Annotated in this window: 50 protein-coding genes, 1 pseudogene and 1 riboswitch (1 of these 52 only partly in view); of the genes and pseudogenes, 29 read left to right on the plus strand and 22 right to left on the minus strand. The window is 69.7% G+C overall.

The window, feature by feature from the left end; genetic code table 11:
• Positions 1–122 precede the first annotated feature (122 nt).
• The 9 genes from G555_RS18070 to G555_RS0105180 form a co-directional block, all read right to left on the minus strand.
• Complete coding sequence (locus G555_RS18070) at positions 123–2,603, minus strand: FtsK/SpoIIIE domain-containing protein (RefSeq protein ID WP_051208466.1); 2,481 nt, start codon at positions 2,601–2,603, stop codon at positions 123–125.
• A complete protein-coding gene (locus G555_RS21105; RefSeq protein ID WP_028708050.1) occupies positions 2,501–4,762 on the minus strand; it encodes a hypothetical protein in 2,262 nt (753 codons plus the stop codon). Before G555_RS21105 ends, G555_RS18070 begins: the two co-directional genes overlap by 103 nt.
• 8 nt (positions 4,763–4,770) lie before the next feature.
• Positions 4,771–5,073 (minus strand): hypothetical protein, encoded by a 303-nt coding sequence (locus G555_RS0105150; protein ID WP_028708051.1) that lies wholly within the window; start codon positions 5,071–5,073, stop codon positions 4,771–4,773.
• Positions 5,074–5,156: 83 nt separating this feature from the next.
• The gene (locus tag G555_RS18075) at positions 5,157–5,420 is read right to left on the minus strand and encodes a WXG100 family type VII secretion target (RefSeq protein ID WP_036921433.1); all 264 of its coding nucleotides are present in this window, start codon (positions 5,418–5,420) and stop codon (positions 5,157–5,159) included.
• A 719-nt stretch (positions 5,421–6,139) separates the two neighbouring features.
• The gene (locus G555_RS0105160; RefSeq protein WP_028708052.1) at positions 6,140–6,346 is read right to left on the minus strand and encodes a cold-shock protein; all 207 of its coding nucleotides are present in this window, start codon (positions 6,344–6,346) and stop codon (positions 6,140–6,142) included.
• A 644-nt stretch (positions 6,347–6,990) separates the two neighbouring features.
• The gene (locus G555_RS0105165; protein WP_036921436.1) at positions 6,991–7,857 is read right to left on the minus strand and encodes a sugar phosphate isomerase/epimerase family protein; all 867 of its coding nucleotides are present in this window, start codon (positions 7,855–7,857) and stop codon (positions 6,991–6,993) included.
• A 37-nt stretch (positions 7,858–7,894) separates the two neighbouring features.
• Positions 7,895–8,881, minus strand: coding sequence for an inositol 2-dehydrogenase (gene iolG / locus G555_RS0105170; RefSeq protein ID WP_028708054.1), 987 nt, complete (start codon positions 8,879–8,881; stop codon positions 7,895–7,897).
• A 76-nt stretch (positions 8,882–8,957) separates the two neighbouring features.
• Complete coding sequence (locus G555_RS0105175) at positions 8,958–10,040, minus strand: transaldolase family protein (protein ID WP_028708055.1); 1,083 nt, start codon at positions 10,038–10,040, stop codon at positions 8,958–8,960.
• A gap of 130 nt (positions 10,041–10,170) precedes the next feature.
• On the minus strand, positions 10,171–10,953 hold the full coding sequence (locus G555_RS0105180; RefSeq protein WP_028708056.1) for a GntR family transcriptional regulator: 783 nt from the start codon (positions 10,951–10,953) through the stop codon (positions 10,171–10,173).
• Positions 10,954–11,134: 181 nt separating this feature from the next.
• On the opposite strand from G555_RS0105180, the gene iolC reads away from it, so the two are divergent.
• The 9 genes from iolC to G555_RS0105230 all read left to right on the plus strand — a co-directional run bounded on the left by iolC (position 11,135) and on the right by G555_RS0105230 (position 21,988).
• Positions 11,135–12,124: a 5-dehydro-2-deoxygluconokinase gene (gene iolC / locus G555_RS0105185; RefSeq protein WP_028708057.1), complete on the plus strand. Its 990-nt coding sequence runs from the start codon at positions 11,135–11,137 to the stop codon at positions 12,122–12,124.
• A complete protein-coding gene (locus tag G555_RS0105190) occupies positions 12,121–12,990 on the plus strand; it encodes a Cgl0159 family (beta/alpha)8-fold protein (RefSeq protein ID WP_028708058.1) in 870 nt (289 codons plus the stop codon). The genes iolC and G555_RS0105190 overlap by 4 nt, the downstream gene beginning before the upstream one ends.
• Entirely contained in the window at positions 12,987–13,886 is a 900-nt protein-coding gene (gene iolB, locus G555_RS0105195) for a 5-deoxy-glucuronate isomerase (RefSeq protein ID WP_028708059.1), read from the plus strand. Before G555_RS0105190 ends, iolB begins: the two co-directional genes overlap by 4 nt.
• The gene (gene iolD / locus G555_RS0105200) at positions 13,883–15,778 is read left to right on the plus strand and encodes a 3D-(3,5/4)-trihydroxycyclohexane-1,2-dione acylhydrolase (decyclizing) (protein ID WP_028708060.1); all 1,896 of its coding nucleotides are present in this window, start codon (positions 13,883–13,885) and stop codon (positions 15,776–15,778) included. The genes iolB and iolD overlap by 4 nt, the downstream gene beginning before the upstream one ends.
• Positions 15,779–16,110: 332 nt before the next feature.
• Positions 16,111–17,604, plus strand: coding sequence for a CoA-acylating methylmalonate-semialdehyde dehydrogenase (locus tag G555_RS0105210; protein ID WP_028708061.1), 1,494 nt, complete (start codon positions 16,111–16,113; stop codon positions 17,602–17,604).
• Positions 17,605–17,671: 67 nt separating this feature from the next.
• Positions 17,672–18,517, plus strand: a complete 846-nt coding sequence (locus G555_RS0105215; protein ID WP_036921441.1) for a TSUP family transporter — start codon at positions 17,672–17,674, stop codon at positions 18,515–18,517.
• A gap of 98 nt (positions 18,518–18,615) precedes the next feature.
• A complete protein-coding gene (locus tag G555_RS0105220; protein ID WP_028708063.1) occupies positions 18,616–19,749 on the plus strand; it encodes a zinc-binding dehydrogenase in 1,134 nt (377 codons plus the stop codon).
• A 180-nt stretch (positions 19,750–19,929) separates the two neighbouring features.
• On the plus strand, positions 19,930–21,108 hold the full coding sequence (locus tag G555_RS0105225; RefSeq protein ID WP_028708064.1) for an aminotransferase-like domain-containing protein: 1,179 nt from the start codon (positions 19,930–19,932) through the stop codon (positions 21,106–21,108).
• 40 nt (positions 21,109–21,148) lie between these two features.
• Positions 21,149–21,988, plus strand: a complete 840-nt coding sequence (locus G555_RS0105230) for a PhzF family phenazine biosynthesis protein (RefSeq protein WP_028708065.1) — start codon at positions 21,149–21,151, stop codon at positions 21,986–21,988.
• Between the two features lie 6 nt (positions 21,989–21,994).
• Here the strand turns inward: G555_RS0105230 and G555_RS18080 are convergent, their stop codons facing one another.
• Positions 21,995–22,393: a DUF6941 family protein gene (locus G555_RS18080; RefSeq protein WP_425413834.1), complete on the minus strand. Its 399-nt coding sequence runs from the start codon at positions 22,391–22,393 to the stop codon at positions 21,995–21,997.
• Positions 22,394–22,460: 67 nt separating this feature from the next.
• Entirely contained in the window at positions 22,461–23,174 is a 714-nt protein-coding gene (locus G555_RS0105240) for a FadR/GntR family transcriptional regulator (RefSeq protein WP_051208468.1), read from the minus strand.
• A gap of 157 nt (positions 23,175–23,331) precedes the next feature.
• On the opposite strand from G555_RS0105240, the gene G555_RS0105245 reads away from it, so the two are divergent.
• The 7 genes from G555_RS0105245 to G555_RS18085 all read left to right on the plus strand — a co-directional run bounded on the left by G555_RS0105245 (position 23,332) and on the right by G555_RS18085 (position 30,270).
• A complete protein-coding gene (locus G555_RS0105245; protein WP_028708067.1) occupies positions 23,332–24,093 on the plus strand; it encodes a (Fe-S)-binding protein in 762 nt (253 codons plus the stop codon).
• A complete protein-coding gene (locus G555_RS0105250; protein WP_028708068.1) occupies positions 24,090–25,586 on the plus strand; it encodes a LutB/LldF family L-lactate oxidation iron-sulfur protein in 1,497 nt (498 codons plus the stop codon). The genes G555_RS0105245 and G555_RS0105250 overlap by 4 nt, the downstream gene beginning before the upstream one ends.
• Positions 25,583–26,230, plus strand: a complete 648-nt coding sequence (locus tag G555_RS0105255; protein ID WP_028708069.1) for a LutC/YkgG family protein — start codon at positions 25,583–25,585, stop codon at positions 26,228–26,230. The genes G555_RS0105250 and G555_RS0105255 overlap by 4 nt, the downstream gene beginning before the upstream one ends.
• A 112-nt stretch (positions 26,231–26,342) precedes the next feature.
• Positions 26,343–27,446: an NADH:flavin oxidoreductase/NADH oxidase gene (locus G555_RS0105260; RefSeq protein ID WP_028708070.1), complete on the plus strand. Its 1,104-nt coding sequence runs from the start codon at positions 26,343–26,345 to the stop codon at positions 27,444–27,446.
• Positions 27,447–27,521: 75 nt separating this feature from the next.
• Positions 27,522–28,478 carry a citrulline utilization hydrolase CtlX gene (gene ctlX / locus G555_RS0105265; RefSeq protein WP_211223183.1) on the plus strand — a complete coding sequence of 319 codons (957 nt, stop codon included), beginning with the start codon at positions 27,522–27,524 and terminating at the stop codon, positions 28,476–28,478.
• A gap of 110 nt (positions 28,479–28,588) precedes the next feature.
• Complete coding sequence (locus G555_RS0105270) at positions 28,589–29,746, plus strand: NADH:flavin oxidoreductase (protein WP_028708072.1); 1,158 nt, start codon at positions 28,589–28,591, stop codon at positions 29,744–29,746.
• A 23-nt stretch (positions 29,747–29,769) separates the two neighbouring features.
• Positions 29,770–30,270, plus strand: a complete 501-nt coding sequence (locus G555_RS18085) for a winged helix-turn-helix transcriptional regulator (protein WP_051208469.1) — start codon at positions 29,770–29,772, stop codon at positions 30,268–30,270.
• Here G555_RS18085 and G555_RS0105280 read toward each other — a convergent pair.
• Positions 30,237–31,925 (minus strand): long-chain-fatty-acid--CoA ligase, encoded by a 1,689-nt coding sequence (locus G555_RS0105280; protein ID WP_028708073.1) that lies wholly within the window; start codon positions 31,923–31,925, stop codon positions 30,237–30,239. The two genes, G555_RS18085 and G555_RS0105280, sit on opposite strands and share 34 nt — an antisense overlap.
• Before the next feature lie 68 nt (positions 31,926–31,993).
• Between G555_RS0105280 and G555_RS0105285 the strand changes: the two genes are divergently transcribed.
• Positions 31,994–32,344 (plus strand): hypothetical protein, encoded by a 351-nt coding sequence (locus G555_RS0105285; RefSeq protein WP_028708074.1) that lies wholly within the window; start codon positions 31,994–31,996, stop codon positions 32,342–32,344.
• 7 nt (positions 32,345–32,351) lie between these two features.
• On the opposite strand, the gene G555_RS0105290 is transcribed toward G555_RS0105285, so the two are convergent.
• The 7 genes and pseudogenes from G555_RS0105290 to G555_RS18090 all read right to left on the minus strand — a co-directional run bounded on the left by G555_RS0105290 (position 32,352) and on the right by G555_RS18090 (position 36,491).
• Positions 32,352–32,843 (minus strand): YajQ family cyclic di-GMP-binding protein, encoded by a 492-nt coding sequence (locus tag G555_RS0105290; RefSeq protein ID WP_028708075.1) that lies wholly within the window; start codon positions 32,841–32,843, stop codon positions 32,352–32,354.
• Position 32,844: 1 nt separating this feature from the next.
• Complete coding sequence (locus G555_RS0105295; RefSeq protein WP_028708076.1) at positions 32,845–33,144, minus strand: putative quinol monooxygenase; 300 nt, start codon at positions 33,142–33,144, stop codon at positions 32,845–32,847.
• Positions 33,145–33,240: 96 nt separating this feature from the next.
• Positions 33,241–33,540, minus strand: coding sequence for a putative quinol monooxygenase (locus G555_RS0105300; RefSeq protein WP_028708077.1), 300 nt, complete (start codon positions 33,538–33,540; stop codon positions 33,241–33,243).
• 82 nt (positions 33,541–33,622) lie between these two features.
• Positions 33,623–34,354: a CbiQ family ECF transporter T component gene (locus tag G555_RS0105305; protein WP_028708078.1), complete on the minus strand. Its 732-nt coding sequence runs from the start codon at positions 34,352–34,354 to the stop codon at positions 33,623–33,625.
• Positions 34,351–35,346, minus strand: a complete 996-nt coding sequence (locus G555_RS0105310) for an ATP-binding cassette domain-containing protein (RefSeq protein WP_425413835.1) — start codon at positions 35,344–35,346, stop codon at positions 34,351–34,353. Before G555_RS0105310 ends, G555_RS0105305 begins: the two co-directional genes overlap by 4 nt.
• Positions 35,347–35,358: 12 nt before the next feature.
• Positions 35,359–35,856 (minus strand): annotated as a pseudogene (locus tag G555_RS23355) (ABC transporter ATP-binding protein); the annotation flags it as partial.
• Positions 35,853–36,491, minus strand: coding sequence for an ECF transporter S component (locus G555_RS18090; protein ID WP_051208470.1), 639 nt, complete (start codon positions 36,489–36,491; stop codon positions 35,853–35,855). The pseudogene G555_RS23355 and the gene G555_RS18090, both read right to left, overlap by 4 nt.
• Positions 36,481–36,584, minus strand: a riboswitch (TPP riboswitch). Its footprint overlaps the gene before it by 11 nt.
• Before the next feature lie 82 nt (positions 36,585–36,666).
• Here G555_RS18090 and G555_RS18095 point away from each other — a divergent pair.
• Positions 36,667–37,896 carry a glycosyltransferase 87 family protein gene (locus G555_RS18095; protein ID WP_169337869.1) on the plus strand — a complete coding sequence of 410 codons (1,230 nt, stop codon included), beginning with the start codon at positions 36,667–36,669 and terminating at the stop codon, positions 37,894–37,896.
• Between the two features lie 21 nt (positions 37,897–37,917).
• On the opposite strand, the gene G555_RS0105325 is transcribed toward G555_RS18095, so the two are convergent.
• The gene (locus tag G555_RS0105325) at positions 37,918–38,322 is read right to left on the minus strand and encodes a hypothetical protein (protein ID WP_028708080.1); all 405 of its coding nucleotides are present in this window, start codon (positions 38,320–38,322) and stop codon (positions 37,918–37,920) included.
• Between the two features lie 162 nt (positions 38,323–38,484).
• Between G555_RS0105325 and G555_RS0105330 the strand changes: the two genes are divergently transcribed.
• The 6 genes from G555_RS0105330 to tkt all read left to right on the plus strand — a co-directional run bounded on the left by G555_RS0105330 (position 38,485) and on the right by tkt (position 47,552).
• Entirely contained in the window at positions 38,485–39,840 is a 1,356-nt protein-coding gene (locus G555_RS0105330) for an MFS transporter (protein WP_028708081.1), read from the plus strand.
• A 354-nt stretch (positions 39,841–40,194) separates the two neighbouring features.
• Positions 40,195–41,280, plus strand: coding sequence for a DUF7973 family transport facilitator (locus G555_RS0105335; RefSeq protein ID WP_028708082.1), 1,086 nt, complete (start codon positions 40,195–40,197; stop codon positions 41,278–41,280).
• Between the two features lie 66 nt (positions 41,281–41,346).
• A complete protein-coding gene (locus tag G555_RS0105340) occupies positions 41,347–42,213 on the plus strand; it encodes an HAD-IIA family hydrolase (protein WP_028708083.1) in 867 nt (288 codons plus the stop codon).
• 93 nt (positions 42,214–42,306) lie between these two features.
• Entirely contained in the window at positions 42,307–43,869 is a 1,563-nt protein-coding gene (locus tag G555_RS0105345) for an FGGY-family carbohydrate kinase (RefSeq protein ID WP_036921445.1), read from the plus strand.
• Positions 43,870–43,958: 89 nt separating this feature from the next.
• Positions 43,959–45,314 (plus strand): sn-glycerol-1-phosphate dehydrogenase, encoded by a 1,356-nt coding sequence (locus tag G555_RS0105350; protein WP_028708085.1) that lies wholly within the window; start codon positions 43,959–43,961, stop codon positions 45,312–45,314.
• 171 nt (positions 45,315–45,485) lie between these two features.
• Positions 45,486–47,552 (plus strand): transketolase, encoded by a 2,067-nt coding sequence (tkt, locus tag G555_RS0105355; protein WP_028708086.1) that lies wholly within the window; start codon positions 45,486–45,488, stop codon positions 47,550–47,552.
• Positions 47,553–47,666: 114 nt separating this feature from the next.
• On the opposite strand, the gene G555_RS18100 is transcribed toward tkt, so the two are convergent.
• Entirely contained in the window at positions 47,667–50,243 is a 2,577-nt protein-coding gene (locus tag G555_RS18100; RefSeq protein ID WP_084634785.1) for a glycogen/starch/alpha-glucan phosphorylase, read from the minus strand.
• Positions 50,244–50,309: 66 nt separating this feature from the next.
• Positions 50,310–51,350, minus strand: coding sequence for an alcohol dehydrogenase catalytic domain-containing protein (locus tag G555_RS0105365; protein ID WP_028708087.1), 1,041 nt, complete (start codon positions 51,348–51,350; stop codon positions 50,310–50,312).
• A 136-nt stretch (positions 51,351–51,486) separates the two neighbouring features.
• Here G555_RS0105365 and sppA point away from each other — a divergent pair, with 136 nt between their 5' ends.
• The 5 genes from sppA to G555_RS0105390 form a co-directional block, all read left to right on the plus strand.
• A complete protein-coding gene (gene sppA / locus G555_RS18105) occupies positions 51,487–53,193 on the plus strand; it encodes a signal peptide peptidase SppA (RefSeq protein WP_036921449.1) in 1,707 nt (568 codons plus the stop codon).
• A 183-nt stretch (positions 53,194–53,376) separates the two neighbouring features.
• Positions 53,377–55,008: a peptide ABC transporter substrate-binding protein gene (locus G555_RS0105375; RefSeq protein WP_028708088.1), complete on the plus strand. Its 1,632-nt coding sequence runs from the start codon at positions 53,377–53,379 to the stop codon at positions 55,006–55,008.
• 89 nt (positions 55,009–55,097) lie between these two features.
• Positions 55,098–56,021: an ABC transporter permease gene (locus G555_RS0105380; protein WP_028708089.1), complete on the plus strand. Its 924-nt coding sequence runs from the start codon at positions 55,098–55,100 to the stop codon at positions 56,019–56,021.
• A gap of 1 nt (position 56,022) precedes the next feature.
• Positions 56,023–56,973 (plus strand): ABC transporter permease, encoded by a 951-nt coding sequence (locus G555_RS18110; RefSeq protein ID WP_245581239.1) that lies wholly within the window; start codon positions 56,023–56,025, stop codon positions 56,971–56,973.
• 8 nt (positions 56,974–56,981) lie between these two features.
• Positions 56,982–57,671: the 5' portion of an ABC transporter ATP-binding protein gene (locus tag G555_RS0105390; protein WP_084634789.1), read on the plus strand. 369 nt of this gene lie beyond the right edge of the window; 690 of the gene's 1,059 nt are visible here — the first part of the coding sequence; its start codon is at positions 56,982–56,984; its stop codon lies beyond the right edge, outside the window.

Consider the following 57,671-nt stretch of genomic DNA (forward strand, 5'->3'; position numbering starts at 1 on the left):
GGACTTCGTGCGGTGTGTGATCGTTTCGACAGGCTCAACGATCGGGTCGGTGAGCTTGCCCCCCGGGTCCTTGGGCTTGCCCCCACCGGGGTCCTTGAGCTTGTCGAAAGGACGTGGGGAGTTCACCGGTCAGCGGCGCGAAGATCTTCGTCGGGGCAGATGACCTGAACGCGTTCGATCTTGCCGGAGCGGACCAGGTATCCGGCGCCTGGGGGGAGGGCGGCGCCGAGCACGGACCTGGGCAGGGGCACGCCGAACATATCGGGATCCTGGCTGGACTGGGGTGACAGCATCACCCCGGATCGTGACCGTTTCAGCGCGACGATCGGCCCCCGGTACAGGCCGGTCATCTCAGCGGGCGACCCGGCTCCGACGAGCATGGATCCGGTGTCGCGCAGTCGTGCCAGATGCTCGGTGAGCGCGTCGGGAAGCCAGCCGTCGGCTCCGAGGATCTCGATGTCGTCGACGAGCACGAGCGAGGGAGCTGTGCTCGCTCTCAGGTCCGCGAGCAGGCTCTCGGTCGCTTCCCGGTCGCAGTCGGCGTTGAGAACGCCCAGCATTCCCGGCCCTGTGAGGGTCCTCAGCGGGCTGGATCGCGGGGTGAAGGCGACGACGCGCCAGTCGTGGGCCAACGCGTGCCGGGCCAGGGTGAAGAGCACGGTTGAACGGCCCGACCGTGGCGGTCCTGTGACGAGAAGGCCGGGACCGTGCTCCACGGCGTCGAGGGTGCGAACCCTGAGGGTGTCGCCGCCGACCGCCACGGGGAACTCGGTCGGCTTCCAGGGATCGTGCGGGAGCTCAGCGGCTTCGGCCTGGCTCATCCGCACCGGCAGGACATCGACGCGCTGGGGGCGCCGGCGGTCGGGCATCGCCCTCCAGGTGTCGATGGCACGGGTGGCGATCAGATGGAGGGCGGCGACCTGCGCGGTGCCTGCCGGGTCTCCGGCGATCAAGGCGACCTGCGTCTCGTCCAGCGTCTCGGCACGGAACCCGCGGCCCGGTGGCATCGTCGCCGGCACCGCCTTGGACGGCATGCCGATGGCGGAGTAGTCGGAGGGATCGGGCAGCCTGAGCAGCAGCTTGTCGGGGAAGAGGGCGGATACCCGCCCGGTCAGCAGGCTGCGGTCCCCGGTCACGACCATGCGCAGACCGGCGGCCGGGCCTTCTTGGAGGATCTGCTGCCAGGCCGCGATGATCTGTCCTCCGTCCGGGGTGTCGTATGCCTGGACGAACTGTTCCCACGCGTCGAAAAGGACCAGAACGTAGGGGATCCGGTCGTCCGGCGGGGTGCTCGCCCGCTGTTCTTCCACATCGGCGTAGCCGTCCGTGGCGAGTCGCTGCTGTCGTTGCGAGATCATCCGGCGTAGGAGCGCCGTCAGCCTTCCCATCCGCTCACTCTGATCGCGGGTGACGACGGCGCCGGCGTGCGGCAGCCGGGTCAGCGGGAGCAGCGCGTTGTTACCGCAATCGACGCCGTACACGTGGACGTCGGCCGGGCTCAGCCACCGTCCGACACCGGCGGCGAGCGTGCGCAGCACCGTGGAACGCCCCGAGCGCGCGGTGCCCACGACGGCCAGGTTTCCGCCCTGAGCCAGGTCCAGCGCGGCCACGCCGCGCGCCTGCCGGGCCGGCATGTCGGTCGCTCCGAACGGGACGGTCATGGTGTCGCCGCCCGGCGTCGCCTGCGGCGAACCGGCCAGCAGTTCGTCGATGGTGAGGGCCTGGCCCATCGGCGGGAGCCACGGGGGCGGGGGCGTGGCGATTCCGGCCGCCGCGGCCGCGTCGCGTATCGATGTGACCAGTGTGGCCAGGTCCGTGGGGGTCGCGGCGTCGTCGTCGGCCTGCTCGGGGACCGGGGCAACACGGGGCAGGTCGGCCGGCGTGTACGCCCACAGCCACGGTTCGCTCGGCCCGTCGGCGGCAGCGGGCCGCCCGCCGACGCGCGACGACTGGAACGCGACGAGGCTGGAGTGCCCGAGCCGGGCGTAGGCACGTCCCGGAAGCGACTTGGCGATGTGCGCGGCGTCGGGCGCCTCGATCACGTCCGACGAATCGGCCGGGTCTGTGACGCGCAGCGCGATCCGCAGGTTCGTATTGGACTTGATCTCCGCGCTGACGACGCCGGCAGGGCGCTGGGTGGCCAGGATCAGGTGCACGCCCAGCGATCGACCGCGGCGGGCGATGTCGATGAGGCCGGCCACGAAGTCGGGCAACTCCTGGACGAGCGCCGCGAACTCGTCGATGACGATCAGCAGTCGCGGCATCGGGGCGTCCCCGGCGTCCTTCCCGGCCAGGTAGTCCTCGATGTCTTTGGCCCCGGCCCCGGCCAGTTGGTGCTCGCGGCGGCGCAGTTCGGCGCCGAGGCTGGCCAGTGCCCGGTTGGTGAGGTGCCCGTCGAGGTCGGTCACCATGCCGACGGTGTGCGGGAGCCGCCCGCAGTCCTTGAACGCGGCGCCGCCCTTGTAGTCGATGAGCACGAAGTTCAGCTCGTCGGGCCGGTTCACGCACGACAGCGACGCGATGAGGGTCTGCAGGAGCTCCGACTTCCCCGAGCCGGTCGTGCCTGCGACCAGACCGTGCGGGCCGTCTCGGCGGATGTCCACCGAGAACAGGCCGTCGAGGCCAGGGTGGTGACGGTGATTTTACCGTCGGCGGCGGCGTGGACGAGCTGGTAGTCGACCTCGATCGTGCCGTTCCTGATGCCCCGAACCACGTCGGGACGTGTCCCGAGCCACTTCTGGAAGTCCGTGTCGGCGGCCCACACGTCGTGGAAGTAGGCGGGCGATCCCTGGGCGGCACGGGTGCCGTCGGGCAGCTTGCGACCGTGCTTCGACAGATCCGCCGCGCCGCCCTTGGCCTCGGCCACCACGAGCCGTCTGCCGTCGCCGCTCAGCCCGGCCACGTCGAACGTGTCCTTGCCCCGGGCCGCCGCCAGCTCGGGGATCGGCACCGCGCCCTGCGCGCCCAGCACGTCCCGCGCCGCCTTGTCTCCCAGCGCCTCGCTCGCTGTTCTCTGATCTGCGTACGTCTTCCGCTCCGTCGCGCAGGCCGACATGAGCTCGTCGATCAGAGTCTTCGCCTGCGGGGATGCATGGGAAGAGGCGTGGGCCAGCCTGTTGATTTCTGCGTCGATCTTTTTCTCGGAGGACAGATCGTTGACCGTGATGCCGAGCTGGTCGAGCTGGTCGATGATGGCGTCACGGTCGGCGATGGCCTCCGCTCGTTTGATGACGGCCGCGTCACGCGCGTCGAGGGCCCCACCGAATGCTGCGGAGCGTGGAAGGTCGGGGACGACTGTGGCGATGCGGTGGGCGATCCTGGGGTTGAGCATGTCGGCGACCCGCGAGGAGGTGACCAGGAGCTTGGCGACCTCGGTGACATCCATGCCCTTCTTCAGCCACTTGCCGGCGTGGACAACGCCGCCGACGACGGAGGGGAGGAACACGTTCGCCACCGACAGCGACCCGTTGACGACATCGCCCTCGGCGTAGTACCACACAGCGTTCACGCCGTCGGCGACCTCACCGACGAACGGGACGAGGCTGACGACGTCGATGATCGCGTGCCCCCACTTGTCCCAGAATCCCTTGGCGTTCTCGATGCGTTCGAGCCGGGTGTAGACGCCGATCTGCTTCTGGACGTCGGCCAGCAGGCCGCTGGTGCCTCCGTTCTGGATGGAGGCCGCCTCGGCGGTCAGGACCGACTGGATGAACCAGGTCATCGTGGCCTGGTCGGGCTGCCGGTCGAAGAGCTGCTTGGCTCGGAGGTCGATCTGGCCCTTCTGATCGGTCTGGTTCGCGGAGTCGTAGTCGAACGGGTCGGTCAGCGGGCCGCCGGAGAAGTTGTCGAGGATCCATTGCGGATTGTTCACCGCGGCACGGAACAGGCCGTACATCGGGTCGGAGATCTGCGGGTGATCGCCGGTGTCCGGATCCGCCTCGGGATCGATCATGATCGGCGCGGCATGCCCGAGCCAGGCGTCCACTCGCGGGTCGCCGCCACGGAACAACCTGTAGGACCAGCTCGACACGAAGTCGTTCTCGACCTTGTCGATCGACGCCTTGACGGCCGACAGGAAGTCGTCGGACCACGTGCCGCGCGACACGATCAAGGCCAGCGGCGTGCCTGCCGTCGGCTCGGCGAAGCTGTCGGCCCACTTCTTGTTGAACTGTGCCTGCCCGGTCGCGTCCATCGACGCCGCACCCAGGCTCAGTGTCGCGCCGAGCCCGTCCAGCAGTTCTCGGTAGCGCGCCATGTAAGCCGGATCCTGGGCGGGTGAGCCCGGCGCGACGTGGTTGTTGATGAGCGTCAGCAGCATGGCTGCCGCCAACGGGTCGAGGCCGACGGCGAACTGCCTGGCGAAGTCGGGGTCGCCCTGATTCCGTTTCAGCAGATCCAGCAGTTCCTGCGGGATGTCGTCCAGTTGGTCGTAGTCGATGTTGCCGATCAGGGCCGCGGCCTGCTGGGCGTCCTCGGTGACGAGCTGATCCTCGTCGACCGATACCACCCTGCCCATGCCGGGGTCGCTCTGGTACAGCTCCCAGGCCTTGTTCAACCGGCGACGGCAACTCTCGGCGATCGACTCGATGGCCCAGATCGCCTGCCCGCCCGCCCGCCACCGAGACAGGCCGGGATAGGACAGCCACACGTAGTCCAGGTCGGAACGGATCCGGGACGCCGCCGCGGGAGCATCCCGCGCCGCCGCGTCCAGGGCCGCGACCAGCGCGGCCATCGCATCGAGATCGATGCTGATCTTCGTCATGGGGCCGCCTATCTCGCCAGATTGCGCCAGTGCACCTGCCAGGCCGTGGTCGGCACGCGTGCCGGCTGCCGGGACGCCGCGTCGGAGAACTCCCCGGCTGCCCCGTCGGCGACCAGCGACGCGTCGACCTGCAACTGCACGATCTCCTGATAGGTCGCCTCCGCCCGTCCGCCCTCCCACGCGCGGGCCTGGAACGCTCTGATCGCGCCGGCCAGGATCGAGCACAGATCGTCGCGCTCGCCCGCGCAGGAGCCCTTCCGGCTCTTGATCGCGGCCCGATACGGATTGTCGACATAGACAGGGTCACTCACGAGAAACGCCTCCAAGATGGCACCCCGACAACAGGCTCGGACGGGCGAGGACCGCCCGCCCGAGCCGAATCACCAACGTTCGCTCAGAACCCGCCGACTGCGGCGTAGCCGTCACGCTGCTTCTGAACGTCGGCCGAGGCGTCCTGCAGCGCATTCTGGATCTTCTCCAGCGTCAGACGGAACTCCTGCCACGACTCACGGAACGCGTCTGCGTTACGGCCCTCCCAGACCGCGCTCTGCACCGTCGAGTCGATGCTCGACCGCAGGGTGCTCGTCGACCCCGCCGCATCCGTCAGCGTCTTCTTCAACGCATCCAGATCCTCAAGATTCGCGCCGGACTTCGCCACAGTTCCACCTCCACAATCAGACCCACGTCAGCACGCCCGCTGACGCGCGAAGCTAACAACCCCGGAAAGCTAACAACCACGGCCAAGCGGCACAAACAGGTGCGTTATATAACGTCCACGCAAGAACGGTTCCGCGTGTGGCGTGTGAGCGCGCCCCTGCGGCGTCACCCGGCCGCGTCGGGGTCCGTAGTGGAGGTGTTGCGGCTACGTGTTGGTGGGCTCGGGGGGGCGGTGGTGCGGTGTTGGCTGCCCTTAGACCGGGCACGACGGCCACGGGCCTGGGTCGGGGCAGGGCAGAGTTGACCTCGTTGAAGCCGGTCAGCGCTCCCCCTGATATCCCCTTCGTTGCGCTGAGGCCCGTCCGAGGCCGGCTTCATCCCCCCAAAAGGGGCCGCGGTCGCCTGTGCGCCGCGGCCCCAAAGAAATTGTGGGTTGGTTCGTGGTGCGGGAAGGCGCCCCGGCCGGACCGGGGCGGCTTTGTGGTCGACGGGTTCCGCGGGCGGCGAGGCCGTCGGTTCAGGTGAACACGACGGTGGTCTTCTCCCCGTCGGGCGAAGAAACTCTCCATCGCCGCGTCGCCGCTTGAGCACTCGTCCCGGAAGGCGCGTGGGTTGCCCAGTCGCGTGCACGACGACCGGTTGCGCCTACGTCGGTAGGTGTCCGTCGTCGAGCTCGGGCACGCAGAAAGGCCCGGCCGGGGCCGGGCCTTTCTGTGTGGGTCAGCTCAGGACGTTGATGTTGACCGCCTGCAGGCCCTTCGGGCCCTGCTGGGTCTCGAAGGACACGCGGTCGCCCTCGTTCAGCGAACGGAACCCGCTGGAATTGATCGCCGAGAAATGGGCGAACACGTCGGCCGAGCCATCCTCGGGAGCGATGAAGCCGAAGCCCTTGTCGCCATTGAACCACTTGACGGTGCCGGTAGCCATAATGCTACTCCTCTACTCAGGAAGCGGAGCATCCGCGGTTGCGGTGCTCTCGTGATGTAGCTGAAACAAACGCTTCCCGCAAGACCACCAAGGCTGGAGAAACCAGCGGTTCAGCCAAACAAGCAAACGAAGAATTCAAACAACAACGCGTGTCACTTTACCAGGCGTGCCCTCACGACCACGAATCCTCGCCCCAAGGGTCGAGGCGACCAGACGCGTCGGATGCTGGATCCATGGGCGGACGCTCGGCATCACGTGTCGGGCTCCTGCCGAGACGATCACGACGGCGGTGATCCTCTGACGACGCGCTCTGCTCCCAGGGCGCGTGTGAGGCTACGAGGGGACTCGCAAGACCGCAGGCAGGGGACATGCCGACGTTCAGGTGGAGGTCCTGCTCGCCGACGCCAAGCATCTGACGTCGGGGGATGCGTAACTGCGGCTTTCTGAACCGAATACGGCGTCTTTGCCGCCCCATTCGGTAACCAAGTCCGCATGCGGCGGCCGCCGCCGCCGGGGAGCAACCTCAGCGGGCGGACATGCGTGATCCCGGATCCGGGACGGGGGGCCGGATCCGGGACCTGCAGGCCGTGGCCGGCCGGCCGAGGGAGATCTCTGCGGGATCCCCGTCGGCGGTCAGGGACGGATCAGCGCGCGGCCAGGGCCTTGAGCGCCTCGAACGAGGCGCGCGCATCGTCGATCGGGCCGGTGCCCGCAGCGGGCTCGGCGTCGATCATGATGTCCTGCTCCAGGACGTAGTACCCGTCGAAGCCGGCATCGGCGAGGCGCCGCACGATCGCCGCGAAGTCGATGTCGCCCTGCCCGATCGGGACGAACATGCCGGCCTTCACCCCCTGGCTCCAGGTGATCTCACCGGTCAGCAGCTTGTCGGTCATGTCCTTGCGGATGTCCTTGGCATGGACGATGTCGATCCGGTCGGGGTAACGGTCCACGAGGTCGACCACGTCGGCGCCGCCGCAGGAGATGTGGCCCGTGTCCAGGCACAGGTTCATGGCGGACTCGACGAGCAGCTTCTCGACCTCGTCGGCGTTCTGGATCATGGTGCCCCAGTGCGGGTGGACGCAGGCCGTCACGCCCCGCCCCGCGGCGTACTCCTTGATCCGCTCCAGGTTGGCGAACAGGGTCTTCCAGCCGTCCGCGTCGAGGACGGGTCGATCGTCGTACCCGTCGCGGCCGGAATCGCACGCGAGAATGAGGAACTCGCCGCCGGCCACCTCGAACGCGTCGAGCTCCTTCTCGACGGCAGGCAGCGGATCGACCTGCGGGTCGTGCATGACGGCCAGGAAGAAGGCGCCCACGGGCGTGAGCCCGTAGCCGCCGACCGCCGCGGCCCGGGCTGCCGGCTCGACGGGAAGCCAGCCCTGCGGGCCGAACTCCGTGGCCGTGAGGCCGATCTCGGCCATCTCGGTGAGCACCCGTTCGGGCGCGAGCTGGTGGCCCCAGCCGGGGACCTCGCAGACGCCCCAGGAAATGGGGGCTCCGGCGATACGCATGGGCGTGTCCTTCTCTCGTGGGTTCATGGACGGGGTCTCACAGCCGGACGATCGCGCCGCTGTTCGCGGAGGCGGCCGCCGCCTCGGCGATCCGCAGCGCGGCGACGCCGTCGGCGATGGTGGGGGTGGGTGCCCGATTCTCGGCAATCGCGGCGATGAACTCGTCGAGCTCGCGGGCGTAGGCGGCCTCGTAGCGGGTGAGGAAGAAGTCCAGGTACGGGTCCTCGGCGGACGAGGCGTCCGCGCCGAACCGGCGCACCGTCGTCGCGCGGAGGTTCTCGACGGCGAGGGAGCCGCGCGGGCCGAACACCTCGACGCGCTGGTCGTAGCCGGTCGCGCAATGCCGCGAGTTCGTGATCGTCGCCACCGCGCCCTGCGCGCTCACCAGGGTGATGACCGCGCCGTCGAAGTCCCCCGTGTCGGCGAGCGCGGGATCGAGATGCTGCCCGACGGCACTGACGGCGACGATGTCGCCGAGGAGGTAGCGGGCCATGTCGAAGTCGTGGATCGTCATGTCCTTGAAGATGCCGCCGGACACCGCGATGTACTCCGCGGGCGGAGCCGCCGGGTCGCGCGAGACGATGGTGACCTGCTCCACGGGCCCGACCTCACCGGCCGACACCAGGTCGTGGACCCGCCGGAACGACGGATCGAAGCGACGCTGGAACCCCATCATGACGAGGGGTTCCAACCCGGCGAGCCGCCCCTGCAGCTCGTCGACGGCCGCGAGATCCATCGCGACGGGCTTCTCGCACAGGGCGGGCTTGCCGGCCTTCGCCGCGGCGACGATGTGGTCGACGTGCAGAGGGGTCGGCGAGCAGATGATGACCGCGTCCACCTCGGGATCGGAGAAGATCGCGTCGACGTCGCTCCCGGCGCGGGCGCCGTGCGCCTCGGCCAGGCTCTCGGCCGCGGCGAGGACAGGGTCGGCCACGAGACGGAGCGTGGCGCCGGCATTCGCGGCGACGGAGCGGGCGTGGACCCGGCCGATGCGGCCGGCGCCGATGAGCCCAACATTCAGCATGGTGCGCACTTCCTTGTGGGTGGTGGTGTTCGCGTGGTCGCGAGGGGATCGGCTCGCCGGCTGTGCAGCCGGACGATCATACGGCGGGGACGAGGACGTCTCGGACGAGGGCGTCGAGGTCGGCGTCGGCGGCGAGGAACTGCCGCAGCGTCCGGACCGTGGGACCGAAGGTCTCGAACTCGTCGATCGTCAGCCCGTCGAGCTCGTAGGCGCGGTTGAAATCGGGGATCCGGCGCAGCTCGGAGAGATAGTGCTCGTCGACCGGGACGTCCATCCGCGCCGTCGGCTCGTAACCGGAGGCGTTGATGATCTGCTGCCAGCCGAACGGCGGCGAGATGACCACATCGCCTCCTTGGAACTCCGACCACTGCATGACATTGCGGAACGCGGCGGTGAGCAGCCGCGAGCGCAGTCCCCGCTCCCGGAAGATCCGGTACGCCTCCTTGAAGGTGGCCACCCCGGCCCATTCGAGCGCCGAGGAGTCGATGAAGATCTTGTCCCGCGCGACCACATGCTTCAGCCAGTCGTCGAGGCGTCCGACCATGATGGTCACGACCGGGCCCATCGTCGCCGTGTCGAGCCCCTCCGCGTCGCGGCGCCGGAGCCCCCGCTCGATGGCCTCGCCCGCCACGACGGCCTGGGCCACGGAGAACGAGACGGTCACGTTGATCGAGACGCCCCGGTACGTCGCCTCCTCGATGGCCTCGATGCCGATGCGGGTGGCCGGGATCTTCACGATGATGTTCGGCGCCATGCGCGAGAACTCCTCGGCCTGGTCGGCGAGCGCGGCGGCGTCCCGGTGGAGACGCGGATCGGTCTGCACCGACAGGCGGCCGTTGCGCCCCTCGTGCTCCACGAAGATCGGTTCGAGCAGGGCAGCGGCCTCGACCGACATGTCCTTGACGGCCTGCCAGCCGATCCGGGACTCGCCCCACTCCGGGTGCTCGGCGGCGATGGCGGCGATGCGCGGGTTCCAGATGTCGGGGTGCTTCGAGATGGTGGTGTAGGCGATGACGGGATTGCAGGTGGCGCCGACGCCACCGAAGGAGATGGACTGCCGCAGTTCGGCGAGGTCCGACGAGTCGTTCCACAGGACGGTCGGGAACGCCTTCGCCGCCGTCAGCAGGGGGCCGGGAGTGTAGGTGGGTGTGGTGGGCACGGGCTCTCCTCGTTGGGTCTCGCGGTCCGCCACCTTTGGCAGGTCCGCTTCGGCGCACGACAATTCAAAGCCATCGCGCGCCCCCTGTCAAGCAAATGTCCTCACAAAGAAGAACTTTGTTCGCACGTGACTACTCGGCGAAGAGACTGAAGGTGAAGGAGTAGAGACCGGCATTGTAGACGTGGGAGCCGAACTCGATCACATTGCCCTCGCTGTCGTACGCGGTGCGCTCCATCGTCAGCAGGGCTGCTCCGACCTGAAGCGAGAGCTTGTCCGCGTCCTCCTCGTCGGCGTTGCGGGCGCCGACGCTCTGCTTGGCCGTCGCCGGGCGGATCCCGCGCTCCTCGAGGCAGGCGTAGAGCCCCGTGGACGACAGCTCGGTGAGGTTCGGTGCGATCGCCGCCGGGAGGATGTTCGTGAGCAGGGCGAGGGATCGGTCGTCGATCCAGCGTCGTCTGCGGATCCGCGCGATCTCGGTGCCCGCCGCGCAGCCCAGGTGTGCGGCCTCCTCGTCGTCGGCGAACTTCACCTCGAAGCTCAGGACCTCCGTGCGGGGCTCGAAACCCGCCTTGACGAGGTCGTCGTTGAGGGAGGTGAGCCCGAGCGGACGGTGGACGTGGGACGGCGTGACGCGCGTGCCCGCACCCCGGCGGCGATTGAGCAGCCCGCGGGTCACCAGATCCTGCAGAGCGCGGCGTGCGGTGGGCCGCGACACCTGGAGCCGGTTGGCCATCGAGACCTCGTCCTCGATGAGCCGGCCGGGCTCGAGCGATCCGGAGGTGATGAGCTCCTCGAGCGGCTGGGCGATCTGGTGGTACAGGGGGACAGGGGACGTGCGGTCGAGCTGGAGGTCGGGGGCGAACGGCGTGTCGGGGTCGGGTCGGGTCGACCCGTGAGCGGGCTGGTGCGACATGGTTGTCTCCTGGTCCTGTTGTCGCGTTGCCGAATCCCTTGCGCGGCGCGTACATGATGGTCGTTTCCCGGCATCGAGGCAAGATTTGTCCGTTTGTAAGCACAAAACCTTGACCCAAAATGCGCGTGTCTGCCACACTATCCGCGTACTGCCCCGCTGACGTGGAAGGACACCCGCTCTCATGACCAGTGTTGGCGTCGAGCCGCTCGATCTCCTGACGATCGGGCGCTGCGGGGTCGACATCTACCCCTTGCAGACCGGGGTCGGCCTCGAGGACGTGGAGACCTTCGGCAAGTTCCTCGGCGGATCGCCCACCAACGTCGCCGTCGCCGGTGCGCGGATGGGAAATCGTGTCGCCGTCGTGACCGGCGTGGGCGACGATCCCTTCGGGAGGTTCGTCAGGCTGGAGATGCGCCGTCTGGGCGTCGACGACCTCCACGTCGTGACGAACCGCGATCTCAAGACGCCCGTCACCTTCTGCGAGATCTTCCCTCCCGACGACTTCCCCCTCTACTTCTACCGGCTGCCGTCCGCGCCCGACCTGCAACTGCGCGACGAGGACATCCCGCTGGACGTCGTGCGCTCGGCCCGCGTGTTCTGGTTCACCGTCACGGGACTGAGCGTCGAGCCGACCCGCTCGGCGCACCACGCGGCCCTGGCGGCCCGGCGGCGTGCGGAGTGGACGATCGCCGATCTGGACTACCGCCCGATGTTCTGGTCCGACGAGCAGACGGCGCACGACCAGGTCGAACGCGTGCTCTCCCAGGTCAATGTCGCGATCGGCAACAAGGAGGAGTGCCGGATCGCCGTCGGCGAGACCGTCCCCGACCGCGCCGCCGACGCCCTGCTGGACCGGGGCGTCGACATCGCGATCGTCAAGCAGGGGCCTCTCGGCACGCTCGCCAAGACCCGCGAGGAGCGGATCGTCGTCCCGGTCACCCCCGTGGAGATCTGCAACGGTCTCGGGGCGGGCGACTCCTTCGGGGGGTCCTTCTGCCACGCGCTGCTCGCCGGATGGGATCTCGCGCGATGCGTCCAGTTCGCCTCGACCGCGGGCGCGATCGTCGCGTCGCGGCTCGAATGCTCCACCGCCATGCCCACCGAGCAGGAGGTCCTGGATCTCATCGCGCAGCATCCTGAATCCGCTCCGATCATCGAGAAGCTGACATGACCGCCTACATCGAACGTCTCGCCGCGATCCGCACCGGCGAACCGTCCCGGATCTCCGCCGCGTTGCGCACCCGCGCGCGCACGTCCGTCGCCGAAGCCGGCGGCCGGATCATGGTCCTGGCCTGCGACCACCCCGCCCGCGGCGCCCTCGGCGCCGGGCCCGACCCGATGGCGATGGCCTCCCGCGAGGACCTCCTGCAGCGATGCGTCACCGCCCTGTCCCGCCCCGGCGTCAACGGATTCCTCGGCACCGCCGACCTCGTCGAGGATCTCGCCCTGCTGGGGGCGCTGGAGGGCAAGCTCGTCTGGGGGTCGATGAACCGGGTGGGGCTGCAGGGCTCCACGTTCGAGATGGACGACAGGTTCAACGGCTATGACGCCGCCGGGATCGCGGCGGCCGGGCTCGACGGCGGCAAGATGCTCGCCCGGATCAACTACGAGGACGCCGCGACCGCGTCCACGCTGGAAGCCTGTTCGGCCGCGGTGAACGGCTTGTCCGAGCAGGGCCGGCTGGCCCTGATCGAACCGTTCATCTCCCGCTGGGAGGAGGGCCGGATCGTCAACGACCTGTCGCCCGACGCCGTCATCAGGTCGATCGCGATCGCCTCCGGTCTCGGCCGCACCTCGGCCATGACCTGGTTGAAGCTGCCGTGCGTCGCGGAGATGGAGCGGGTGATGGAGGCCACGACTCTCCCGTCGCTCATCCTCGGCGGCGAGGTCTCCAGCGATCCCGACGCGACGCGCGAGGAATGGCGCCGGGCACTGCGGCTGCCGAACGTCATCGGCCTGGTTCTCGGCCGATCCCTGCTGTACCCGCCCGACGGTGACGTCGCGGCGGCCGTGGACGAGGCGGTGTCTTTGCTGTGAAGGACAACTCGACGTGTCATATCCCTGCCGGAGCCACGGCTCATGGCGCCTGGGCGCTCGACGTGTCCGCCGAACGCGCGGGCTGGGAGTTCAGCTCGCTGCGTGTCCTGACGCTGCCGGCCGGCGGGTCACAGGCCGTGGCGGGGACCGACAGCGAACTGCTCGTGCTCCCGCTGCAGGGCGGCTGCACGGTCGAGGTCGCGGGGGAGGTGATCGGCCTCGCGGGCCGGGAGTCGGTGTTCGCCGACATCACCGACTACCTCTACGTCCCGCGTCGCACCGACATCGTCGTCCACTCGTCCGCCGGCGGCCGGTTCGCCCTTCCTGCCGCGAAGGCGACGGCCGACCTGCCGGTGCGGTACTGTCCCCGCGACGAGGTCGTGACCACCCTGCGGGGCGCCGGAGCCTGCTCGCGGCAGGTCAACAACTATGCGCTGGGCAACCGCCTGCGGACGTCCCACCTGCTCGCCTGCGAGGTCCTCACCCCCGGCGGCAACTGGTCGTCCTACCCGCCTCACAAGCACGACGTGCACAACGCCGACGAGCGCGTGCTGGAGGAGATCTACTACTACGAGGTCCGTCCCGCCCCCCACGGCGGGCCGGGATTCGGCATGCAGGTCGTGTACCCGTCACCGGGGCACGAGATCGACGTGGCCACTCTCGTGCGCGACGGAGACATGGTTGTCATGCCGTACGGCTATCACGGCCCGAGCGCTGCGGCGCCGGGCTACGACCTCTACTACCTCAACGTCATGGCCGGTCCGGCCGAGGACTCCACCTGGCTCATGACCGACGACCCGGCCCACCGTTGGATCCGGGAAACCTGGGACGACGAGGCCGTCGATTCCCGCCTTCCGATGACCCCCATGAATCAGGCCCCGAAGGAGGACCGATGACAGCACCGTCCGGGACCGTCCGACTCACCGTCGGACAGGCTCTCATCCGCTTTCTCGTCAACCAGTACTCCGAGCGCGATGGCGCGGAGCACCGGCTCATCGCCGGTGCCTTCGGGATCTTCGGCCACGGCAACGTGTGCGGCGTCGGGCAGGCACTGCTCCAGAACGAGCTCGACCCCGCGGCGGACGGCGGTGAGCTGCCGTACATCATGCCGCGCAACGAACAGGGCATGGTGCACGCGGCGGCGGCCTTCGCCAAGTCCACGAACCGGATGCAGACCTGGGCGTGCACGTCGTCGATCGGCCCGGGCGCGCTGAACATGGTGACCGGCGCGGCACTCGCCACGACGAACCGGCTGCCCGTCCTGTTGCTGCCGTCGGACCAGTTCGCGACCCGGGTCCCCGATCCGGTGCTGCAGCAGGTCGAGAACCCGCAGACCCTCGACACGTCGGTGAACGACGCCTTCCGCTGCGTCGCCGCGTTCTTCGACCGGGTCAACCGCCCCGAGCAGCTCTTCCCGTCGCTCCTGCAGGCGTTCCGCACCCTCACCGACCCGGCGGATACGGGAGCGGTCGTGCTCGCCCTGCCGCAGGACGTCCAGGCGGAGGCATTCGACTTCCCCGTGGCGATGTTCCGCAAGCGGGTGTGGCACGTCCGGCGCACCCCGGCCGACACCGCGTCCCTGGATCGCGCGGTCGAGCTCATCCGCGCGGCCGAGCGCCCGCTGGTCGTCGCCGGGGGAGGGGCGATCTACTCCGCGGCGTCGCAGGAACTGCGTGAGTTCGCCGCGGCCACGGGCATCCCGGTCGCCGACACCCAGGCCGGCAAGGGCGCGATCAACGCCGACCATCCGCAGTCGGTGGGCGGCGTGGGGTCGACCGGCGGTGCCGCGGCGAACCACCTCGCCGAGCGGGCCGACCTCGTCGTGGGCGTGGGAACGCGCTATTCCGACTTCACCACGGCGTCCCACACGCAGTTCAAGAACCCCGCCGTGACGTTCGTCAACGTCAACGTGCGGGCCTTCGACGCCGTGAAGCACAGCGCCGAGATGGTGGTCGCCGACGCGCGCGAGACGCTGGCCGCGCTCACCGCCGCACTGGACGGCCACACGGTCTCACCGGAGTACGCCGCGGAGGTCGCGGCCCAGAAGGCCGCGTGGGACGCGGCGTCCTACGCGGCGAGCCACACCGGTCACGGCCCGATCCCCGCCCAGACCGACGTCTTCGGGGCGCTCAACGAGCTCATGGGCGACGACGACGTCATGATCAACGCCGCGGGGTCCATGCCCGGCGACCTGCAGGCCCTGTGGCGTGCGCGCACGCCCGTCCAGTACCACGTCGAATACGCGTTCTCCTGTATGGGCTACGAGATTCCCGCGGCGCTGGGGGTCAAGCTCGCGCTGCCGGAGTCCGAGGTCGTGGCGATCGTGGGCGACGGCACGTACCAGATGCTGCCCATGGAACTGGCGACGATCGCCCAGGAGGGCGTGAAGGTCATCTTCGTCCTGCTGCAGAACTACGGGTTCGCCTCGATCGGCGCCCTGTCGGAGTCGCACGGCTCGCAGCGGTTCGGGACGCGGTACCGCACGGGCGGATCGGGTCATCTGCAGGAGGGCGTGAAGCTCGGCGTGGACATCGCCCAGAACGCCCGCTCCTGGGGCATCGACGTCATCGAGGTCTCGACGATCGACGAGTTCAAGGAGGCGTACCGCAGCGCGGCTGCGAGCGACAGGGCCACGATGATCCACATCGAGACCGATCTCTGCGGCCCCAACCCGCCGTCGTCGTCCTGGTGGGACGTCCCCGTCGCCGAGGTGTCCCGGATCGAGTCGACCGCGCGGGCGCGCGCCGAATACGTGACGGGTCGCGCGTCGCAGCGTCACTACTGCTAGGAGCCTGCCGAGCGCCCGGGTCCCGGCGCGTCCCCGCTGGGAGCCGCGTCGTCCGGGGCTGTGCCGACGGACCGGCCCGGGCCTGAGGTGTTCCCTCACCTCCCCGGCGCCGGGACGTCGGGCTCGACGGTGACATCGGCCGCCGTGGTGTCCGGGAGCACCGACCGGACGCGGCGGTGGCCCTCCGGCGTCTTCGGCAGTGCGCACGAGACGCTCCCGTGATTTGTGCTGACAAATGACCTGGCGTTGGTTACAGTGTTGCCGCGGCGCCGGACCGCACGCCGTGCGTCACCGGCGAGAACCCCTTCAACGATGAACGGCAAGGAGCACAGATGAAGACGATCGTCCATTGGATCGACGGTGCGCCCTACGAGGGCAACCCGGTCGGCCGCCACCCGGTGGAGAACCCGGCGACGGGGGAGGCCGAGGCAGAACTCCTGATGGCCGGCCCCGAGGATCTGGACCATGCCGTCGAGGTCGCCGCTCGCGCTCAGCGGGAATGGGCCAAGGCACCGCTCTCGCAGCGCACCGAGGTCATGTTCCGGATGCGTCAGCTCGTGCTGGACCACCAGGAGGAACTGGCCGAGCTGATCGTCGCCGAGCACGGCAAGAACTACTCCGACGCGATCGGCGAGATCCAGCGGGGCCGGGAGACCCTGGACTTCGCGACGTCCATCAACGCGGCGCTGAAGGGCGAGTTCTCCTACGACGTCTCGCGCGGGGTGGACGTGCACACGATCCGCCAGCCCATCGGCGTCGTCGCGGGCATCTGCCCGTTCAACTTCCCCGCCATGGTGCCGATGTGGATGCACCCGATCGCGATCGCCACCGGCAACGCGTTCATCCTGAAGCCGGCGTCGCCGACGCCGTCGGCGGCCATCCTGACCGGCGAGCTGTACAAGGAGGCGGGCCTGCCCGACGGCGTCTTCAACGTCGTCTGCGGCGACCGCGAGACCGTGTCGCGCATCCTCACGCATCCCGGGATCGACGCGATCTCGTTCGTGGGGTCCACACCGGTCGCCCATGTCGTGCAGGACACGGGAACCTCGCACGGCAAGCGGGTGCAGGCCCTCGGCGGGGCGAACAACCACGCGATCGTCCTGCCGGACGCCGATCTCGACTTCGCGGCCGGGCACATCTCGGCCGCGGCGTTCGGAGCGGCGGGGGAGCGCTGCATGGCCCTGCCGGTCGTCGTCGCCGTCGGGGGGATCGGCTCCGACCTCGCGCGGCGGGTCAAGGCCCATGCCGAGCGGATCAAGGTCGGTCCCGGCATGCACGAGGGCGTCGAGATGGGCCCGGTCATCACGGGGTCGGCGAAGAAGCGGATCGTCGGGCTGATCGACGACGCCGAGCAGCGGGGCGCCACGGTGGTGCTCGACGGCCGCGGCCTCGTGGTCCCCGGGCACGAGGGCGGGCACTTCCTCGGCCCGACGGTGCTCGACGACGTTCCGCTCGAGGCGCCGGTGTACCACGAGGAGGTCTTCGGCCCCGTCCTCACGATCGTCCACGCCGACACCTATGACGAGGCGCTGCGACTGGTGAACGGGCAGCCGTTCGGCAACGGTGCGGCGATCTTCACCAACGACGGCGGCATGGCTCGCCGCTTCCAGTTGGACGTCGAGGCGGGGATGGTCGGCGTCAACGTCCCGATCCCGACGCCGGTCGCCTACTACTCCTTCGGCGGCTGGAAGGAGTCGCTGCTCGGCGACACGCACATCCACGGTCCCGAGGGCGTGCGCTTCTACACGCGCGCCAAGGCCATCACGTCGCGCTGGCCCTCGGAACGGACCTACACCGCGACAATGTCCTTCCAGCGGGAGGACTGACGCCGCCGCCCGGGCCCGGTGGACAGCCGTCCCCGGGCCCCGGGCGCAGGGCCGGGAGGAGAGACTCGTGATCTGGGCGGTGACCGCGCTTGTCGCGGTCCTGATCGCCCTGGACAAGGCGTTGCTTCCCGGGTCGGCGATTCTCGGCGTGGCTCTGCTCGCCGGTGTCGTCCCTGCGAAGGAGGCGACCGGGACGACCCTTGCGCTCATTCTCGTGGCGGACCTGGCCGCCATCTGGGCCTACCGACGCGACGTCGAGTGGCGCACCCTGCTCCGCCTGCTGCCGAACGTCGCCGCAGGTGTCGCGGTGGGCGCGGGGTTCCTGTTCGTGGCGGACGACGCACTGGTCGGCCGGACGATCGGGGCGATCCTGCTGGTCTTCCTCGCGATCAACGCCGTCGCGACGGTCCGCCGGCGACGCCGGGGCCGGCGCCCGGCAGGCGGTCTCGGCCCGGTCGCGGGCGAGCCGGCATCCACCGGGGAGACCACGGACGGCGTCACGGCCGAGGAGGGACCGGCCGAGGCGGGACCGGCGGAGGTCGCGGCCCGGCGCGGCACCCGGGCGAAGCGGATCGTGTTCGGTGCGCTGGCCGGCTTCACGACGATGGTCGCGAACGCGGGCGGGCCGGTCACGTCCATGTACTTCATGACGGAGGGCTTTCCCGTCCTGCGCTTTCTCGCGACGACGGCGTGGTTCTACCTGATCGTCAATCTCGTGAAGCTGCCCTTCTCGATCGGGCTCGGCATGATCGGGACGCAGACGCTGCCCGTGATCGCGGCCATGGCTCCCGTCATCGTCGGCACCGTCCTCCTCGCCCGGCGCCTCGCCCGCCGCATCGACCGCCGCGTCTTCAACGCGCTCGTCCTGGCCCTGACCGTCGTGACGGCGGTGCGGCTGCTCGTTGCCGGATAAATGTTCGAACAAACACTGACGGAGCGCGTGTTTGTCTGTAGTGTCCTGGGTGAGCGACGGAGCTCCCGAGGCTCTCCCGATGCGGACGAAGGATCGCCATGACCCAATCGATTCCCCGGACCATGCGCGCCGCGGTTCTCCGCGAGACCGGCGCCGGCCTGCAGATCGAGGAGCTTCGCACTCCTCGGCCGCGTGCGGGCGAGGTGCTGCTGAAGGTCAGCGCGTGCGGCCTGTGCCATTCCGACCTGCACGTCCTCGGCGGCGCGATCGCCTTCCCGCTCCCGTGCGTGCTCGGTCACGAGGTCGCCGGCGAGATCGTGGCGATGGGGCCGGCCAACGAGCACTCCGGGCTCGCCGTCGGGCAGCGCGTCGCCGGGGCGTTCCTGATGCCCTGCGGCCAATGCCCTGCGTGCGCCGCCGGACGGGACGACCTCTGCGGCCCGTTCTTCGATCTCAACCGGCTCAAGGGCCAGTTGTACGACGGCAGCACACGGCTGGCCGACCTCAGCGGTGCCCCGGTCGCGATGTACTCGATGGGCGGGCTCGCCGAGTACTGCGTCGTGCCCTCCACGGCCGCGACCCCGGTGCCCGAGTCGATCGACCCCGTCGCCGGAGCCATCCTCGGGTGCGCCGCCATGACCGCCTACGGCGCGGTCCGCCGCGGGGCCGATCTGCGACACGGCGAGACGGTGGCCGTGGTGGCCACAGGAGGCGTCGGCTCCAACATCATCCAGATCGCACGCGCATTCGGAGCGCGTCAGGTGATCGCCATCGACGTCGCCGACGACAAGCTCGCCGCGGCGCGCGAGCTCGGCGCGACCGACGTCGTCAACTCGGCGACCGCGGACGTGCGGGAGGCCGTCCTCGCGCTGACCGGCGGGCGGGGCGTCGACGTGGCCTTCGAGGCGCTCGGCCGGCCGCAGACGTGGACGTCGGCGCTGGAGGCCCTGCGGGACGGCGGGCGCATGATCCCGATCGGCCTGGGCGCGGGGGTGCAGGCGGCGGCCGTCGAGATCAACCGCACGGTACGCCGGTCGCAGTCGATCATCGGCTCGTACGGCGCACGGACGCGTCAGGACCTGCCGGAGGTGGTGCGCATGGCCGCCGAGGGATCGATCCGGTACGCGGACATCGTGACGCGCCGGCTCCCGCTGGAACAGGTGGCCGCGGGATACGCGCTGCTGCGCAACGGCGAGATCCAGGGCCGGGCCGTGGTCGATCTCTCCCTGTAGGAGGCCGTGGGTCGGAGCACGTCGGGGCGGGAGCCTCGAACGCGCCGGGGTCGCCGCTCCCGTCGTGTCCGCGGACGAGCCCGCCTCGGCCGCCGCCTGTGGACCGCTGCGAGGCGCCCGGCCACGCTGTGCGAGAGTGGGGCGGATGTCCCGTGTCCGGCAGGGAGGAGAGGCCACCGCATGACCTGGAGGATGGCTCACCGAGCCGACCGGCTGGACCCGTCCACGATCCGCGAGGTGCTCAAGCTCACCGAACGCCCGGGGATCATCTCCCTCGCCGGCGGCCTGCCCGCCGCCGACACCTTCCCGGTGGAGATCGTCGCCGAGGCGACATCGGCCGTCCTGCGCGCGTCGGGCCGGCAGGCACTCCAGTACGCGACCAGCGAGGGCTTCCCTCCGCTGCGCGAGTGGGTGGCCGACCGCGTGAGCCGGAAGGGGATCGCGGCCGGTCCCGACGACGTGCTCATCACGACGGGCTCGCAGCAGGCCCTTGACCTGATCGCGAAGGTCCTCGTCGAGCCGGGCGCGCCCGTGGCCGTCGAATCGCCGACCTACCTGGGAGCACTGCAGGCGTTCAGTCCCTACGAGCCCTCCTTCGCCGAGGTGGCCTGCGACGAGGGAGGACCGGTTCCCGGCGCCCTGCAGGATGTCGGCGACGCCCGGTTGCTGTACCTCCTGCCCACCTACCAGAACCCGACCGGGCGATGTCTGTCGGCGCAGCGGCGGCAGCAGGTCGCGGCGGACCTGGGCGAGGCGGGCGTCCCGCTGGTCGAGGACGACCCGTACGGCGATCTCTGGTACGACGTCGAGCCGGCGCCGCCCGTGTCGGCCCTGATGCCGGGCCGCTCGGTCTACGTGGGCTCGTTCTCGAAGATCCTCGCCCCGGGCCTGCGCCTGGGCTATCTCGTCGCACCCCCCGACCTGTACCCCAAGCTGTTGCAGGCCAAGCAGGCTGCCGACCTGCACACGTCCGGCTTCACGCAGCGCATCGTCCACGAGGTCGTCAAGGACGGCTTCCTCGATGCCCACGTGCCGACGATCCGGGCCGACTACACGCGACACCGCGACGCGATGGCGGAGGCGCTCACCCGCCACCTGCCACCGGGGTGCCGCTGGTCCGTCCCGGCCGGAGGCATGTTCTTCTGGGTCGAGCTTCCGCCCGGAGCGGACGCGGCGGCACTGTTGCCCGCTGCCGTGGCGGCCGGTGTCGCGTTCGTCCCCGGATCGCCGTTCTTCGCCGGCGGCGGACACGAGAACACGCTGCGGCTGAGCTTCGTGACGGTGCCGCCCGACGTGATCGACGCCGGCGTCGCCCTCCTCGGCGGCGTCATCGACGGCGCGCTGCAGCCCACCCGCTGACCTGCGCCCGGCGCTCCAGCCCATCGGACCAGGAGGAGACATGCCCCATCGATTCCACGAGGTGGACGTGTTCACGGCCGTCGCGCTGCGCGGCAACCCGCTCGCCGTCGTCCACGCCGCGGAGGACGTCCCCGAGTCCGCGATGGCCGACTTCGCCCGCTGGACGAACTTCTCCGAGACCACGTTCCTCCTCCCGCCGGTCGACCCGGCCGCGGACTACCGGGTGCGGATCTTCACCCCCGGCGGGGAGCTGCCGTTCGCGGGCCATCCCACCCTCGGCTCCTGCTGGGCGTGGCTCGAGGCCGGGGGACGTCCACAGGCCGACGACGTCGTGGTGCAGGAGTGCGGCGTCGGGCTGGTCCCCGTGCGCCGCGACGGTCAGCGGCTCGCGTTCGCCGCGCCGCCGTTGCGCCGCTCGGGTCCGGTGGCGGCCGATATCCTCGCGCGCATCGTCGGTGCCCTCGGCATCGCGCCCGAGGACGTCCGCGGTCATGCCTGGGTCGACAACGGCCCGGGGTGGTGCGCGGTGATGCTCCCCACGGCGGAGGCGGTGCTCGCTCTCCGGCCCGATGCCGCCGCGCTCGGCGGGCTCGCCCTCGGCGTGGTGGGGCCGCAGCCGGATGGTCACCCCACGGCGTTCGAGGTCCGCGCGTTCGTATCCACCCTCGGTGTCGCGGAGGATCCCGTCACCGGCAGCCTCAATGCGGGCCTCGCCCAGTGGCTCATCGGCGAAGGGATCGCTCCGGCGCGGTACGTGGTCTCGCAGGGCGCCGCACTCGGCCGGGACGGACGCGTCCACGTCGAGCGGGTGGGCGACGACATCTGGATCGGTGGCGACGTCACTCCGATCGTCGCCGGTGCGGTGTCGCTGGGGGTGTAGCGCCAGTCACTCGGGGGTGGTCCGGAAGCGCACCGACCCCACGGGTTCGCCGTCGCACTCGGCCCGCCACTCGTAGCCGCTTCCGGGCGACAGCCGCAGCGGTGAGAAGTTGAAGGCGAGCGGGATGCTCACCGTGTACCCCGGGACGATCCCCGCGGGCCGGCCGACCTCCAGGTCGGCGCGCAGCAGGATCGGCGTGTCCGTCCCGGGCTGAACGACGGCGCCGCCGTCCTCGTCGACCAGTTGCAGCACGAGGGACCTGGTGGTGTTCATCTCGTCCCACGGGACGTGCACCAGGAGCGCCAGAGCGGTCGGCGGACCGTTGGCGGGGAGTTGATCCCAGCCGCCGCCGTTGATGTACAGCTTTCCGTCGGCGACGACCGCGTGGTCGCAGAGCATGAGCATGACGTCCACCGGTGCCTCCTGTTCGTCTCCCGCCACTATCCCACGCCGGGGCACCGCGACCGGTCGGTCAGCGTCGGTGGGACGCGGCGAGAACCGTGTACGAGGTGCGGATGTGCGCATTCATCTCGGTCACGGCGCGGTCGGCGTCCCCGGCCGCGATGGCGTCCAGGATCGCGGTGTGCTCGGCGATGAGCCGGGTGCGGAATCCCGGCCAGTCGTCCATCCTCACCTGCGCGTCGCGGATCGGTGTCGCGAGCGCGCGGCGAATGGCCACCGTGAGGTCTCCGATGAGGTCGCTCTGGCCGCACCGCGCGATGGCGACGTGGAACTCGGTGTCGATCACCGTGAAGGCGTCGACGGACGCTGCGGCGGCCATGGCTGCGACGAGCTCCCGCAGAGGGGCGATCCGCTCGGGCGTCGCGGCCCGGGCCGCCGCTGCCGCGGAGGCGCGCTCCAGGGCGATGCGGGTCTCCGTGAGCTCGGAGAACTCTGCCCCGGTCACGGCGAGATGGAGCCGCAGGATGTGCGCGAGAGCGTCGCGTCGCGACGGGGTGATGTGCGTTCCGCCCCCGCGCCCCGTGGTCGCGGTGATGAGCCCCTGCGCCTGCAGCACGCGCATCGCCTCGCGCACGGCGGCCCGGCTGACGCCGAGCTGCGCGGCCAGGTCGCGCTCCGGAGGCAGTCGGTCGCCGGCCCGGTAGGTCGCGTCGAGAATGCCCGCCTCGATGTGCTGCAGGACGACCTCGTACGCCTTCGCGCCGTCTCGTCCGGTCGTGTTCATCGACGTGTTCTCACCCCTGTCGACACAGCCAATCCTCGCAATCGCTTGACGTTATCGCACAGGACGCATACGGTTCCACCAATGGTCTGACCATTAAATCCCTCCGCGGTGGCTCCGCCGGAGGTCCGATGGTCCATCCCAACGAAGGGAGTCCGCCGTGGTCGTACCGCCCGATGGCCTGCGGGTCGCGCTGTTCGCCACTTGTGTCAACGACGTCATGTTCCCGGACACGCCGAGGGCCGTCGTCTCCGTCCTGGAACGTCTCGGCTGCACCGTCGAGTTCCCGATGGAGCAGACGTGCTGCGGTCAGATGTTCACCAACACCGGCTATTTCGACGCGGCTGTCGGCTCGGTCCGCGCCTATGTGAAGGCGTTCGCCGAGTACGACTACATCGTCGCGCCGTCGGGGTCGTGCACCGGTGCCGTCCGGCACCAGCATCCGATGCTCGCCCGGCATGCCGGCGACACGGCCCTCATCGCGGCCGCCGACGAGATCGTCACGAAGTCCTACGACTTCTCCGAGTTCCTCGTCGACGTGCTCGGCGTCACCGATGTCGGCAGCTACTTTCCTCACCGGGTCACCTACCATCCGACCTGCCACTCGGTGCGGGTCGCCAAGGTGGGAGACCGGCCGTATCGGCTGCTGTCGCAGGTCAAGGGCATCGATCTGATCCCCCTGGAGGACTCCGCGCAGTGCTGCGGCTTCGGCGGGACGTTCTCGGTCAAGAACCCCGATGTCTCGGTCGCGATGGGTGCCGACAAGGCCCGCCACGTCGCCGACACCGGTGCGGAGTACCTCATCACCGGCGACAACGCGTGTCTCATGCATATCGGAGGACTGCTGCACCGGCAGAAGTCCGGCGTGAAGCCGATCCACCTCGCCGAGGTCCTGGCACACACGGAAGGAGGGGCACGATGACCGTCACCGACCCCGCAGCCCGGCGCCTCACGCCGGCACCGCCCAGCGGCACCCTCATCGGAATGCCGGCGTTCCCCGCCAATGCGAGGGCGCAACTCGACAACCCCCAGTTGCGCAGCAACCTGCGCAAGGCCACGGGGACGATCCGCGCCAAGCGCACCGCCCACGTCGCCGAGGTGGCCGAATGGGAGGATCTGCGTCTGGCCGCCGAAGCGATCAAGAACAGGACGCTGCGCCACCTCGACACGTACCTGATGCAGCTCGAGGAGTCCCTGCAGCGCGCGGGCGCGACCGTGCACTGGGCGCGGGACGCGGAGGAGGCCAACCGCATCGTCGTCGGCCTGGTGCGCGCCAAGGGCGCCGACGAGGTCGTCAAGGTCAAGTCGATGGCGACCCAGGAGATCGAGCTCAACGAGGCGCTGGAGGAGGCCGGGATCGCCGCCTGGGAGACCGACCTCGCCGAGCTCATCGTGCAGTTGGGGCACGACCGGCCGAGCCACATCCTCGTGCCCGCCATCCACCGCAACCGGTCGGAGGTGAAGGAGATCTTCGAGCGGGAGATGCATCAGTACGGCACACCCGCCCCCGACACCCTCACCGACGAACCGGCCGATCTCGCCGGTGCCGCGCGGCGGCATCTGCGCGAGAAGTTCCTGCGGGCGAAGGTCGCGGTCTCGGGAGCCAACTTCGCCATCGCCGAGACCGGCACCCTGGTCGTCGTCGAGTCCGAGGGCAACGGCCGCATGTGCCTCACGCTGCCCGAGACGCTGATCTCCGTCGTGGGCATCGAGAAGACGCTGCCGACGTTCGCCGATCTCGAGGTGTTCCTGCGCCTGCTGCCCCGGTCGTCCACCGGCGAGAGGATGAACCCGTACACGTCGATGTGGACCGGAGTCACCCCCGGCGACGGTCCGCAGGACGTCCACGTCGTCCTCGTGGACAACGGGCGGACCAAGGTGCTCGCCGATCCCGAGGGGCGCCCGGCGCTGCGATGCATCCGGTGCTCGGCGTGCCTCAACATCTGCCCCGTGTACGAGCGGGTCGGCGGACACGCGTACGGCTCGGTCTATCCGGGCCCGATCGGGGCCGTTCTCACCCCGCAACTGCGCGGCATCGGGTCGGACATCGACAAGTCCCTGCCCTACGCGTCGACTCTGTGCGGCGCGTGCTTCGAGGTGTGTCCCGTGCGGATCCCGATCCCCGACATGCTGGTGCACCTGCGCCACAAGGTGGCCGACAAGAAGCGTCGTGGGCGCCCCCGGCTGGAGCCCACCGTGATGGCGGCCGGGAGCTGGGCGTTCTCCGACCACACCCACCTGGAGAAGGTGGAGGGTCTGGCTCGGATCGCGGCCACGGTGATGGGGCGCACCACGCACCTCGGCCCGCTGCCCTGGCCGGCCGCGCCGTGGACGAACGCGCGCGACCTGCCGATGCCACCCCGGGAGTCCTTCCGGGCGTGGTGGAAGAAGAACCGGAGCGAGGAGGAGCAGTGAGCGCGCGAGCTGAGGTGCTGGGCCGGATCGGTCGCGCCCTGGCCGATGTGACGACGGTCGATCCGGTCGCGGACGTGCCGGTCGGCTGGCAGTACGGTCGGCCGACGCCGATGCCGGACGTCCTGACGCAGTTCGCCGAGCGCACCGCCGATTACAAGGCGACGGTGCGGCGCGTGCCCGCCGCGGACGTCCCGGCGACGATCGCCGAGCTGCTGACGGGCGCGGGAGTGTCGTCCGTCGTGGTCCCGTCGGGGCTCGAGGCGGCGTGGCGCGCCGCCGTCGAGGGGGCCGGTGTGGTGGTTCACGGGGACGAACCGCCCCTGTCCCACGAGGAGCTCAACCGCATCGACGGGGTCGTGACGGCCGCAGCCGTGGGCGTGGCCGAGACGGGCACGATCGTCCTCGACCACGGGCCGGATCAGGGTCGGCGGGCGCTCACTCTCGTCCCCGACACCCACCTCGTCGTCGTCACCGCGTCGCAGGTGGTGTCCGACGTCCCCGAGGCCGTCGTGCGGCTGGGCGTCGCGGGCGGGTCCAATCCCCTCACCTGGATCAGCGGCCCCTCCGCCACCAGCGACATCGAGCTGAGCCGGGTCGAGGGCGTGCACGGACCGCGGACGCTGCTGGTGGTCCTGGCCGAGTAGCGGCGCAGCCAGGCCCGGCCGCGTGCCGGGCGGGCCGGGGAGCGGCCGGTCACCGGACGGGTCGCTCCCCGGACGCCACGCCGGGCAGGCCGGCGTGGGCTAGTTTGAGATCATGTCCTCGCTCTTCGACCCCATCACCGTGCGCGGCCTCACGATCCCGAACCGGATCTTCCTCTCGCCGATGTGCCAGTACATGTGCGAGCGCCGCGACGGCGTCCCGACCGACTGGCATCTCGTCCACTACGGCGCCCGCGCCGCGGGCGGCTTCGGTCTGGTCGTCGCCGAGGCGACCGCCGTCCTCCCCGAGGGCCGCATCTCACCCGAGGACTGCGGCCTGTGGGACGACGCCCAGCGCGACGCCTGGGCGCGGGTCGTCGACTTCGGCCATGCGCAGGGAGCCAGGATGGGCGTCCAACTGGCCCACGCGGGTCGCAAGGCGTCGGTCTTCCGCGGCCATCCCGGTGCCCACAGCGGGTCCGTTCCCGCCGCCGACGGCGGCTGGCAGACCGTCGCGCCGTCGGCGGTGGCGTTCCCCGGGCTCGCCACGCCCGCCGAGCTCGGCATCGACGGGATCACCGGCGTCGTGGACGCGTTCGCCGCGGCCGCCGCACGGGCCGATGCGGCCGGGTTCGACGTCATCGAGATCCACGCCGCCCACGGGTACCTGCTGTTCGAGTTCCTGTCGCCGCTCAGCAACCAGCGCACCGACCTGTACGGGGGCGACTTCGCCGGACGGACCCGGCTGCTGATCGAGACCGTCGACAGGGTGCGCGCGGTCTGGCCCGCGACGAAACCGCTCTTCGTCCGCCTTTCGGCGACCGAGTGGGTCGACGGCGGCTGGACGGTCGAGGAGTCCGCGCGACTGGGCGCGCTGCTGGCGGCCCACGGGGTCGATCTCGTGGACGTGTCCAGTGGCGGCAACGTGCTCGCGAAGATCCCGTTGGGCCCCGGGTACCAGGTGCCGTTGGCGCGGGCCGTCCGGGAGGCGGGGGTGCCCACCGCCGCCGTCGGGCTCATCACCGAACCCGCGCAGGCGCAGGCCGTCCTCGACGAGGGATCGGCCGACGCGATCATGCTCGGGCGCGTGGCGTTGCGGGAGCCGGCCTGGCCGGCGCGCGCGGCCGCCGAGCTCGGCAACCCCGACCTCGCGCGGTACCCCGCCGCCTACTGGCGGGGACGGTGGCCGGATGTCGTGGTCCAGCCCGAGCGCGGCTGACGACCGTCGGCCGCGTTCGCCGAGACGCGATCGCGCCGATTCGCGGCCGGCCGCGCGGCGCGCCACACTGGCGACGTGACCGACGCAGAACGCATGCACGCGCGGTCGGGGCTGCGATCGGTGCAGGCCCCGTCCGCGGTCGTCATGATCCGACCTCACCATTTCGCCTGCAACCCGCAGACCGCCGAGGACAACCCGTACCAGCGTGAGGACGCCACCGCGGAGCCCGCGGAGCTGGCCGGCCGGGCGCGTGCCGAGTTCGACGAGGCCGTCGCGCGGCTCACCGCCGCGGGGGTCACGGTCCACGTGTTCGAGGATCACGGCACCGACACGCCCTCCTCGGTGTTTCCGAACAACTGGTTCAGCACCCATCACGGCGGTCGCATCGCGATCTTCCCGATGTACGCCCCGAGCCGTCGTCGCGAGCGGCGCGTCGACGTCGTCGAACTGCTCAAGGCGCGCTACCGGGTGCAGGAGGTCATCGACTACTCGGGCCTCGAGCACGACCACCTCTACCTGGAGGGCACCGGGGCGATGGTGTTCGACCACGTCGAGCGCGTCGCGTACGTGGGCAACTCGCATCGCGCCGATCCGGTGATCCTGGAGCGCTTCTGCACGGCGTTCGGCTACGAGCCGATGGTGTTCGCCTCCGAGGACGAGCTCGGGCGCCCCGTGTACCACACCAACGTCATCATGACGATCGGCACCGAGTTCGCCATCGTCTGCCTGGCCGCGATCGCCGATCCCGCCCGGCGGAGCGAGATCCGCTCGCGGCTGGCCGACAGCGGGCGCGCGATCATCGACATCACCCACGAGCAGGTCCGCGACTTCGCCGGGAACGCGCTGGAGCTGTCCGGGGCGGACGGCCGGGTGCTGGCGATGTCCTCGCGTGCCGTCGCCACGCTTCGCGCCGATCAGCGGGCCGTGCTGGAGGAGTCCGTCGCGCTGCTTCCGATCACCGTCCCGACGATCGAACTCGACGGCGGCTCGGTGCGGTGCATGATGGCCGGCGTCCACCTGGCACCACGCTGATCAGAGAGCCGCCACCATCAGAGTTGGTTCAACCAAGCCAGGGGCGCTAGGCTCGGCCGTGACCAGCCGGACGGCCGCGACCGCGCGGCCCGGAGTCGAGGCGGTGTTCGATGGAGCAGGAGCGCACGACGTCACGGGGGAGCCACACAGGTGCCGACCCGTCGTCACTTCTCGACGGGGCGGATCCCGCCCCGCTCTACACGCCGTTCTCCCTGTCGGGAGTGGAGTTGTCCAACCGGTTCGTGATGGCTCCGATGACGCGGTACTTCTCACCGGGCGGGGTGCCCGGCGATGACGTGGCGGCGTATTACGCGCGCCGCGCGGCCCACCTCGGGCTGATCGTGACGGAGGGCGTCTACATCGATCATCCGTCGGCCGGCACGAGTGACCGGGTGCCGCGGATGCACGGAGAGGACGCCCTGGAGGGGTGGCGGCGGACGGTGGCCGCCGTTCACGGTCAGGGCGGGCGGATCTTCCCGCAACTGTGGCATGTCGGGGCACGACGCAGCGCAGGGGCACCCCCGCACCCCGACGCGCCCGTGACCAGCCCGTCCGGAATCGCACCGGACGGGTCGACGGTGGGGGAGCCGGCCACCACAGCGGATCTCGACGCGATCGTCGCATCCTTCGCGCGGGCCGCCGGGGATGCTCGGCGAGTGGGCTTCGACGGCGTCGAGATCCACGGCGCCCACGGGTACCTGCTCGACCAGTTCCTCTGGTCGGTCACGAACCGCCGCTCCGACGTCTACGGCGGGAGCCTCAGGGCCCGCGCGCGCCTGGCCGCCGAGGTCGTCGCGGCCGTCCGCGACGCGGTGGGTCCGGGCTTCCCCGTCGTCTTCCGCTTCTCGCAATGGAAGAGCAGCGATTTCGGAGCGCGCCTCGCCGACACGCCCGCCGAGCTGGGGGCCCTCCTGGGAGTGCTCGTCGAGGCGGGTGCCAGCGGGTTCCACGTCTCCACCCGGCGCTACTGGCTCCCCGGCTTCGAGGGGGATCGGCGCACTCTGGCGGGCTGGACGAAGAAGCTCACCGGACTGCCCACCATCGCTCTCGGATCGGTCGGCGTCGCCGCCCCGTACCGCGAGGACGGCACGGTGGCATCGTCGCTCAGCATCGCGCCGTTGCTGGAGCTGTTCGACCGCGGCGAGTTCGACCTGGTCGCGCTCGGGCGGGCCGTCCTGTCCGAGCCGGAATGGCCGGCGAAGCTGCGTGAGCGGCGCCTCCGGGAGATCCGTCCGTACGAGAAGAGCCACGAGACCGAGCTGTCATGAACGAGCGGGACACGGACTAGATCATGGCGGCCCGGTCACAGGCGCTCGCAGGCGCACTGGACGACGCGTGCGCGATCACGCGGAGCCTGGGCGTGCTCACCGATTCGTGGAGCTTCCTGCTGCTGCGGGAGGCGTTCCTCGGCCGACGCACCTTCGCCGAGTTCCATGAGCGGCTCGGCATCGCCACGGATGTGCTGAGCGCGCGTCTCGGCAGCCTCGTCGAGCACGGGGTGCTCGAGCGAACCCCGTATCGAGCGCCGGGACAGCGGACTCGCCATGCATACACGCTGACCCCGGCGGGCGAGGATCTGAAACCGGTGCTGATCGCGCTGCAGCAGTGGGCCGAGGAGCACGTCCCTTCTGCGAAGAGCCTGCACGTCCTTCCTCTCGCCCGCGGCTCGGGGCGGCGGGTGAGGGTGTCACTCGTCGACGAGGACGGCGTCTTCGTCGACCAGGCGGATGCGGAGTTCGTGCGGGTGGCCCCGCCTGATCATCGCGCCGATGCTCCGGGCGCGAGGAGCTGATCGCGGACCTGCTTGCGCACGACCTTGCCGAGCATCGAGCGCGGCAGTTCCTCGACGGCCACGAACTCGCGCGGCACCTTGTACCCCGCGAGGCGTTCCCGGCAGTGGGCGCGCAGCACGTCGGTCCGGAGCTCGACGCCGGGGCGAAGCTGGACGGCCGCCACCACCTTCTCGCCGCCGGTGGGCATGGGAACGCCGACCACGGCGCAGTCGGCCACGTCGGGATGGCCGCGCAGCACGCCCTCCACCTCGGACGGCGACACGTTGAACCCGCCGGTGATGATGAGTTCCTTCACGCGGTCGACGATCGTCGCGAACCCGTCCGCGTCCAGCGTCACGATGTCTCCCGTGCGCAGCCAGCCGCCCGGAAGCAGCGTCCGCTCGGTCTCCTCCGGGTTGTTCCAGTAGCCCTGGAACACCTGCGGACCCTTGATCAGCAGTTCCCCGCGTTCACCCTGGGGGACCTCCACGTCCGGGTCGTCGGGGTCGACGACCCGCATCAGGGTGCTGGGGAAGGGGATGCCGATGGTCCCTGTGCGACGGGACGGGTGGAACGGGTTGCCGAGGCACACCGGCGACGCCTCGGTCATGCCGTACCCCTCCACGAGGAGCCCGCCGGAGACGCTTTCCCACAACTCCACGACAGAAGCCGGCAGGTTCATGGCACCCGAGATGCAGTACTTGGCCGACCGCAGGCTGATCCCGCGCTCGGTCGCGCGCTGGGCGGTGCGTTCGTAGATCGGCGGCACCGCACAGAACACCGTGGGCGGGGAGGTCCGGGCGGCGTCCAGCACCAGATCCGCGTCGAAGGACGGGAAGATCACCAGGCGTGCCTGCTTGAGGATCCCGTAGGTGAGGAAGAGCGTCATGCCGAAGGCGTGGAACATGGGAAGGATCGCGTAGAAGGTCTCCTTGCGGTACTGCGCGCCGTGCATCCACGCCTCGCCCTGCCGGGCGTTGCTGAACAGGTTGCTGTGGGTCAGCATGGCGCCCTTCGGCATCCCCGTCGTGCCCGAGGTGTACTGGATCGCCGCCAGGTCGTGCACGCCGGGCCGCGGATGGGTCGCCACCAGGGGATCGGCGTCGAGCATCCGCTCCCAGGGCACCGTGCCGGAGACGGGGGCGGTCAGCCTGTTCCGTGTCGCCCGCAACCGGGGCAGCGGGAGCCGCAGGGCGAGGCGCTTGATCGCCGGGAACTCCCTCAGCAGGTTGACGGAGACGATCTTCTGAGGGGCCACGTCGCCGGGCATGTCCTGCAGCTTGGGGACCGCGACGTCCCAGCAGATCGCCACGCGCGCCGCGTGGTCCTCGAACATGTGGCGCAGTTCGCGCTCGGTGTACAACGGGTTGTGCTCCACCACGATCGCGCCCAGCCGCAGGACGGCGTAGAACGCCACCACGTGCTGGGGGCAGTTCGGCAGGACGAGCGCGACCCGGTCACCGGCCTGGACGCCCAGCCGGCGCAGCCCCTCCGCTGCCCGGGAGATCTGGTCGCCCAGTCGCGCGTAGGTCGTCGTGCGGCCGAAGAACTCCATCGCGACGGCGGTCCCGGCCTCGGCCACGGACCTCTCGTACAAAGAGACCAGCGAGCCGGTCGGCAACTCGATCTCAGCCGGAACCCCCGGCTGGTAGTACTTCACCCACGGTGCGTCCACCGTTCAGACATTAGCCGCCGGATAACGGCCATGGGCGTGCCGCCGCGCGTTCGTGACAAGATGCCGCCATGGCCGATATCGCGATCCGGGATGCGCTGCGCGCCGCACTTCGAGCGGCGATGAGGTCCCGCGACACCGCGGCCGTCGCAGCCTGTCGGGGAGCGCTGTCGGCACTCGACAACGCGGGCGCCGTCCCGCTGGACGACCGGCACAGGGCTGGAGCGATCGAACTGTCGGCGGTCGGTCCGGGCGCCGCCGACGTCGCCCGGGCGGGCCTGTCCGAGGCGGAGTCGCGGGCCATCGTCCGGCGTGAGGCCGACGATGCGGACGAGGCGGCCGCCAGCCTGCCCGCCGATCACGCGACGGTCGCGGAACTGCGGCGCCGCGCGCGCCTCCTGCGCGATCTGCTCGACGGGTGAGCGTCGCTCAGCGGTAGTTGGCGAACTGCACCGCGAAGTCGTAGTCCTGCGCCCGGATGAGCGCCTGCACGGCCTGCAGATCGTCGCGCTTCTTGGAGAAGACCCGCAGTTCGTCACCCTGGATCTGGGTGCGAACGCCCTTGGGGCCCTCGTCACGGATCAGTCTGCCGATCCGCTTCGCGTTCTCCTGGGTGATCCCCTCGGCGATGGAGACGGTGATCCGCCAGAGCTTGCCCGACAGTTTCGGAGGGCTCGCGTCCACCGTCAGGAGGTCGATCTTGCGGCGCACGAGCATCGTCTTGAACACGTCCAGGATCGCCTTCACCCGCTCCTCGCCGTTGGCGGACAGCTCGAAGGCGTCGCCGGAGGCCCGGATCTCGGCGTCGGTGCCTTTGAAGTCGAAGCGGGTGCGCACCTCTTTGGCCGCCATGTTCAGCGCATTCTGCACCTCTTGCGCATCGACCTTGCAGACGATGTCGAAGGAACTGTCGGCCGCCATGTCACAGCTCCGCGTGGTGGATCGCCGTGTACTTCAGTCCGTATCGCGGCTCGGCCATGATGTCGGCGACGGCGTCGCGCCACGCCAGGTAGTGCGGGGTCGTCTTGTGGACGTCGAGCGCCGCCTGGTCGTCGTAGATCTCGTGCAGCACGAACTTCGCGGGATCGTCGATCTGCGCGATGACGTTGAACGCCTTGCAGCCCGGCTCCTTGATGGACTCCAGCGCATTGGCCGTCGAAGCCTGCGCGAAGGTCTCGATCCCGTCCTCGGTCACATGGACGAAGGCCAGCATGATCAGCATCGGGTCTCTTCCTCTCCTTGGTTCGCCCGGACCATGACATGGCCCGGACCCTGACACATCATCGCGACGGGACCGCCGGACCCGGCGGTCGCGGTCTCACAGGACGGTCGTCTCGATCTCGTGGTACTGCACGCCGACGCGCGGCGAGGCCATGAGGCCGGCGACGGCGTCCCGCCACGTCTCGTAGTGCGGCGTCGTCTTGTGCGCATGGAACGCGTCGAGGTCGGCGTACACCTCGTGGAGGACGAAGCGGGTCGGGTCGGCGTTGCTCTGCAGCACGTCGTACGACCTGCACCCCGGCTCCTTCAGGCTCTCGCGCGCGTTCGCGGCGGAGGCGGCGGCGAACGCCTCGATCCCGTCGTCGATGACGTGGACGTTGTTGAGCAGGATCAGCATCAGTGCTCCCTTCCTCTCCCTGGTCACTATCCCACACGTGCGCGCGCGGCCGGAGGCTGCGGGGTGATCGCCGGACGACTCCTCAGCGACCGGCGAGCGCGGCCAGGACGGGCGTCCCCGCGAGCGCGATCGTGGTCGCAGCCAGGCAGCCCACGAGAAGGGCGGTGTCGGCGCGGGTCCACGGGGCGGCGACCGCCCACGTCCGAGGCGTGCCGGTGCGGGCCGGACGGGAGAAACCGCGCGCCTCCATCGCGACCGCGCTGTCGGTGGCGTCCCGCAGCGCGCCGACGAGGAGGCCCATGGCCTGCGCCGCGCCGGCCCGGAGTGCCGAGACGGGGGAGCGGGACGGGCCCAGGCCGCGGACCCGTCGGGCTCGGCCGAGGTCCTCCCAGTCGGCCCCGAAGCGCTCGAACCGCTGCAGCGCCGCGACGGCGGCCAGCACGGGCCGGGCGGGCAGCCGCAGCCGCTGTCCGAGGTGGTCGCCGAGCACGGCCGGGTCCACGAAGGACGCGAACACGACGCCGGGGAGGACGAAGAACCCGATGCGCAGACCGGCGAAACCGGCCGCCTCCCACGATCGCGGGGACGCCAGCAGCCAGTTCGACCAGGCGACGGACGCGATCGCCAGCAGCCCGGGAACGAGGCGCGCCCACGGGAATCGGCCCGGTCCGACCGTCAGCGGGACGGCGACGAGGAGGACGCCGGAGGCGAGGGCGAGCCCGGCCGGCCCGGGCGCCCCGAGACCGCCGACCATGAGAACGAACGAGGCGCCGAGCAGCGACAACGGACCGCATCGCGCCAGCATCCCGATCACGCGACCACCCGTCCCGCGTCGAGTGTCGTGCGGGCATCGGCGAGCACGGCCAGCGAGGCGTCGTGCGTCGCGGCCACGACCGCGGTGCCCGCCGCGGCGGCCGCGCGGGCGATGCCCGCGACCACGGCCCAGGTCGCCCGGTCCTGCCCGACGGTCGGCTCGTCGAGCACGAGCAGATCCGGGCCGTGGACGACGGCGGTCGCAAGCGCGAGCCGGCGTGCCTCCCCACCCGACAGGCTGTGGGGGTGGCGTCCGGCGAGGTGAGCGATCCCGAGCCGAGCCAGCAGCGCATCGGCCCGGCCGGCGATGTCACGGGCCAGGACGTGCCCGGTGGCGAGAACGGACGCGCGGCATGTGATCCCGGCGACGGTGAGACCGGGGCGCTGCGGCACCCAGCCCACGCGCTCGGCGACCTCCCGGCTCGACCAGCCGGCGGGTTCCGGGGCACGGCCGCGCGCCAGCGGCGGGAGTGCACGGACCCGGCCGGAGGCGGGGCGGCGGAGGCCGGCGACGGCGGCGAGCAGGGTGGACTTCCCGGCGCCGCTGGCGCCGCGGAGCGTGTGGACCTCCCCGGCGACCACCCGGAGGTCCACGCCGCGGATCGCGACCGCAGCGGACGGGGGTGTGCGGGAGACACGCAGTCCGGACCGGAGCCGGTACTCCACGGTCAGCCCCTCGGCGAGCAGCAGGTCCTCGCCGGGCCGGTGGGCGAACCACGGGGAGCACAGGTCCGGCGGGATGTCGGCGGCGGGCGGATCGGCCGCACCGGGCACCCAGACCCCCGCCGAGAGCAGGTCGGCGGCGTGGTCGCGCAGGACGGCCGACGCCGGCCCGTCCGCGACGATCCGCCCGCCGACCAGGACGACGAGCCGATCCACCATCGGCAGCCACCCGTCGATCCGGTGGTCGACGACCACGAGGGTCGTGCGCCGGCCGCCGATGACGTCCGCGACGGCCGCACGCACCTGGGCGGCGGCGTCGTCGTCGAGCATCGACGTCGGCTCGTCCAGCAGCAACAGCCCGGCCGGGGGAGCGATGACGCCTGCCAGGCCGAGCCGCTGGGACTGTCCTCCCGAGAGCGCCAGGCTCGGGTGGCGGCGCCCGATGTCGAGACCGACCGCGGCGAGGGACTCGTCGACCCTGCGCCAGAGCTCGCCCCGCGGGATCGCGCGGTTCTCCAGGCCGAAGGCGACGTCCCGGCCGGCCGTCGAGGCCACGACGCCGGCGACCGGATCCTGCAGCAGCAGGCCGGAGTCGCCTCCCTGCGGGCGCGCACCGCCGACGTGCACCGTGCCGGCCAGCTCACCGTCCTCGACGGCGCCCAGCACGCCTGCGAGTGCGCGCAGCAGGGTCGACTTCCCCCCGCCGCTCGGACCGGTGACGAGCACCCGCTCGCCGGGCGCGATGTCGAGGTCGATGCCGTCGAGGACGGCCGTGCGCCGGCCGAGCGGCGTCCACGACAGGCCCCGGAGGCAGATGCCGGACGGAGCGCCGGTCGTCATCCGTCGCCGGCCCGGCGCAGCGTCTCCTCGGCGCCGGGCGGGAACCCGGAGAGCGCGCCGGTGCGAGCCAGCGCACGCACGAGCGCATGCCCGGCGAGGCCCGCGGCGAGACCCGACACGACCGCGAAGGCCAGCATCGCCAGCTTCCAGGGCCAGGAGTATTCGGCCGCGTAGGACCACCACTCGTAGACGACGATCTCCACGGTCGCCGATGCGGCGCCCGCGAGCATCGCGACGGCGGGCCCGAACCGGCGCCAGCGGAACGCCGCCAGGACGAGCTCGACGCCGAGGCCTTGCAGGAGACCCGACACGAGGACCCCCGGGCCCCAGGGATTTCCCAGCAGGTATTCGAGGATGGCCGCGACCAGTTCGACGAACAGGGCGGCGCCCGGCCGGCGCACGATGAGGCCGCCGCCGATCGCAGGCAGCAGCCACACTCCGAGTGCGAGGGACGCCGCGGGCGGGAAGGCGAGGGTGATCGCCGTCCACGGCGTGTTGAGCAGGTAGTCCCAGGCGATGAAGACGACGCCCATGGCGATGCCGAACACGGCGGCGACGACGAAGTCGGCGCCGCGCCATGCCCAGGGGCCACCGCGTGCGAGCGCAGAGGGACGTGACGGAATGTCGGTGGTCATGACGACTCCTTCCACCGGTGCGAACCGGATCAAGTTCGAGGGTCTGCGAGGATCTCGCACTCTCAGCGCCGGAGCGCTCCCCTGTCGATTCCTCCACCCTACTGCGTCCCGGCCGGAGGGGAGAGCCGGTGTCCGTCCCCTACGATTGGCCGGTGGAGAGGACGAGATGGATGTGATGGCGCGCGCCGTGAGACGGACGCCCGTACGGATCGCGATCGCGGTGGTCCTCGTGGCGGTCGCGTGGTACCTGTGCATCGGCATCCCGGGCCTCAGCGATGTCCCGCCCTACCGGATCGACCTCGACGTGTACCGCCTCGGTGCCGGAGTGTGGCTGCAGGGCGGCGATCTCTACGGCCAACTGCCGAAGACCCAGATCGGCGTCGCGCTGCCCTTCACGTATCCTCCGATCGCGGCCGTGCTGCTGGCGCCGCTCGTGTGGTTGCCCCTGCCGGTGGCGTCGGTCGTGGTGGGGATCGCCTCGGTGCTCGCGCTGTACGGCGTGGTGTGGTTGGCCACGCGCGAACTCTCCGATCTCACCGGTGCGGATCTGGCCTGGTTCAGCGCGGGGGCCACCGCATGCTCGCTCCTGCTCGGTCCGGTGCGGGAGACGTTCGGGTACGGCCAGATCAACCTGTTCCTGATGCTGCTCGTCGTGGTCGACATGGTCGCGGGCCGCGGTCGGTGGTGGCGAGGCTCGCTCACGGGCATCGCCGCCGCGATCAAGCTGACTCCGGCCGTGTTCTTCCTCTTCTTCCTCCTTCGCAAGGACTTCCGGGCGATCGTGGTCGGCGGCCTCGCCTTCGTCGCCGCGCATGCGATCGGCTTCCTCGCGGCGTGGGACGACTCCGTCACCTACTGGACGACGACCCTGCGGGACACGTCGCGCATCGGCGGGCTGGCCTACGCCGCGAACCAGTCGCTGAACGGCTTCCTCTACCGGCTCGGACTGACGGGCACGGTCGCGCAGGTCGCCTGGCTCGTGCTGGTCGTTCTTCTCGTCGCCGCGGCCGCCGTCCTCATGGTGCGCCTCATCGGCAGCGGCGAGGAACTGGCGGCGGTTGTGGTGGTGGCCTTCGCCGGGCTGTACGCGTCGCCGGTGTCGTGGGCGCATCACTGGGTGTGGGCGGTACCGGCGCTGCTGGTGTGCGCGTGGTGGGCGATGCGCCGCTCGGAGGTCGTCGGCCCCGGGCTGCGCGGGTGTCTGTGGGCGCTCGTGGTCGCGGGTGTGGCCGTCTTCGCGTCGACCCCGTACTGGTGGTTCCCGCACGAGGAGAACCGCGAGATCCAGTGGGAGTGGTACATGCACCTGTTCGGCAACGCCAATCTGTGGTGGGGGCTGGCGCTCTTCGCGGCTATGTGGTGGTACACGGTCCGTGTCCGCCGGGTGGCTCCCGCGCGGGGCTGACCGCGTACGGGCCCCAGGGGCTCAGAATCCCCGTCCGGGCTGCTGCCGCGCGGAGGACGGCTGCTGAGCGTATGGCTGCTGCCCGGTGAACGACTGCGGCGGGTACGGCGGTTGTGGCACAGAGGGTGGTTGGGCGGGCGTGCGGGGGGACCCGGCCACAGCCACGGCCGTGATCAGCAGGGCCACGCCGAGGACCAGGCCTCCGTACCCGAGGAGGGCCCGGATCACGGCCGTCTCGGGGATCGCGCCCGTGGAGAACAGCGCCATCCCGATGACCGCCGGCACGAGCTGAGAGGCCACGATGACCAGCGTTCCGGCCCAGAGGAGGCCCCGCGCCCGCTTCGCGAGGACCGTACCGATCACAGCGACGGCGATCAGCAGCAGCGACACCAGGGACGGCCCGGCCAGAAACGCCCAGTAATACATGCCTCGAGCCTATCGGCGCCGGAGGTCCCCGCCGTGCCGGTGGCGTCGGCCGCGGGGCGGGAGGTCCCGGTGGTGGTCCCGCTGTCCGCTCCGCAACCGCGATCCGGGACGGCGGGCGCCGGGTGTATCGTTGTCTCACCATTTGCTCATTAGGAGACTAAGGTGTCCGACCTCACCACATCGCCGGTCCGTCCGCTCACGCGGGCAGAGCGCCTCGACCGGCTCCCGTTCACGCGCAAGCACGCCAGACTGCTGGTCGGCTCGGGCGTCGGCTGGGCGCTCGACGCGATGGACGTCAGCCTCATCTCGTTCGTCATGGCCGCACTGGCCAAACAGTGGCAGCTCGATGCGACGACCCTGTCCGTGATCGCCTCGGTCGGCTTCGTGGGAATGGCTCTCGGAGCCGGCCTGGCGGGCCTCCTGGCCGACCGCATCGGACGCAGGCAGGTGTTCGCGCTCACCTTGCTCGTCTACGGGCTCGCCACCGGCGCGTCGGCACTGGCGACGAGCGTCGCCCTCCTGATCGCGCTCCGCTTCGTGGTCGGTCTCGGGCTCGGCGGCGAGCTGCCGGTGGCGTCCACGCTCGTCTCGGAGTACGCCCCGCGAGCGATCCGCGGCCGGATGGTCGTTGCACTGGAGGCCTTCTGGGCGGTCGGATGGCTGGTCGCCGCTCTCATCGGCTACCTTCTCGTCCCCGCCGATCCCAACGGCTGGCGCTGGGCGTTGGCCGCAGGGCTGCTCCCGACCGTCTATGCCGTCTTCGTCCGGCTGCGGCTGCCCGAGTCGGTGCGTTTCCTGGAGAAGAAGGGCCGTCACGCCGAAGCGGAACGGGCCGTCCGCGAGTACGAGGAGGCGGCAGGCGTGCCCGCGCCCGCTCCGGACGAGATCGCCGCGGCGGACCAGGATGCGCAGAGCGGGGAGGCGGTCACGCGGCGGTCCATCTGGGCGCCCGACCTGCGCGTTCGCACCGCCGCGCTGTGGGCGGTCTGGTTCTGCATCAACCTGTCGTACTACGGGGCGTTCATCTGGATCCCGTCACTGCTGGTGGAGCGCGGGTTCCCTCTTGCCAAGTCGTTCGAGTTCACCTTGTACATCACACTCGCGCAACTCCCGGGATACCTGCTGGCGGCCATCCTTGTGGAGATCTGGGGCCGGCGCGCCACGCTCGTCACGTTCCTGGCCGGTTCGGCGGTCGCAGCGGCGCTGTTCGGGTTCGCCGCCGAGCCGTGGCAGATCATCGCCGCCGGCTGCATGCTGTCGGTCTTCAACCTCGGCGCGTGGGGAGCGCTGTACGCCGTCGGGCCCGAGCTGTATCCGACGAGCATCCGGGGGCGTGGCACGGGAGCGGCGGCCAGCTTCGGGCGCATTGCGTCGATCATCGCGCCGCTGGCCGTGCCGCCGTTGCTGCATCTCGGCGGCGAGGCTCTGGTGTTCGGCGTGTTCGGCGTGTCGTTCGCGTTGGCGGCCGTATCGGCCGGTTTCCTTCCAGAACGGAAACACGTGGCGCTCGAAGGTTGATGCACGCTTGAAACACCGCTTATGAGCGAACTCGAATCGTGGTTCTCGGGCGAGTGCCTATGATACGTTCGAGCCACGCATGGGACGCGTCAGAGCGATGTTGCTTGTCCGGAAGGGGGTTGGCATGATCCTGGTCCAGGTTTTGGCGGTCTGTGGTCAGTCTCATACCTCTCCTCAGCGGGGCGACAGATGCCCTGAGGCGCGTACCGGTGGCGGCGCGGTCACGCTGTGCCGTCCGGGCGCCCCATGACAAAGGTCAATCCTCGGCAAGGTCGAAGCCAGGTGCTTGGCCGCGCGACTGTCGGCGACGGGGCCACAGTCGTTACTCCTAGTCATCGAAAGTGATGGGAAAACATGACATTCGACATCGTGCAACACCTGTTCTGGTTGATTGCGGCGCTCGGTGGCGGCTTCTTCGGCGCTGCTATCGGCGGTAACTTCTCGTTCGTCATCACCGGCTTCACCGCCCTGATGGCATTGGGTGCGGCCGCGATCCCCACCACCACGGGCGATCCGGGTGCCGTCTCCGCCACGGTCTTCGGCTACCTGGCGTTCGGTCCGTTCACCGGCCCGCACGTGGCCTTCGGTGGTGCGGTCGCCGGTGCGGCGTACGCAGCGCATAAGGGTTACACCGAGTCCGGCAAGGACATCGTCCTTCCGCTGGCACGCCTCGGCAAGCCCGACGTCCTGCTCGTCGGCGCCCTGTTCGGCGGCATCGGCTACATCATCCAGCAGATCTACGCGAACATCCCCTGGTTCGGGACCCACACCGACAGCGTGGCGGTCACCGTCGTCACCTCGGCGCTCATCGTTCGTGCTGTCTTCGGCAAGAACGCCACCGATCCCGAGCACGGCAGCTCGCTCGTCAACTTCGAGAAGCGGATCGACGGCCTCAAGCCGCGCGACGACGCTGCCTGGCTGCGTCATATGGAGACCCCGGGCCAGTTGGTCCCGCTGGGCTTCTTCGCCGGTCTGCTCGCCGCCGGTGCGGCCCTGTACCTGGCCTTCACGTTCCCGGGCATCGCTGGCAACGCCAACGTCTTCCCGTTCGCCATCTCGGCCGTGACGATTCTGTTCCTCAACATCGGCTACAACATCCCTGTCACCCACCACATCACCAACATCGCGGGTCTGGGCGCGATCATGTTCTTCCCGATCTTCCTCGGGAATGCTGCCTACGGGCCGAAGGGCTTCGACCCGACCGCGTTCGCGCACGCGCTGACCACCGACAGCAAGATGGCCGGTGCGGCCATCGGCGCTCTCATCGTCGGCGCTCTGTTCGGTGTCATGGCGGCGTTCCTGGGTGAGTTCGGCGCCCGGCTGCTCTACAACCGTGGCACGACCCACATCGACCCTCCGGCCTTCGCCATCTTCATCAGCAACACGATCGTCTGGGTCGTCGCGCTGATCGTGCAGGCCGCGGCCGGCATCGGGGCCTAGTAGCCACAGCACCATCCTGAGCACCATCAACAACTGATCGACAGACAGAGAGAGACAATGCGCACCATGCAGGAGACGGACGTCCTGAAGTCCCCTGAGGAGTTTTACGACGCCTACATCTTCGACATGGATGGCACTATCTATCTGGGTGAGGGACTCCTGCCCGGCGCAGCGCGGATGATCAACGAGCTGCGCCGGCGGGAGATCCCCGTCCGCTATCTGTCGAACAATCCCACCAAAGATCCCGAGATGTACGTCAAGAAGCTCCAGAAGCTGGGGCTCCCGACGCCCATCGAGGACATCTCCAACACGGTCGTGACGACAACGAACTGGCTCCTTCAGCACTACCCGGACGCCGTCTTGTTTCCGATCAGCGAAGAGCCTCTCAAGCGGGCCCTGCGCAACGCCGGGTTCGTCCTCTCCGAGGACCCCGAAGAGATCGACATCGTCATCGCGAGTTACGACCGCACTTTCGAGTACAAGAAGCTCCAGATCGCCTTCGATGCGATCTGGTATTACAAGCGCGCATTCATGATCCAGACCAACCCGGATCGATTCTGTCCCTTTCCGGGGGGGCGTGGAGAGCCCGACTGCGCGTGCATCGTCGCCGCCATCGAGGCCTGCACGCGGGTCAAGAGTCAGGCGAACCTCGGCAAGCCCGACCCCATCATGCTCGAGACGATCATGCAGAGCCTCCCGAGCGCCCGGGTCGAGCATTCGATCATGGTCGGGGACCGGCTGCAGACGGACATGCAGATGGCCATCGACGCCAACATGGTGTCCGGCCTCGTCCTCACCGGCGAGGCGACCATCCCCGATGTGCTGAAGCGCACCGAGGAACAGCGCCCCTCCTTCGTCATGGATCGTGTTGACCGGCTCATCCCGCAATGGGCATGGGACGAGCTGGGCTGGACCGTCGACAACGACGCGTAGCCGATGGCCCGGCCGGCCGCACACGACGTCCGTGTGCGGCCGAAGAGCTATATGCCCGCATCCATCCAGAAACTGAGTCCAACGGAGTTCTCAATGTCATACGTCATGGGTATCGACTTCGGCACCGAAAGCTGCCGAGTCGCCCTCTTCGATCTCGAAGGCCGTCCCGTCACCTTTGCCGCGACGCCGTACAAGACCACTCATCCTCGCCCGGGTCGCGCCGAGCAGAGTCCCAAGGACTGGTGGGACTGTCTCATCGCCTCCACGCACAAGGTCATGGAGAGCTCCGGCGTCGCCGCCCACGAGATCGTCGGCATCGGCTACGACTGCACCACGGCGACCGTCGTGCCCATGGATGAGAAGGGCGAGGAGTTGCGCGACGCCATCATGTGGATGGACGTCCGCGCGACGGAGCAGGTGCAGCGCCTCGAGGATGCGCGCGCGAACGGGTTCGACTCCAAGGGTCTGCTGTACAACGGCGGCGGCACGGTGGGTGCCTCGGCCGAGTGGTACCCCTTCAAGGCCGCCTGGATCAAGGACAACGAGCCCGAGATCTACGCCAAGGCGTACCGGATCGTCGACGCCACCGACTGGCTGACCTTCAAGCTCACCGGCGAGTGGAGCCTGTCGATCAACACCGCGGCCTTCCGCATGTACTACAACCGCGACTTCGGCGGCTGGCCGGTCGACCTGTACGAGACGATCGGCATCGGCGACGTCTTCGACAAGATCCCCGAGCGGATCCTCGACGTCGGCCAGCCCGTCGCGGGCCTGTCGACGGTCGCCGCCCAGCTCCTCGGCCTGCTCCCCGGCACGCCGGTGGCGCAGGGCATGGCGGACGCCTTCGCCGGCCAGGTCGGTCTCGGCGTGGTGACCCCGGGCAAGATGGCCCTCATCACCGGCTCCTCCCACGTGCTCGCGGGCCAGTCCGACAAGCCCGCCTACGGGCCCGGCTTCTGGGGCTCCTACACCGACGGCGTCGTCCCCGGCCAGTACTCGGTCGAGGGTGGCCAGGTCTCCACCGGCTCGGTCATGAAGTGGTACAAGGACAACTTCGCCTCCGACATGGTGGCGACGGCCGACAAGACCGGCCTGTCCGTGTACGACCTGCTCAACAGGGCCGCCGCCGACGTTCCGGTGGGCTCGGACGGCCTGATCGTCAACGAGTACTTCCAGGGCAACCGGACGCCGTACACCGACGCGAAGGCGCGCGGCATCATCTGGGGCCTGTCGCTGGCGCACGGCACCGCGCACATCTACCGGGCCATCCAGGAGGGCATCTGCTACGGCACCGCCCACATCCTGCGCGAGATGGGCAAGGCCGGCTTCGAGGTGAAGGAGCTCGTCGCGTGCGGCGGCATGACCAAGAGCCGCGAGCTCATGCAGCTCCATGCCGACATCACCGGCGTGCCGATCACGATCACCGAGGTCGGCGACGCGGTGGCGCTGGGCTCCTCGATGCTCGGTGCGGTGGGCGCCGGCGTGTACGGCAACGTGGCCGAGGCCGCGTCGAAGATGGTGCACACGCTCGACCAGCTCACGCCCGACCAGGAGAAGCACGAGGAGTACAAGTTCTACTTCGAGAAGTACACCGAGTCCTACCCGGCGATGCGTAGCCTGGTGCACGAGGTTGTGGATCACGAAGCAGCCAAGTGATCTGATCGTGTGGGCTTGGCCGATCCGTCGGCCAAGCCCACACGTGTGCGGTAACCAGTCAAGTCGACAACTATCCTGAAGGATCGGCGATGTCAGAACTCATCGAACGGGCGCTGCAGAGCGCTCACGAAACCAAGCAGGTCATCAGCGCCGCCGGGGCACTCGACGAGGTCGCGTCCGTGTTCTCCGAGGCGTTCCCGGGGGCCACCGCGATCGTGATCGGCGACGAGCGCACGATGGCGGCCGCCGGCGACAAGGTGGCCGCGGTCCTGGCCGCCGCAGGTGTGTCGACGCTCGACCCGTACGTGTTCCCCGGCGAGCCCGAGCTGTATGCGAAGTACGAGAACGTGGAACTGCTGCGAGGCGTCCTGGAGCCGCTGTCCGCCGTCGCGATCGCGGTCGGCGGCGGTTCGCTGAACGACCTCGTCAAGCGAACCTCCGGCGAACTCGGGCGGCCCTACATGGTCGTCGCCACGGCCGCGTCCATGGACGGCTATACGGCGTTCGGTGCGTCCATCGCCAAGGACGGCTACAAGAACACGCTCAACTGCCCGGCTCCCGTCGCGGCCGTCGCCGACATCGACGTGCTGGCCGCCGCGCCGTCGGTGATGACGGCGTCCGGCTACGGCGACCTCATCGGCAAGGTGCCCGCCGGCGCGGACTGGCTGATCGCCGACGCGCTGGGCGTCGAAGCGGTCGACAAGGGGGTGTGGGATCTGGTGCAGGGCCCGCTGCGGACCTCGCTGTCCCGCCCCGACGCTCTGGCCGCCGGCGACGCCGACGCCGTCGCCGGACTGGCCGAGGGCCTGCTCATGTCCGGCCTGGCGATGCAGGCGCATCAGTCCTCGCGGCCCGCGTCGGGCGCCGAGCATCAGTTCAGTCACCTGTGGGAGATGGAAGGGCACGGCACCGACATCAAGCCGCGTCGTCTGTCGCACGGGTTCAAGGTGGCCCTGGGCACCGTCTCGATCGCCGCCCTGTACGAGATCCTGCTGGCGACCGATCTCACCCGTCTCGACATCGACGCCGCGGTGCGGGCCTGGCCGACACGCAGCCGGCTGGAGGAGAAGATCCGCCGCTACCACAGTCATCCGCAGGTGCTGCCGGCCGCGATCGAGCAGACGATGGCGAAGTACATCGAGCCCGCCGACCTGGCCGTGCGGCTGCACCAGGTGGTCGAGCTGTGGCCGACGCTGAAGGTCACGCTCGCCGATCAGCTCATCGGCGCCGCGGAGCTGCAGAAGATGCTCCGCGCCGCCGGAGCGCCCGCCCATCCCGACGACATCCGGCTCGGCTGGGGTGCGTTCAAGGACACCTACGTGCGCAGCCAGATGATCCGCAAGCGCTACACGGTGCTGGATCTCGCGCTCGAGGCGAACCTGCTCGACGGGATCGTCGAGGAGCTCTTCGCGGCCGACGGATTCTGGGGCACCCAGCAGCCCTGACGCGCTGGCCGGGGTGCCGGCGGGGAGTCCGACCGTCGGCACACCCGCGCAATCGGGCCCGACCCCCGCGGACCGTTTCCCGTACTGCCCCCGTAGTCGCAGCGGGGAAGTAGGGTGAGGGATGCGCCCCTCATCGACTCTGCGCCGAGTAGATTCCACAGAAAGGCACTCATGAACACTCCGCTTACCTGGACCGAGCAGGACGCCAAAGCTGTCGACATCGCTCGGGTGCTGGCCGCCGACGCGGTCGACAAGGTGGGTAACGGCCATCCCGGCACGGCCATCTCGCTGGCTCCCGCCGCCTACCTGTTGTACCAGAAGGTCCTGACGGGCGATCCCGCCGATCCGCGCTGGGTCGGCCGCGACAGGTTCGTCCTGTCGGCGGGCCACTCGTCCATCACCCAGTACAACCAGCTCTTCCTCGCGGGGTACGGCCTCGAGATCACCGACATCGCCGCGCTCCGCACCTGGGGCTCCCTCACGCCGGGTCACCCCGAGTTCGGGCACACGGCGGGCGTGGAGACGACGACCGGGCCGCTGGGCGCAGGCATCTCCAACATGGTCGGCATGGCCATGGCCGCCAAGCGCGAGCGCGCGCTGCTCGATCCCGACGCCCCGGCCGGCGAGAGCATCTTCGACCGGTTCATCTTCGGGATCGCCGGCGACGGGTGCATGCAGGAGGGTGTCGCGTCCGAAGCGGCGTCCCTGGCGGGCAACCTCGAACTCGGCAACCTCATCCTCATCTACGACGACAACCGCATCACCATCGAGGGCGACACGAAGATCGCGTTCAGCGAGGACGTCCTGAAGCGCCACGAGGCGTATGGGTGGCACACGCAGCACGTCGACTGGACGCACGGCGGCACCGAGTACGCCGAGGACGTGCAGGCTCTCTACGACGCCATCGAGGCCGCCAAGGCGGTCACGGACAAGCCGTCGATCATCCGCCTGACGACCATCATCGGCTGGCCGCTGCCCACCAAGGCGGGCAGCCACAGCGTCCACGGCTCGAAGATCGGGGCGGAGGAGACGGCCGCGCTGAAGAAGGTCCTCGGTCTCGATCCCGAGAAGAGCTTCGACGTGGACGCCGGGCTCTTGGCCTACACCCGCGGCAACGCCGCCGACCGCGCCGCCGCCGCGAAGCAGGCGTGGACCGCGAAGTACGAGGCGTGGCGCGCCGCGAAGCCCGAGAAGGCCGCGCTGTTCGACCGGCTCGTGAAGCGCGAACTGCCCGCCGACTTCGAGAGCGCGCTGCCGGTGTTCGCGCCGGGGAAGAAGGCGACGCGTGCGGCGTCCGGCGAGGTGCTGTCGGCCCTGGCCGATGCCATCCCGGAGCTGTGGGGCGGCTCGGCCGACCTCGCGGGTTCGAACAACACGACGATGAAGGGCCAGCCGTCCTTCCTCGCGCCGGGGCACAGCACGGCGGAGTGGTCGGGCGACTACAGCGGGCGGACCTTGCACTTCGGCATCCGCGAGCACGCGATGGGCGGTGTCATCAACGGCATCGCGCAGTCGGGCCTCACGCGGCCCTACTGCGGGACGTTCCTGGTCTTCTCCGACTACATGCGGCCGACCGCTCGCCTGGCGGCGCTGCAGAACCTGCCGAGCACGTTCGTGTGGACGCACGACTCGATCGGCGTCGGCGAGGACGGACCGACACACCAGCCGATCGAGCATCTCGCGTCGCTGCGGGCGATCCCGAACTTCGACGTCGTCCGTCCGGCCGACGCCAACGAGACCGCTGCGGCGTGGGCGCAGATCCTGCGCAACACGCGTCCGGCGACGATCGTGCTGTCCCGTCAGGATCTGCCGATCTTCGACCGCGACAACGGGTTCGCCTCCACCGAGGGCGTCGCGAAGGGCGCCTACGTCCTCAAGGAGGCCAGCGCGGCGCCGCAGGTCGTCCTCATCGGGACGGGCTCTGAGGTGCAGCTCGCCGTGGCCGCCGCCGAGCGGCTGGAGGCCGGGGGAATCCCGGCGCGCGTCGTGTCCATGCCGTGTGTCGAGTGGTTCAACGAGCAGGACGACGCGTATCGGGCGAGCGTCCTGCCCGCGGGCGTGGTGCGCGTGAGCGTCGAGGCCGGTGTGCCGCAGGGCTGGCGCGAGATCGTCGGCGATTCGGGCCGGATCATCGGGATCGACCACTTCGGCGCGTCCGCCAACGGCAACCTGCTGTTCGAGAAGTTCGGCATCACGGCCGACGCCGTCTACGCGGCCGCCAAGGACGCCCTGGCCTGACCCGGGCGGCCTGCCGCACATACGCCGAGCGCTCCCGAACTGCCGGATTCGCGTAGGTTTCCGCCAGTTCGGGAGCGCTCGGCGTATCTGGGCGACAGAAGCGGAGCGCTCGGCTCAGCGCATCGACTTGGTGCCGAACCAGATGCGGTCCATGTAGTCCTGCATCGAGCGGTCGGAGGAGAAGAAGCCGCTGCGGGCCACGTTGAGGATCGCCGACCGGACCCACCGATCGGGCGTGCGGTAGGCGTCCTCGACCCGTTGCTGCGCGTCGAGGTAGGACTGGTAGTCGGCGAGCGCCATGAAGCGATCCTCGTGGAGCAGGTTGGACACCAGGGGCTCGAACGTGTTGCGGTCGCCGTCGGAGAAGTGCCCCGAGGCGATGAGATCCATCGTCGCCTTGAGCTGGGGATTCGTCTCGTAGTAGTGATGCGGCTGGTACCCGAGGGACTGGAGGTCGGCCACCTGCGGCTCCAGCAGCCCGAACAGGAAGAAGTGCTCGTCGCCGACGAGGCGGCGGATCTCCACGTTCGCGCCGTCGTCCGTGCCGATGGTGAGGGCGCCGTTGAGGGCGAACTTCATGTTGCCGGTGCCCGACGCCTCCTTGCCGGCGAGCGAGATCTGCTCGGACAGGTCGGCGGCCGGGATCAGCTTCTCGGCCAGGGTCACGTTGTAGTTCGCCGGGAAGGCGACGTTCAGCACCTCGTTGACGCGCGGATCGGCGTTGATGACGCCGGCGACGCGGTTGATCAGGTGGATGATCTCCTTGGCCATCCGGTAGCCCGGGGCGGCCTTGGCCCCGAAGAGGACCGTCCGCGGGACGATGTCGGCGGCCGCCACCTTCCCGCTGACGATCTGCTCGTAGAGCGTCACGACGTGCAGCACCTTCAGCGTCTGCCGCTTGTACTCGTGGAGGCGCTTGACCATCACGTCCAGCAGATGGCCGCGAGGGAGCGTGATGCCGTCGCGGCGGGTGAGCAGATCCTGCAGCCGGTCCTTGTTGTGCGCCTTCACGGCGGCGAAGGCGTCCCGGAAGTCGGCGTCCTCGGCGTAGGGCTCCAACTCCTCCAGCCGTTCGAGATCGGTCAGCCAGCCGGTGCCGAGCGCGTCGGTGATGAGCCCGCTCAGGCCCGGGTTGGCCAGCCGGACGAAGCGGCGTGGCGTCACCCCGTTGGTGACATTGGTGAACTTGTGCGGCCAGTACTCGCTGAAGTCCGGCAGCACCTTGTCGCGCAGCAACTGGGAATGCAGCTCGGCGACACCGTTGACCTTGCAGCCGGCGACCGTCGCGAGGAAGGCCATCCGCACCGAGCGCTCCGGGTACTCGGCGATGATCGACATGCGGCGAGCCCGCATCTCGTCGTCGGGGTACTCCTCGCGGACCTCGGCGAGGAATTCCTCGTTGATGCGGTAGATGATCTCGAGGTGGCGGGGCAGCAGCCGCCCCAGCAGCGACGTCGGCCACACCTCCAGCGCCTCGGGCAGCAGGGTGTGGCACGTGTACGCGAAGCACTGCTTGGTGATCTCCCACGCCTCGTCCCACTCGAACCCGCGCTCGTCGACGAGAATGCGCATCAGCTCGGGCACCGCGATGACCGGATGGGTGTCGTTGAGCTGGAAGATGGCCCGGTCGGGCAGGGTGTGCAGGTCGACGCCCGGCTCCAGCACCTCGTCGATGAAGTCGCGCAGCGAGCAGGCGACGAAGAAGTACTGCTGCTGCAGTCGCAGTTCCTTGCCCTGCGGGGTCGAGTCCTCGGGGTACAGCACCTTGGTGATGTTCTCGGCGAACGTCTGCGCCCGGACGGCCTCGGCGTAGTCGCCGGCGTTGAAGATCGACAGATCGAACGCCTTGGTGGCCTGGGCGCTCCACAGCCGCAGCGTGTTGACGCGGCCGTTCTGGTACCCGGGGACCATGTAGTTGTAGGGCACCCCGAGCACGTTCCAGTCGGGGAGCCAGCGGGAGCGCTCCACGCCGTCGGCATCGACGTATTGCTCGGTCCGGCCGCCGAAATTCACCTGCACAGCGGCCTCGGGGTGCGGGAACTCCCACGGGCCGCCCAGCGCCAGCCACGTGTCGGGCTGCTCGACCTGCTGCCCGTCGACGAAGGTCTGGCGGAAGATCCCGTACTCGTAGCGGATGCCGTAGCCGATACACGGCACGCTCATCGTGGCCAGGGAGTCGATGAAACAGGCGGCGAGCCGGCCGAGCCCGCCGTTGCCGAGACCGGGCTCGATCTCCTGGGCCCGCAGCGTGGCCAGGTCGAGCCCGCAGGACGCGAGGGCCTTCTCGGCGATCTCGTTGAGGTCGGTGGCGAGCAGGGCGTTGCCGAGCTGGCGGCCGAGCAGGTACTCGGCGGACAGGTAGCCGACGGCCTTGGCCTTCGTCTCGCGCTGTTTGCGCGTCGTCTCCAGCCACCGTGCCATCAGGTAGTGCCGGACAGTCCGGGCGAGCGCCAGGTACTGGTCGTTGACCGTCGAGCGCGAGAGTGCGACGCCCTGGCCTGTGTTGAGAGCGTGGAGGAACTCACGGACGAACCCGTCCACCGAGTGCGGCGGGGCCGTCACCGGGGCGAGGGCGAGAGGGTGCGTCGGTGGGAAGACCGGCCCGACCTGGCGGGACTCCGTCGAGGGACGCTCATCGGTCGGCGGGACGTCTGAAGGGCCCGCGGCCGCGGGCACGATGATGTCGGTCACGGAGTGACAGGGTAGCCATGGAAGGCTACGAATGCGTAACGCCCTCGCCGGACCGGCCGGGCGGCGTCAGGGGAGAACGGCGATCTTCACGCCCGTGCGCTGCTTGAGGGCGTCATAGGCGCCGAACAGGTCGCTCAGCGGGAACTGGTGGCTGACGATCGGCGCGGCGTCGATGAGCCCCGACTCGAGCACGGCGATGGCGCGGCGGACGTCGCGTCGGCGCGCATTGGACCCGCCGGTCACGACGAGTTCCTTGTAGTGGACCAGGTTCGGGTCCATGACAGCGGTCGATCCCTTGGGGAAACCGGCGAAGTAGCTCACGCGGCCGCCGATCCCGGCGAGATCGAGCGCGACGTTGGCGAGGTCGAGGCCGCCGATGCAGACCACGACGACATCGGCACCGGCGCCGTCGGTGGCGTCGCGGACGAACGCCGCCAGGTCGGTCGCGGAGGGGTCCACGGTGTGGGTCGCGCCGCACACGAGTGCAGCTTCGCGCCGCGCGGCTGACCGATTGCTCACGATGATCTGCCGGGCGCCGGCCATCCTGGCCGCCAGTTGGGTGTGGAGGAGGCCGATCGGGCCCGCACCGAGGATCACCACGGTGTCGCCGGGCCCGGCCGCGTACTGGTCGAACCCGTTGAGGCAGCATGACACGGGCTCGGACAGCGCGAGCGTCGTCGGCGGGATCTCGACGGATGTCGTCATGAGGTTCCCCTTTGCGACGACATCGGCGGGGACGAGCATGTACTCGGCGAGCCCGCCGTCGATGCCGTACCCGAACAGGGCCAGGTCGGCGCACAGGTGCTCGCGGTCGTTGAGGCAGGCGCGGCACCTGTTGCACGACACGACGATGGAGACGGTGGCCTGCTGGCCCACCGCGTAGCCGACGACGCCGTCACCCACCGCGGCGATGCGTCCGGCGATCTCGTGCCCCGGGACGACGCCGGGACGGACGCCGGCCGTCTTCGACCCGTCGAGGATGCGGATATCGGTCCCGCACAGGGTCGTCGCCTCGATCTTGAGGAGGACGTCCCCCGGCCCGGGCTCGGGGACGTCCCGTGTGACCAGCTCCAGATGGTTCGGCTCGTGCAGCACTGCGCTCAGCATGGCGTTCAGTGTAGTGAGAACAGCGCCCGCCGTGGGGGTGGCCGCGTGAGAGCGGGTGAGGTGACGAGCCTTGTCACGGGTGACTCCAGCGTTCGCGGCCGGACTCGGCTGGGCGACACGACACTAGTCTTGGCACATGGACCCGATCACGCGCGTCGTGCGGCGCTTCGTCCCGCAGGCGGCCTCCCGGATGATCCTCGAACTCGATCTCGACCTGGGCGTGACGATGTACCCGCCCGCCGATCCGGTCTCCGCGCTGCGGGCCATGAACGCGCCGGCGATGCGCGCGCTCGTGGCGGGGTTGCGTGAGGGGGCGCGCGATCCCCGCGTGGTGGGTCTCGTCGTCCACGTCGGCACATGCCCGTACACGCCCGCGCAGCTCGACGAGCTGGCGACGGTCGTCGAGGACTTCGCGCGCGAGAAGCCGGTCATCGCGTACTCGGAGACGTTCGGGGAGTTCGGCAGTGCGACCCTCGCCTATCGTTTCGCGACCGTCGCGCACCAGGTCTGGCTGCAGCCATCGGGAGAGGTGGGGCTGAGCGGCCTCGCGCTTGCGGTCACGCTGCTGCGCGGGACGCTCGACAAGCTCGGCGTCGAGCCGCAGTTCGGGCAGCGACACGAGTACAAGACGGCCGCGGACCAGTTCGTCGCCCGGGAGGTGACCGACGCCAACAGGGAGATGATGCAGCGGATCGCCGACTCCATCGTCGATGACACCGTCGAGGTGGTGGCGAAGCGGCGCGGCCTGACGACCGACGATGTCCGGGCCATCACCGACGGACCGGCGCTCGGTGCCTCTGCCGCCCGGGAGCTCGGGCTGGTCGACCATATCGGCTACCGCGACGAGGTCTATTCGGCGGCGCGAGAGCAGTGGGGGAGCGATGCCGAGCTGCGGTATGTGCACCGACTGCATCCCGCCCTGCCCGCGCTCCGTCTGGTGACCGAGCAGCGCAAGCCGGTCGTGGCGGTCGTGCCGGTCCGGGGCGGCATCGTCTCGGGCCGTCCGCAGCCGGGGCCCGGAGGCCCGCAGGCGTCCGCCGATGCCGTCGGGGCACATCTGCGGCGCGCGGTCGCCGACCCCGACGTGCGGGCGATCGTGCTGCGCGTCGACAGCCCCGGTGGTTCCTATGTCGCCTCCGACGCCATCCGCCGGGAGGTGATCCAGGCGAAGGCGGCGGGCACGCCCGTCGTCGCGAGCATGGGCGACGTCGCGGCGTCCGGCGGGTACTTCGTCTCGATGGCCGCCGACGAGATCGTCGCCTGCCCCACGACGCTCACCGGTTCCATCGGCGTGCTCGCCGGGAAGTTCGTGCTGACCGGCCTCACCGAGAAGCTCGGTCTGACGGCCGAGGACATCGCGGCCGGACGATGGGCGACGCTGATGAGCGTGAACGCCGGCTTCACCGACGAACAGTGGGACGTGCTCAACGCCCGCCTGGACGAGATCTACGACGACTTCACCGCCAAGGCCGCCGCCGACCGGCGCGTCGACATCGCCGCCCTCCGAGCGGTCGCACGAGGACGCGTCTGGACCGGTCACGATGCGCAGCGCCACAACCTGGTCGACCATCTGGGCGGCCTGGAGACGGCCGTGCAGCGGGCGTGCGCGCTGGCAGGGCTCGACCGGGGCCGGGCCGCGGTGCGGATGAGCCCGCGGCTGCCGTTCCTGGAGCGCCTCCGTCCCGCCGACTCCTCCCAGTCCGCGATCGCGGCGCCGGCCACCGAATCCTGGGCGGCGATCGCCGCGGGCGGCCCCGACGCCGTCGTGCGGATGGCCGGGGCGGCGATCGGGTGGGACGTGCCCGGCGTGCTGACGATGCCCTGGCGGATCGCGATCCGCTGATTTCGGGCGAACATCGCCACCGGCGAGGGGCGTCATGTTACCGATCGGTCGATAAAGGTCTGGTCACGAAACGGTAACTGCGCCCACCATTTCGCCGAGAGTGGACTAGAAATAGAGCCCACGACAGGCGCATTGCGCCCGGAGCCGGCGTGCCCGGCTCCGACATACTCACAGGGAGGTCACATGCGAGTTCGCACTCGCTCGATCGCGGCCGTGGCTTTGGCGTCTTCCGTCGCCTTGCTCGCCGCTGCATGTGGGGGTCAGTCCGGAACAGGGTCCACCACCGCGCAGGGGCAAGAGGGTGGAGAGATCTCGGTCCGCGGTTGTACGCCCGAGAATCCGCTGATCCCGACGAACACCAACGAGGTCTGCGGCGGCAACGTCCTCGACGCCGTGACCGCGAAGCTGGTCCACTACAACTCCGACACGGCGAAGCCCGAGAACGACATCGCCGAGTCCATCGAGACCACCGACAACCAGAACTTCACGATCAAGCTCAAGACGGGCTACAAGTTCTCCGACGGCACCGAGGTCAAGGCGCACAACTTCGTGGATGCCTGGAACTGGGGCGCCTACGGTCCCAACGGCCAGTTGAACTCGTACTTCTTCGAGCCGATCGAGGGTTTCGCCGACACCCAGTGCACCGATGAGGCGTGCAAGACCGCGAAGTCGGAGACGATGAGCGGGCTGAAGGTCGTCGACGACTACACCTTCACGATCAAGACCACGTCGCCGGTGTCGAACCTGCCCGTGCGCCTCGGCTACACCGCCTTCGCGCCGCAGTCCGACGCCTTCCTGAACGCCTCCGACAAGACCGAGCTCGGCAAGCTCCCGATCGGCGCCGGCCCGTTCAAGGTGACGTCCAACACGGCCACCGAGATCGTGATCGAGAAGTTCGCCGACTACTCCGGCTCCAACAAGCCGCACGTCGACAAGGTGACCTTCAAGATCTACAACGACACCAGCGCGGCCTTCAACGACGTCGTGGCCAACAACCTCGATCTCACCGACGTGATCCCGGCCGACCAGTTGGTGGGCGACGCGTGGAAGAGCCAGCTCCCCGACCGCAACGGCTCGCGTGAGACCGGCATCATCCAGGTCATGACCTTCTCGTCGAAGGACACGCAGCTCAAGAACGTCGACCTGCGCCGGGCGCTGTCCATGGCGATCGACCGCGACCTCATCACCAAGCAGATCTTCAACGGCGCCCGGACGCCGGCCACCGGCTGGGTCTCCCCGGTCGTCGACGGCTACAAGGCCGGCGCCTGCGGCGACAACTGCACCTTCAACAAGGACGAGGCCAAGAAGCTCTACGACGCGGCCGGCGGCTACGACGGCACCCTGCTGCTCTCGGTGAACGGCGACGGCGGCCACAAGCTGTGGGCCGACGCGGTCTGCAACCAGTGGAAGGCCAACCTCGGCGTCGACTGCAAGGTCAACATCACGCCCGACTTCAAGACCCTCCGGCAGCAGATCAACAACCGCGAACTGACCGGTCTGTTCCGCAGCGGCTGGCAGATGGACTACCCGTCGATCGAGAACTTCCTCACCCCGATCTACGCCACGGGTGCCTCGTCGAACGACGGCGACTACTCCAACGCGAACTTCGACGCGAAGCTGAAGGAGGCCGCGGCGGCGACATCGTCCGACGAGGCCAACACGCTGTACCAGGAGGCCGAGCAGATCCTCGGGCAGGACATGCCGACCATCCCGCAGTGGTACCAGAACAGCCAGTTCGGCTACTCGACCAAGGTGACGAACGTCAAGATGACCCCGTTCAGCACCTGGGATCTCTCCGCCGTTCAGGTCAAGTGATCTGACCCCTCAAGGTTCGGCCCGTCACCGGTTGGCGGGCCGAACTCTTGCGGGGCCTTATCATTCTCGAAGTCGAAAGGGGACCGGACGTGGGGAAGTACATCGTGCGGCGGCTGCTGCAGATGATCCCGGTGCTGCTGGGGACGACCTTCATCATCTACATGATGGTGTTCGTCCTTCCCGGCTCGCCGCTCGACGGCAAGTGCGGGGAGCGGCCGTGCCCCGACGCCTTCGTCAAGAAGTTCGAGGAGGAGTTCAACCTCGACAAGCCGGTCCTCCTGCGCTATCTCCTGTACCTGGGCAATCTCTTCCGCGGCAATCTCGGCACGAACTTCTACGGCAACTCGGTGCTCGACGAACTGAGGCAGCGCTTCCCCACCACCTTGGAACTCGCCCTCATCGCCGTCTTCTTCATCATCGTGGTCGGCATCGGGCTCGGGGTCATCGCCGGCATCCGCAAGGGCCGGTTCGCCGACCACCTCATCACCGTCACCACGCTGATCCTCATCTCGATGCCGGTGTTCGTCATCGGCGGGCTCGCGCAGATGGTCTTCGGGCTGAAGCTCGGCTGGTTCCCCGTGACCGCCACGGACGGCACCTTCAACCAGCTCCTTCTGCCCGGCATGGTGCTGGCGTCGTTGTACATCGCCTACGTCGCGCGGCTGACACGCACCAGCCTCATCGAGAACCTGCGCGCCGACTACGTGCGGACGGCGAAGGCCAAGGGGCTCACCCGCGGCAGGCAGGTCGGGCTGCACGCGCTGCGCAACTCCATGATCCCTGTCGTCACCTACATCGGGCTCAGCTTCGGCGGTCTGATGGGCGGGGCGATCGTCACCGAGCGGATCTTCAACATCAACGGCATCGGCTTCTTCCTGTACCGCTCGATCACCCAGCGCGACGGTGTCTCGGTGGTCGGCACGATCGCGCTCATCGTGATCGTGTACCTTTTCGTGAACCTGCTCGTCGACCTCCTCTACGGGGTTCTGGACCCGAGGATCAGCCTTGACTGACATCGCCACAGAAGAGTCCCTGGTCCCGACCGACCCGGCCGGGGGAGACGACAGGGAGGCGTCGCTGTGGGGGGACGCGTGGGACGTCCTCCGACGCAATCCGCTGTTCTGGATCTCGGCCGTCCTCATGGTGCTGTTCGTCGTGATGGCGGCGGTCCCGCAACTGTTCGCACCCAACGACCCGAGCGCGCCGGGCGCCTGCGATCTCAACAACGCCCGTCTCGGACCCAGTGCCCAGGCGTGGTTCGGGTACGACCTGCAGGGCTGCGACGTCTACGCACTGACGATCTGGGGCGCTCGGTCGTCGATCCTCGTCGGCCTCTTCACGACGCTGGTGACCGTGATCATCGGCGTGTCCCTCGGGGTCATCGCCGGCTACGCGGGCAAGTGGGTCGACACGCTGCTGTCGCGGGTCGCCGACGTCTTCTTCGCGATCCCGCTGCTGCTCGGCGGCATCATCTTCATGTACACCTTCCCCACACCCACCAACTCGGGGTTGAGCGAGACCGCGCTGTACTTCCTCATCGTCTTCAAGGTGACGCTCGCGATGGCGATCCTCGGCTGGCCGGGCCTGTTCCGGCTGATGCGGAGCTCCGTCATGCAGGTCAAGCCGCAGGAGTACATCCAGGCGTCGAGGGCGCTCGGCGGCTCGCCGCTGCGCATCATCCGCCGGCACATCATCCCGAACGCGTTCGCGCCCGTCCTCGTTGTCGCCACGATCGACCTCGGCGGCTACATCGCCACGGAGGCGACGCTGTCCTTCCTCGGCATCGGCCTGCAGGACCCGGCGATCTCCTGGGGCATCGCGATCTCGTCGGCATCCCAGCTCGGCTACATCGTCGCGGCCCCGCACATGCTGCTGTTCCCGTCCGTGTTCCTGTCGCTGACGGTGCTGGCGTTCATCATGATGGGCGAATCCCTGCGCGACGCCCTGGATCCGAAGCTGCGGTAGGGGAGAACATGACTTCATCACCCATACGGTTCGTTCCCGGAGGCCGAAAGGCGCTCCGCGACTGGCGTGACGACACCAAGCCCCTGCTCAAGGTCGACGACCTGCACGTCGAGTTCCGCACGCGGGAGGGGGTCGCCAAGGCGATCAACGGCGTGTCGTTCGATCTGGCCGAAGGCGAGACGCTCGCGATCCTCGGCGAGTCCGGCTCGGGCAAGTCGGTCACCGCACAGGCCATCATGGGCATCATCGACACGCCTCCCGGCTACGTCACCGGCGGGCGCGTGGAGTACTACGGGACCGATCTGCTGGCGATGCCCGAGAAGGAGCGCCAGTCCGTGCGGGGCGCCCAGATCGCGATGATCTTCCAGGACTCCCTGTCGGCGCTGAACCCGGTGCTGCCGGTCGGCTGGCAGATCGCCGAGATGATGCGCATCCACTGGGGGATGAACAAGTCCGACGCGATGACGCGAGCCGTCTCCCTCATGGAGCGCGTCCGGATCCCCGGCGCGGCGCAACGGGTCAACGCCTTCCCGCACCAGTTCTCCGGCGGCATGCGGCAGCGCATCATGATCGCCATGGCCATCGCTCTCGACCCGGCCGTGCTCATCGCCGATGAGCCGACGACCGCCCTGGACGTGACCGTGCAGGCCCAGATCATGCGTCTGCTGGAGGAACTGCAGGACGAGCGGCAGATGGGC

Source organism: Propionicicella superfundia DSM 22317 (assembly GCF_000423465.1).
In the GTDB taxonomy this organism is placed as follows: domain Bacteria; phylum Actinomycetota; class Actinomycetes; order Propionibacteriales; family Propionibacteriaceae; genus Propionicicella; species Propionicicella superfundia.

Coding starts and splice junctions, on each gene's coding strand:
- G555_RS21105 (WP_028708050.1), bottom strand. CDS start 4,762: ATGACGAAGATCAGCATCGATCTCGATGCGATGGCCGCGCTGGTCGCG.
- G555_RS0105160 (WP_028708052.1), bottom strand. CDS start 6,346: ATGGCTACCGGCACCGTCAAGTGGTTCAATGGCGACAAGGGCTTCGGC.
- G555_RS0105165 (WP_036921436.1), bottom strand. CDS start 7,857: ATGCGTATCGCCGGAGCCCCCATTTCCTGGGGCGTCTGCGAGGTCCCC.
- iolG (WP_028708054.1), bottom strand. CDS start 8,881: ATGCTGAATGTTGGGCTCATCGGCGCCGGCCGCATCGGCCGGGTCCAC.
- G555_RS0105180 (WP_028708056.1), bottom strand. CDS start 10,953: ATGTCGCACCAGCCCGCTCACGGGTCGACCCGACCCGACCCCGACACG.
- iolC (WP_028708057.1), top strand. CDS start 11,135: ATGACCAGTGTTGGCGTCGAGCCGCTCGATCTCCTGACGATCGGGCGC.
- G555_RS0105190 (WP_028708058.1), top strand. CDS start 12,121: ATGACCGCCTACATCGAACGTCTCGCCGCGATCCGCACCGGCGAACCG.
- iolD (WP_028708060.1), top strand. CDS start 13,883: ATGACAGCACCGTCCGGGACCGTCCGACTCACCGTCGGACAGGCTCTC.
- G555_RS0105210 (WP_028708061.1), top strand. CDS start 16,111: ATGAAGACGATCGTCCATTGGATCGACGGTGCGCCCTACGAGGGCAAC.
- G555_RS0105220 (WP_028708063.1), top strand. CDS start 18,616: ATGACCCAATCGATTCCCCGGACCATGCGCGCCGCGGTTCTCCGCGAG.
- G555_RS0105225 (WP_028708064.1), top strand. CDS start 19,930: ATGACCTGGAGGATGGCTCACCGAGCCGACCGGCTGGACCCGTCCACG.
- G555_RS0105230 (WP_028708065.1), top strand. CDS start 21,149: ATGCCCCATCGATTCCACGAGGTGGACGTGTTCACGGCCGTCGCGCTG.
- G555_RS18080 (WP_425413834.1), bottom strand. CDS start 22,393: ATGCTCATGCTCTGCGACCACGCGGTCGTCGCCGACGGAAAGCTGTAC.
- G555_RS0105240 (WP_051208468.1), bottom strand. CDS start 23,174: ATGAACACGACCGGACGAGACGGCGCGAAGGCGTACGAGGTCGTCCTG.
- G555_RS0105250 (WP_028708068.1), top strand. CDS start 24,090: ATGACCGTCACCGACCCCGCAGCCCGGCGCCTCACGCCGGCACCGCCC.
- G555_RS0105260 (WP_028708070.1), top strand. CDS start 26,343: ATGTCCTCGCTCTTCGACCCCATCACCGTGCGCGGCCTCACGATCCCG.
- G555_RS0105270 (WP_028708072.1), top strand. CDS start 28,589: ATGGAGCAGGAGCGCACGACGTCACGGGGGAGCCACACAGGTGCCGAC.
- G555_RS18085 (WP_051208469.1), top strand. CDS start 29,770: ATGGCGGCCCGGTCACAGGCGCTCGCAGGCGCACTGGACGACGCGTGC.
- G555_RS0105285 (WP_028708074.1), top strand. CDS start 31,994: ATGGCCGATATCGCGATCCGGGATGCGCTGCGCGCCGCACTTCGAGCG.
- G555_RS0105290 (WP_028708075.1), bottom strand. CDS start 32,843: ATGGCGGCCGACAGTTCCTTCGACATCGTCTGCAAGGTCGATGCGCAA.
- G555_RS0105295 (WP_028708076.1), bottom strand. CDS start 33,144: ATGCTGATCATGCTGGCCTTCGTCCATGTGACCGAGGACGGGATCGAG.
- G555_RS0105300 (WP_028708077.1), bottom strand. CDS start 33,540: ATGCTGATCCTGCTCAACAACGTCCACGTCATCGACGACGGGATCGAG.
- G555_RS0105310 (WP_425413835.1), bottom strand. CDS start 35,346: ATGCTCGACGACGACGCCGCCGCCCAGGTGCGTGCGGCCGTCGCGGAC.
- G555_RS18090 (WP_051208470.1), bottom strand. CDS start 36,491: ATGACCACCGACATTCCGTCACGTCCCTCTGCGCTCGCACGCGGTGGC.
- G555_RS18095 (WP_169337869.1), top strand. CDS start 36,667: ATGGCGCGCGCCGTGAGACGGACGCCCGTACGGATCGCGATCGCGGTG.
- G555_RS0105325 (WP_028708080.1), bottom strand. CDS start 38,322: ATGTATTACTGGGCGTTTCTGGCCGGGCCGTCCCTGGTGTCGCTGCTG.
- G555_RS0105335 (WP_028708082.1), top strand. CDS start 40,195: ATGACATTCGACATCGTGCAACACCTGTTCTGGTTGATTGCGGCGCTC.
- G555_RS0105340 (WP_028708083.1), top strand. CDS start 41,347: ATGCAGGAGACGGACGTCCTGAAGTCCCCTGAGGAGTTTTACGACGCC.
- G555_RS0105345 (WP_036921445.1), top strand. CDS start 42,307: ATGTCATACGTCATGGGTATCGACTTCGGCACCGAAAGCTGCCGAGTC.
- G555_RS0105350 (WP_028708085.1), top strand. CDS start 43,959: ATGTCAGAACTCATCGAACGGGCGCTGCAGAGCGCTCACGAAACCAAG.
- tkt (WP_028708086.1), top strand. CDS start 45,486: ATGAACACTCCGCTTACCTGGACCGAGCAGGACGCCAAAGCTGTCGAC.
- G555_RS0105365 (WP_028708087.1), bottom strand. CDS start 51,350: ATGCTGAGCGCAGTGCTGCACGAGCCGAACCATCTGGAGCTGGTCACA.
- sppA (WP_036921449.1), top strand. CDS start 51,487: ATGGACCCGATCACGCGCGTCGTGCGGCGCTTCGTCCCGCAGGCGGCC.
- G555_RS0105375 (WP_028708088.1), top strand. CDS start 53,377: ATGCGAGTTCGCACTCGCTCGATCGCGGCCGTGGCTTTGGCGTCTTCC.